This window comes from Pseudomonas sp. ANT_J12 (assembly GCF_008370045.1).
GTDB lineage: Bacteria > Pseudomonadota > Gammaproteobacteria > Pseudomonadales > Pseudomonadaceae > Aquipseudomonas.
In genome coordinates this window covers 1-51,093 of sequence record NZ_VOBN01000033.1, presented here as the reverse complement: position 1 = coordinate 51,093, position 51,093 = coordinate 1, and the positions used below count along the sequence as shown (strand labels likewise).

At 55.0% G+C, this 51,093-nt stretch carries 43 protein-coding genes and 3 pseudogenes; 20 read left to right on the top strand and 26 right to left on the bottom strand.

Translation table 11 applies throughout. The features are described 5' to 3' along the window. Positions 1–100 precede the first annotated feature (100 nt). Genes FQ192_RS34145 through FQ192_RS32520 form a run of 3 tightly spaced genes read left to right on the top strand, consistent with a single transcriptional unit; the run spans position 101 to position 4,328 of the window. Positions 101–1,867 (top strand): hypothetical protein, encoded by a 1,767-nt coding sequence (locus FQ192_RS34145; protein ID WP_178129305.1) that lies wholly within the window; start codon positions 101–103, stop codon positions 1,865–1,867. After that, entirely contained in the window at positions 1,864–3,918 is a 2,055-nt protein-coding gene (locus tag FQ192_RS32525; RefSeq protein ID WP_129440938.1) for an integrase, read from the top strand. Before FQ192_RS34145 ends, FQ192_RS32525 begins: the two co-directional genes overlap by 4 nt. Beyond that, positions 3,918–4,328 carry a hypothetical protein gene (locus FQ192_RS32520; RefSeq protein WP_129440939.1) on the top strand — a complete coding sequence of 137 codons (411 nt, stop codon included), beginning with the start codon at positions 3,918–3,920 and terminating at the stop codon, positions 4,326–4,328. The genes FQ192_RS32525 and FQ192_RS32520 overlap by 1 nt, the downstream gene beginning before the upstream one ends. A gap of 132 nt (positions 4,329–4,460) precedes the next feature. Here FQ192_RS32520 and FQ192_RS34765 read toward each other — a convergent pair whose 3' ends face one another. After that, positions 4,461–4,679 (bottom strand): BPSL0761 family protein, encoded by a 219-nt coding sequence (locus tag FQ192_RS34765; protein WP_306108905.1) that lies wholly within the window; start codon positions 4,677–4,679, stop codon positions 4,461–4,463. 467 nt (positions 4,680–5,146) lie between these two features. Continuing rightward, positions 5,147–5,374, bottom strand: a complete 228-nt coding sequence (locus FQ192_RS32510) for a helix-turn-helix transcriptional regulator (RefSeq protein ID WP_306108904.1) — start codon at positions 5,372–5,374, stop codon at positions 5,147–5,149. On the opposite strand from FQ192_RS32510, the gene FQ192_RS32505 reads away from it, so the two are divergent. From FQ192_RS32505 to FQ192_RS32495, 3 genes are all read left to right on the top strand, one after another. Next, positions 5,348–5,953 (top strand): hypothetical protein, encoded by a 606-nt coding sequence (locus FQ192_RS32505; protein WP_371928241.1) that lies wholly within the window; start codon positions 5,348–5,350, stop codon positions 5,951–5,953. The two genes, FQ192_RS32510 and FQ192_RS32505, sit on opposite strands and share 27 nt — an antisense overlap. A gap of 430 nt (positions 5,954–6,383) precedes the next feature. Continuing rightward, a complete protein-coding gene (locus tag FQ192_RS32500; protein ID WP_256672431.1) occupies positions 6,384–6,947 on the top strand; it encodes a Druantia anti-phage system protein DruA in 564 nt (187 codons plus the stop codon). A 42-nt stretch (positions 6,948–6,989) separates the two neighbouring features. Next, positions 6,990–7,313, top strand: a complete 324-nt coding sequence (locus FQ192_RS32495; RefSeq protein WP_218570130.1) for a transposase — start codon at positions 6,990–6,992, stop codon at positions 7,311–7,313. Between the two features lie 215 nt (positions 7,314–7,528). Here FQ192_RS32495 and FQ192_RS32490 read toward each other — a convergent pair whose 3' ends face one another. The 7 genes from FQ192_RS32490 to FQ192_RS32460 form a co-directional block, all read right to left on the bottom strand. Then, entirely contained in the window at positions 7,529–8,956 is a 1,428-nt protein-coding gene (locus FQ192_RS32490) for a mechanosensitive ion channel family protein (protein ID WP_129440957.1), read from the bottom strand. Between the two features lie 376 nt (positions 8,957–9,332). Continuing rightward, the gene (locus FQ192_RS32485; protein ID WP_129440959.1) at positions 9,333–9,875 is read right to left on the bottom strand and encodes an antibiotic biosynthesis monooxygenase; all 543 of its coding nucleotides are present in this window, start codon (positions 9,873–9,875) and stop codon (positions 9,333–9,335) included. Beyond that, positions 9,872–10,909, bottom strand: coding sequence for a catalase family peroxidase (locus tag FQ192_RS32480; protein WP_256657535.1), 1,038 nt, complete (start codon positions 10,907–10,909; stop codon positions 9,872–9,874). Before FQ192_RS32480 ends, FQ192_RS32485 begins: the two co-directional genes overlap by 4 nt. Positions 10,910–10,914: 5 nt before the next feature. Continuing rightward, positions 10,915–12,024: an alkene reductase gene (locus FQ192_RS32475; RefSeq protein WP_129440961.1), complete on the bottom strand. Its 1,110-nt coding sequence runs from the start codon at positions 12,022–12,024 to the stop codon at positions 10,915–10,917. Positions 12,025–12,081: 57 nt separating this feature from the next. Next, a complete protein-coding gene (locus FQ192_RS32470; protein ID WP_129440963.1) occupies positions 12,082–13,539 on the bottom strand; it encodes an aldehyde dehydrogenase family protein in 1,458 nt (485 codons plus the stop codon). Between the two features lie 19 nt (positions 13,540–13,558). Beyond that, positions 13,559–15,196 (bottom strand): GMC family oxidoreductase, encoded by a 1,638-nt coding sequence (locus tag FQ192_RS32465; protein ID WP_129440965.1) that lies wholly within the window; start codon positions 15,194–15,196, stop codon positions 13,559–13,561. Between the two features lie 131 nt (positions 15,197–15,327). Next, positions 15,328–16,251, bottom strand: coding sequence for a LysR family transcriptional regulator (locus tag FQ192_RS32460; protein ID WP_129440967.1), 924 nt, complete (start codon positions 16,249–16,251; stop codon positions 15,328–15,330). 224 nt (positions 16,252–16,475) lie between these two features. Here FQ192_RS32460 and FQ192_RS32455 point away from each other — a divergent pair, with 224 nt between their 5' ends. Further along, entirely contained in the window at positions 16,476–17,312 is an 837-nt protein-coding gene (locus tag FQ192_RS32455) for a PhzF family phenazine biosynthesis protein (protein ID WP_129440969.1), read from the top strand. Positions 17,313–17,684: 372 nt separating this feature from the next. Here the strand turns inward: FQ192_RS32455 and wrbA are convergent, their stop codons facing one another. The 3 genes from wrbA to FQ192_RS32440 all read right to left on the bottom strand — a co-directional run bounded on the left by wrbA (position 17,685) and on the right by FQ192_RS32440 (position 21,301). Continuing rightward, the gene (wrbA, locus tag FQ192_RS32450) at positions 17,685–18,284 is read right to left on the bottom strand and encodes an NAD(P)H:quinone oxidoreductase (protein ID WP_129440971.1); all 600 of its coding nucleotides are present in this window, start codon (positions 18,282–18,284) and stop codon (positions 17,685–17,687) included. A 96-nt stretch (positions 18,285–18,380) separates the two neighbouring features. Then, positions 18,381–20,099, bottom strand: a complete 1,719-nt coding sequence (locus tag FQ192_RS32445) for a GMC family oxidoreductase (RefSeq protein WP_218570131.1) — start codon at positions 20,097–20,099, stop codon at positions 18,381–18,383. An 89-nt stretch (positions 20,100–20,188) separates the two neighbouring features. Continuing rightward, positions 20,189–21,301, bottom strand: a complete 1,113-nt coding sequence (locus tag FQ192_RS32440; protein ID WP_129440973.1) for an NAD(P)-dependent alcohol dehydrogenase — start codon at positions 21,299–21,301, stop codon at positions 20,189–20,191. Between the two features lie 224 nt (positions 21,302–21,525). On the opposite strand from FQ192_RS32440, the gene FQ192_RS32435 reads away from it, so the two are divergent. The 3 genes and pseudogenes from FQ192_RS32435 to FQ192_RS32425 form a co-directional block, all read left to right on the top strand. Beyond that, positions 21,526–22,530, top strand: coding sequence for a helix-turn-helix domain-containing protein (locus tag FQ192_RS32435; RefSeq protein ID WP_129440975.1), 1,005 nt, complete (start codon positions 21,526–21,528; stop codon positions 22,528–22,530). 213 nt (positions 22,531–22,743) lie between these two features. Continuing rightward, positions 22,744–23,181, top strand: coding sequence for an IS66 family insertion sequence element accessory protein TnpB (tnpB, locus tag FQ192_RS34760; protein ID WP_165353258.1), 438 nt, complete (start codon positions 22,744–22,746; stop codon positions 23,179–23,181). A gap of 60 nt (positions 23,182–23,241) precedes the next feature. Continuing rightward, positions 23,242–23,965, top strand: a pseudogene (locus FQ192_RS32425) (IS66 family transposase zinc-finger binding domain-containing protein); the annotation flags it as partial. Here FQ192_RS32425 and FQ192_RS32420 read toward each other — a convergent pair. The 8 genes and pseudogenes from FQ192_RS32420 to FQ192_RS32380 all read right to left on the bottom strand — a co-directional run. Next, a pseudogene (locus tag FQ192_RS32420) lies at positions 23,954–24,487 on the bottom strand (contractile injection system protein, VgrG/Pvc8 family); the annotation flags it as partial. The pseudogenes FQ192_RS32425 and FQ192_RS32420 sit on opposite strands and share 12 nt — an antisense overlap. Before the next feature lie 1,429 nt (positions 24,488–25,916). Next, entirely contained in the window at positions 25,917–27,026 is a 1,110-nt protein-coding gene (locus FQ192_RS32410) for a ComEC/Rec2 family competence protein (protein WP_129440977.1), read from the bottom strand. Beyond that, a complete protein-coding gene (locus FQ192_RS32405; protein WP_129440979.1) occupies positions 26,995–28,074 on the bottom strand; it encodes a hypothetical protein in 1,080 nt (359 codons plus the stop codon). The genes FQ192_RS32410 and FQ192_RS32405 overlap by 32 nt, the downstream gene beginning before the upstream one ends. After that, positions 28,071–29,225, bottom strand: coding sequence for a caspase family protein (locus FQ192_RS32400; protein WP_149662079.1), 1,155 nt, complete (start codon positions 29,223–29,225; stop codon positions 28,071–28,073). The genes FQ192_RS32405 and FQ192_RS32400 overlap by 4 nt, the downstream gene beginning before the upstream one ends. 458 nt (positions 29,226–29,683) lie before the next feature. Then, the gene (locus FQ192_RS32395; RefSeq protein WP_149662078.1) at positions 29,684–31,786 is read right to left on the bottom strand and encodes a hypothetical protein; all 2,103 of its coding nucleotides are present in this window, start codon (positions 31,784–31,786) and stop codon (positions 29,684–29,686) included. Between the two features lie 452 nt (positions 31,787–32,238). Then, positions 32,239–32,582, bottom strand: a pseudogene (locus tag FQ192_RS32390) (IS21 family transposase); the annotation flags it as partial. 538 nt (positions 32,583–33,120) lie between these two features. Continuing rightward, a complete protein-coding gene (locus FQ192_RS32385) occupies positions 33,121–34,200 on the bottom strand; it encodes an endonuclease/exonuclease/phosphatase family protein (protein ID WP_149662077.1) in 1,080 nt (359 codons plus the stop codon). Positions 34,201–34,275: 75 nt separating this feature from the next. Next, entirely contained in the window at positions 34,276–34,950 is a 675-nt protein-coding gene (locus FQ192_RS32380; protein ID WP_149662076.1) for a YciC family protein, read from the bottom strand. Between the two features lie 177 nt (positions 34,951–35,127). Between FQ192_RS32380 and FQ192_RS32375 the strand changes: the two genes are divergently transcribed. The 6 genes from FQ192_RS32375 to FQ192_RS32350 all read left to right on the top strand — a co-directional run bounded on the left by FQ192_RS32375 (position 35,128) and on the right by FQ192_RS32350 (position 40,669). Then, positions 35,128–35,880, top strand: a complete 753-nt coding sequence (locus tag FQ192_RS32375) for a DUF2076 domain-containing protein (protein WP_149662075.1) — start codon at positions 35,128–35,130, stop codon at positions 35,878–35,880. 136 nt (positions 35,881–36,016) lie between these two features. After that, positions 36,017–36,496, top strand: a complete 480-nt coding sequence (locus tag FQ192_RS32370; protein WP_054616703.1) for an NYN domain-containing protein — start codon at positions 36,017–36,019, stop codon at positions 36,494–36,496. A 22-nt stretch (positions 36,497–36,518) separates the two neighbouring features. Further along, on the top strand, positions 36,519–37,130 hold the full coding sequence (locus FQ192_RS32365; protein WP_054052626.1) for a PolC-type DNA polymerase III: 612 nt from the start codon (positions 36,519–36,521) through the stop codon (positions 37,128–37,130). Positions 37,131–37,451: 321 nt separating this feature from the next. Then, entirely contained in the window at positions 37,452–38,000 is a 549-nt protein-coding gene (locus FQ192_RS32360; RefSeq protein WP_149662074.1) for a Bro-N domain-containing protein, read from the top strand. Positions 38,001–38,355: 355 nt separating this feature from the next. Continuing rightward, a complete protein-coding gene (gene yedA, locus FQ192_RS32355) occupies positions 38,356–39,282 on the top strand; it encodes a drug/metabolite exporter YedA (protein WP_149662073.1) in 927 nt (308 codons plus the stop codon). Between the two features lie 52 nt (positions 39,283–39,334). Continuing rightward, complete coding sequence (locus tag FQ192_RS32350) at positions 39,335–40,669, top strand: DEAD/DEAH box helicase (protein ID WP_149662072.1); 1,335 nt, start codon at positions 39,335–39,337, stop codon at positions 40,667–40,669. An 86-nt stretch (positions 40,670–40,755) separates the two neighbouring features. On the opposite strand, the gene FQ192_RS32345 is transcribed toward FQ192_RS32350, so the two are convergent. Together FQ192_RS32345 and FQ192_RS32340 are read right to left on the bottom strand one after the other, a co-directional pair. Continuing rightward, the gene (locus tag FQ192_RS32345; protein WP_178129304.1) at positions 40,756–42,003 is read right to left on the bottom strand and encodes a TIGR03862 family flavoprotein; all 1,248 of its coding nucleotides are present in this window, start codon (positions 42,001–42,003) and stop codon (positions 40,756–40,758) included. A gap of 187 nt (positions 42,004–42,190) precedes the next feature. Then, positions 42,191–43,111: a histone deacetylase gene (locus tag FQ192_RS32340; protein ID WP_149662070.1), complete on the bottom strand. Its 921-nt coding sequence runs from the start codon at positions 43,109–43,111 to the stop codon at positions 42,191–42,193. An 86-nt stretch (positions 43,112–43,197) separates the two neighbouring features. Here FQ192_RS32340 and FQ192_RS32335 point away from each other — a divergent pair, with 86 nt between their 5' ends. The 3 genes from FQ192_RS32335 to FQ192_RS32325 all read left to right on the top strand — a co-directional run bounded on the left by FQ192_RS32335 (position 43,198) and on the right by FQ192_RS32325 (position 45,333). Continuing rightward, on the top strand, positions 43,198–43,767 hold the full coding sequence (locus tag FQ192_RS32335; protein WP_149662069.1) for a GNAT family N-acetyltransferase: 570 nt from the start codon (positions 43,198–43,200) through the stop codon (positions 43,765–43,767). Positions 43,768–43,873: 106 nt separating this feature from the next. Next, positions 43,874–44,743: an acyl-CoA thioesterase II gene (gene tesB, locus FQ192_RS32330; RefSeq protein WP_149662068.1), complete on the top strand. Its 870-nt coding sequence runs from the start codon at positions 43,874–43,876 to the stop codon at positions 44,741–44,743. Further along, positions 44,740–45,333, top strand: coding sequence for an HAD family hydrolase (locus FQ192_RS32325; protein ID WP_149662067.1), 594 nt, complete (start codon positions 44,740–44,742; stop codon positions 45,331–45,333). Before tesB ends, FQ192_RS32325 begins: the two co-directional genes overlap by 4 nt. A 118-nt stretch (positions 45,334–45,451) precedes the next feature. Here FQ192_RS32325 and FQ192_RS32320 read toward each other — a convergent pair whose 3' ends face one another. From FQ192_RS32320 to FQ192_RS32310, 3 genes are all read right to left on the bottom strand, one after another. Further along, a complete protein-coding gene (locus FQ192_RS32320) occupies positions 45,452–46,411 on the bottom strand; it encodes an alpha/beta hydrolase (RefSeq protein WP_149662066.1) in 960 nt (319 codons plus the stop codon). Then, entirely contained in the window at positions 46,412–47,305 is an 894-nt protein-coding gene (locus FQ192_RS32315) for a neutral zinc metallopeptidase (RefSeq protein WP_149662065.1), read from the bottom strand. A gap of 151 nt (positions 47,306–47,456) precedes the next feature. Then, the gene (locus FQ192_RS32310; protein WP_149662064.1) at positions 47,457–48,314 is read right to left on the bottom strand and encodes a neutral zinc metallopeptidase; all 858 of its coding nucleotides are present in this window, start codon (positions 48,312–48,314) and stop codon (positions 47,457–47,459) included. A 236-nt stretch (positions 48,315–48,550) separates the two neighbouring features. Between FQ192_RS32310 and FQ192_RS32305 the strand changes: the two genes are divergently transcribed. Beyond that, entirely contained in the window at positions 48,551–49,429 is an 879-nt protein-coding gene (locus FQ192_RS32305; protein ID WP_149662063.1) for a DMT family transporter, read from the top strand. A 38-nt stretch (positions 49,430–49,467) separates the two neighbouring features. Here the strand turns inward: FQ192_RS32305 and FQ192_RS32300 are convergent, their stop codons facing one another. Further along, entirely contained in the window at positions 49,468–50,784 is a 1,317-nt protein-coding gene (locus FQ192_RS32300) for an MFS transporter (protein WP_256672430.1), read from the bottom strand. Positions 50,785–51,093: the final 309 nt, after the last annotated feature.

Sequence of the window (51,093 nt, the reverse complement as noted above, 5' to 3'; positions counted from 1 at the left end):
CAGTGGCATTTTTATGCCAGCAAAATGGTAGGTGAGCTATTTATGTGCCACAGGTATAGAAATATGGGGCACCGCGTCTGGGATCAGGTGGTGACTTTGAGTGTGGGGTTCATGGAGCGTTTACGATTGTGGGACGCCAGTAGTTAAATCTTCATTTGTTGAGAGTCGTCGCAATTTGATTATGATGCTGCTTGAGAGCTACGCCGTAATGCGTGAGTCTTCAATTCTGACGTGGAACTATCGCTCGGAGTATTTTATTGAATGGTTAAATAATAATGGTTATAAAGAGATTTTCGCAAGTGACGTATATGCGCAGCAAGCGTACCGAGATTTTACGTCTTATCTCAATCACCGAATAATGGTTGGAGAGATCAAGCCCTTGACTGCAAGTGGATATCAAGATGGGGCTGTAAATATTATTGAGTTATTATATCCTGATACATTTCACTATATTTTATCTGGTGTTGTAAAAATACTCGCTCCCAGTGGTTCTGCAACGCCAAGTGATGCTCATGTGCAGTTATATAAAGACGTTTTCTTGGCAATAGCGCAGCATTGCAGTGACTTTGTTTTGAATAATAGCTCTTATCCTTGCGTGGTGAATATAAGGGATTATGAAGTTGTGATGTTTCCATCAAATCACGGAGCGATTGGGCCGTTTAAAATACCCCCGGCAATTTATAATCCCGTTCAGCGGCGAGTAGCGACGCCGGAAGAACATATGGCCGCGAAGAAAAAACTAGACCGAAAAACTATGGTTAGGTTTGATTCAAATCGTGCCGTATTACGGGCGCAAGAAAATGTCAATGCGGCTAATGAAAATAATCGTCATTGGCATCGATTATATCTGAGCGCTCTCGCTGCAAAAGCTTACGCCGGACTCTTTCTGCTGATTACAGGTGCCTCACCTACCGAGTTTTCTCAATTTACCTATAAGGAGGCGATAGAGGTTGAGAAGTCACCACTGAAAAAAGAATTAAAAGCTATAAAGTTTCGGGCTGGCGGGAAGACTACTTTATATAACATCGGGCGACACAACGGTTTACCGCTACTAAGGCAGTACCTCAAACTTCGCGAGTGGATATTGAATGGGAAAGAGGTGCCTAATTTATTCTTCGCTATGACTAAAGGTACGCAAGGCAACAATGAGAGTTTTGAAGAGTTTTCAGCGTCGAGCACGATGAAAAAATTTCATGGGTCTATTTCAGGCGTCTTTTTAGACCCTAAGGTTCCAAAGCTATCTTCGCGAAAAATGCGAAAGCACAAGAGCAACGTACAGCATTCGGCTCGCTTATCTCCTTCTACAGTTTCCAAGTCGCTGAATCACACCGAAGCAGTTAATCTGTCTACCTATGCTGAGGCTACATGGGAGCAACAGGAAACGGAATTTAGTCTGTTTTGGCAGTCTGTGCGCCATGCCGCAGATGTAGTTCGTGAGCGTAGTGAGACTTCTTCTGGCGATAGAATCTCAACTGCGGCAGGTCATTGTGATGACTTTAATCAACCATCTGCCCTAGGGGGCTGGGGCACTTCGTTTATCGAACCGAACTGTAGAACACAGTATGGCTGCTTATACTGTTCGCATTATATATGTCATTCCGATGAAGAAGATTTGCATAAGCTCTTTAGTTTGCAATATGTAATTGATTCGGTACGGAAAATAAACGCAGACGTAGGGCATGCTGATGCTCTGTTTAAGGACTTGTCGATAAGAATTAATTTTATAATTAGCGCGATTGGTGAACGCTCCGTATCTACTCTGCAATTGGTCGAGATCGTCAGAGAGAAAGTTTGTAGCTACGGTATATTGACCCCGTTTTGGGAAAATCGTTTGAGTCGCTACGAACAGATAGGGGTAGTATTTTGAAACGAGGTGTCGAGTCGATAGGTAGTCTTTTTGGTAGCGGAAATTTTTCTGTTACTTGTGAGCCAGATAATGCTCCGGTAAAAATTTCTAAACCTAGCGCTGATTTTGTATTGTGTCGTAGCGCAAACGGTCAGCCTACTGCTATATATGGGCAGAGCGTTTGGGATTTCAATCCTTATAGGTTGTCAGCTAATAAAATTAGCAGGATATCCTTTGTCGTATTTGACAATCAGGATGACGAACAGAACGCACTGGTTGAAGAGGCAAAATATCTGTTGTATTGTCTGATCTACTTTGGTGGAGGTGGGCGGCTCGGCAAACTTAGTGTTGCGACACTGTATAGGTATTGGGGGATACTTCGAGGGGTGATGCAATTTGGTTACGCCCAGAAGCAAAAACCAATTGTCGGCGTGCTGTCTCTGCAACAGATTTTTTCTACTCCGGTTTATCTGGCATCAGTCATTCGTGAACAATTTTCAGGAACAGATAGATCAGCTTTGTCCGGACTATTGTCCCAGTTAGTGCGTGTTGGCCGAGAGCGGATCGGGTATGACATATTGAATCCCAACCGCTTTGACCTTAGAAGGCCTGAGTCTAAACAGTATCCCGTGATACCGACGCGAATATATTTGAATCTGATCAATGTGGTAGGGGATCTGCTAGATCAGCTTTACGAAGGGGTTGGATCTTATCAGTCTTTCGTCAAATCGTTTTCTGACGAGCATTACGGGATTAATTTACACAACCAGAAAGGTCGCAAGCTTGGTGGAAAAGCCAACTATAGACCCGACATGGCGCAAGCGCTTCGAGAGCACGGCCTAGAGAAAGTGTTAGTTGATGAATTTCAATGCGACTTTAAAAAAGATGTTCAGACAGTTTTGCTTAAAATTCAGCATTTGGCGAAAACTGTAATTCATCTATATACCGGTATGCGCGAACAGGAAGTGATGCGGATGTGTTATTCCTGTCTTTCGTCGGAAATTTCTAGACCACCTGTGATTGATGATCACGGTTTGGTACGCGATCAGCCCCTAACCGTAATGGTGATATCAAGTACGACAAAATTTACAGGCTATAGAAAAGAAGGTACATGGTACGCGCCAGTAGAGGTCATCAAGGCAGTTGAAGTAGCTCAGGCAGTCTGTAGAGGACTTGCAAGTATATATGGAGTTAATGCAGATGCTAACTGTCCACTATTTCTTAGTCCTTCAATCGTAGGCTATAGTCGGAAATCTTTAGGGGTTAATGTTACTCAGTTTAAAAATCGAAGTGCGCAGTTGCGTGCATTACGCGGTTTGAGGATTCAGGCAGAGGACCTGCTAGAGCTGGCTCAGAGTGATCCTGGTCGTGACTTTTATAATGAGTCAATATATTCGGTTGGCAATTCATGGCCGTTAACTAGTCACCAGTTCAGGCGCTCACTCGCATTCTATGGCAGCAGCAGCGGATTTATTTCGCTGCCCGCGCTGAGAAGCCAATTTAAGCATATGACCATACAGATGGCGCAATATTATGCAAATAACTTTGAGAATCTTCGTACGGTTTTTGGGTATTACGATCCTGAAAAAAAAGAATTTGTTTTGCCGCCGAATCATTTCGCATTTGAGTTTCAGATGGCTATGCCTATGTCTGTCGCAAATCAACTAATAGCTGATCTACTTTTCAGCGAGGAGCCGTTATTTGGTGGTACTGGCTCATATGTGCAAAAGCAGAAACAGCGATTTGAGTCGGGTGTCATTCATATTGAAGATATTCGAGCCGAGACCCTGCAGCGTGTCAAGGATGGAGCTATCAGCTACCGTTCAACGTTGCTTGGTGGATGTTCAAAGGTAGGTCGCTGTGATTTCTTTCTTTTGGGTGATTATAGTGAATGTCTTGCCTGCGAGGCAGCTGTAATTAAACCTGACAAATTGGTAGCTGCTATTGAAGCTGGGATTCAGGAGCTAACTTTATATCCAGAAGGTTCGGGGGAGTATCAGATTGTCAAAAGTGAAGTTGAGCGGATGCTTGCTTTCAAGAGTCGCCTTATTGACTTAGTGGAACTGCAATAATGAAACAGAGAACCACAGGTAAAGGATTGATTGTTTGCGAGGAGGCATTGCAGCGCCTAGTAGTTGGTAAACCCTTCCTCGCGGAGCACGTTGGTTTACCCCTGTCTAAGCTTACTGCTGGCGCCGTAAGCCGAGAAGCTGGTTTCGACCCTGGCTATCTCAAAAAAAGCCGTAAATTGCACCTACCATTAATAGCAAAAATACAGTCGTTGCGAGAAGAGTCTTCTAATAATCCCAAATCTTCAAATGCTGATAGGGTTGCATACCTGGAAGCTAAGTTGGCAGTAATAGAGGTGAGACTTGTCAAGGCTAATGAGCTGTGTGATAAAGTTCTGACTCAAAATCTCCAGCTGTGGGAGCGTGTTCGGAAACTTGAAGCGGGAGTGGGTCATGTTTATAGAATCAATTGATTCGATTCGGCCTAGGATTTCGCCAACCTTTGGCTAGTTTTGCAGGCGTATTGGGCAACTCGCGAATGCGCTTGAAGCCATTCCGGTATATCGGGATGGCTTGCCTGTAAAATCAAGGGAGTTAGTTTGTTCTTAAAAGGAAGAGCTGAAAACAGGACTAAGAGTCCCTATCAGTGCAGTATCTTCGCCCTCTTCAATAATTCCCGCTAACAGCATGTCATGCCTAGTTGGGTAATGGCGCAAGAGAAAGCGGGCGTCGCGTCTAACGCGCTCGGGTAGCGATTCATCATGGGACAACTCTTCCAAGAAATCGCGTGTTTGGACTACTGAACGAGTACGTTCGCATGGCATTGTCATCTCGGCCCATCCATATCAGCGATAATTAAAATATCGGATTCGTAGAATTGACGTAGTGCTAGCTACGAAGATACTGCACAGCAGAAAAAAATCACTTTGCGTATCTTTCGCTTCATACTTTGGGTCAGATACGCCGGTCCAATAACCGCTACCGCACCCCGGACTCCTCTTGAGAATAGTACATCGGCTACAGGTCATTCACCCTGCTTTGCCACATCAGCATCGATGATTACTGTACCGTGAGCCTGAGCACAGTAACGTGTTCCTTCCGGCAAGCATTAAATTTCAAGAAGTTTTGAAACCATAATCTATGCTGGGTATATCGAGCAGCAACGAAGCAAGGCTGGTTATAAATCAGGTCCTATTCCTATCGATGGAAATCCGGGCTACCGGCGTAGCATCGGTCGAAAATGGGGACAGGAGCAGTACTGCTCGCTTCCAGCAGATCAGAGGGAGGCGTCTCATACCTCTTCGCGAATGCGAGTGATTAAAGAGTCTAATGTGGCAGTGTCATCTAGCAGAAGGTAGCAGCGCATCAGAACCGTCAACGGATGAACGTCCATGACGGAGGCTAGTGCGTCCACCTTTTCAAGGGTTGGGCCCTTTCCGCCACCCTCCAGTTGGCTAAGGTAGGTTTGGCTGCTACAGCCTCCGAAGTCTTCTTGACTCAGATGACGAGATTTTCTCATCTCTCTCAAGGCCATACCAAACGCTTGTTTCAGCTCCATTTTTCTCATCCCCGCAAAAGGAATGATGAAGCCGCCTTGAACGCCAGACCTCCATTAACTATTGTTAATATTTTGGGGGGATTTTTCGTGTTTAAAACGCATAGTCATGCTCAGCTATTTCCAGAACACGTTTTTGAGGGGGCGCGAGTTCAGCACTGGCAGTATGTTGAGCTCGAGATGCATTTTCCGTGGTTTTACATGGAACTGGTGCGCGACTACGGTGACGACATTGTAGGTAGCATGCTCATGATTCCGACAGTTCCGATACTTCAGCGGATGCTTTTGGAACTGGATGATCACTCTTGGTTTGCTCAAGCCTATCTCATGTCTCCTGGCTACCTGAGGGGCGAAAATAGCTGGGTGATGGAGCCACTTGTAGAGGTGAGCCTTGCGGAAGGGGATGCGAATAATTTGGCGGGTTACATCTACAAAGTCGAAGGGGGCGCGTGCTACAGCATTCAGCACGAGAGTACGTGCGGAGGTCTTAAAATTGCTGAGATAATTTTTTCAGCGGAGCGGCATCTGCGTACGTATGGGTGAACCGAAATTTACGACGCAACCCTTCTGATGAATTATCGTGAACCTAATTGCTCGGCTGGCAACCCGAATGTGGACTGGGACGATGGCAATCACGGCCGCTCTCTTCCCTCTCCCCGCTTCATGGCGGTGGGGTGATGGCACATCGTCTAATCGGCCTTTATAAATACTGAATGTGTATGTACGATCGCCGCCACTGCATTTGCCGGCGAGTATGTACAGCGCACCTATTTAGCTTGCCAAAAGGCAGGTGCAAAGCTCCCCTTGATTTGTTCGGCTGATTTGTTCGGCCGGCCTATGGCGCTGCTGCGACGCGTTATGCTGACGTCATCCGTTTGGCTGGTTCCTCACATTTGTTTCGCTGTGTGTTGTGTATCAATCCCCTCGGTTTAAAAAAAGCTCAACTGGATCAATACTGCGCAGGAAGCAATAGATGCCAAACGGCAACGCAATCATTATTGGCGTTAATCTCAGGGAAGCCAACCTGAAGCGAAAGCTTCGCGAGCACCTGCATTCTTTGGGCTTCACTAAGACCGCTGAAGGGGCTTTGCGCGCGCCGGGAAATAGCAAGGATGCGATCCGCACGTTGCACAGCGCTCAGCGAGAGGAGCGCCTTATCGCCAGCGAGAACTTCGTTACGAGGGCTGGTGGAAAACTGATGCAATACTTTGCGTCAGGAATGGATGTAAAACCCGAAAAAATCTCTCCAGTATTGGAAAGGGTTTCGTCCGGTACTTGGCAAAGCGACCTTTTTAGGCTCGCTTCGATGTCATGGTCCGTCCCAGTATCCAGCGGTTTTGGTAGGCGCTTGCGTTATCTCGTTTGGGACCAAAGCAATGGGAAGCTAATGGGGATCATTGCGGTCGGTGATCCGGTTTTCAACCTTGGTGTAAGAGACAAATTCATAGGCTGGAACTCGGAAGATCGCGGCGCCAGGCTTGTCAATCTTATGGATGCTTACCCAACCCCGCAAAGCCGGGACATGGTGTGCACTTAAATTTAGGTGGGCACCTGTTCTAGCCTTTTAAGCGGGTATTTCATGCAGCCAACACGCCGTTCGTATTCCAAATCCTTCAAAGCCCAGGTCATTCAAGAGTGTGCCCAACCCGGCGCATCGATTGCCAGCATCGCCCTCAGCCATAGCCTTAACGCAAACCTCGTTCACAAATGGATTCGGGTGCAAGTGCAGAAAAGCACGGCGCTTCAACCAGCATTCATCCCATTGCCTATGCAAACAACGGCGCCCGTATCTTCATCGAATATCAGCGTTGAGATTCTGCACCCACGCGGCACCGTCAAACTAAACTGGCCAACCGATAGCGCTGCTGCCTGCGCCGCTTTCCTTCGAGACCTGTTGCGATGATCCGCATCGACGCCATCTGGTGCGTAATTGCATGGACTTAACCACTCATTTGCATCCGTGCTGACCAACCGTTTGCATTCAACTTGACCAGCACACGCCGTTGTGAAGATCGGCAGAGAACGGCCAAAAGCGGTCGCTCGTAACGGGCCTCTTTCGACCCAAAGACGCCGGCCACGCCTGCTGCGTGACCGGTGCTCTGCTTCAGGATTAGCGGTTCAAGAACGCTGCAGCCAGCTGAAAAAACCGCCTTTCTTGATCGCCACCGACCTCTGCACCAGCAGAGATGCGCTGCTCTGCTCGCGGAAGCTCTGCAGCTTGTGCAGGGCGCTGCCGATCTCGCTACGTTGCTCCAGACAGGCCTGGATCAATGGCTTGTCGATGCGATAGAGCAGCCCCGAACTCAGTGCAGTGAAACTTGCCTGCGAAGGTGTGCCGTGGATGATGCCCTGTTCACCCATAATCTCGCCGGGGCCCATGCGCCCGGCCTCGACGAATCGCTCGCCGTCGGGCACCGCGGCGGACACCACACCGGTACCGATCACCAGCAAATGTTCGCTGACCTCACCCAGTTCCAGCACCACCTGGCCAACGCTGACGGCCAGCGGCTGCATTTGTTCGGCCAGGCGATCCTTCTCCTCGGCGCTCAGCGAAAGGAAGATCTTCACATCGTCGAGCAGCGCGCGCTGGCGGCTGTGCGCCACGTCCTGGGTTTCATTGCCGCGCAGGATGCCGGCGGCTTGCAGGTGGCGGTGGGCGAGGTCGAACATCAGGTTGCGTACTTCGGTGTTGTTGCTCTGGGCACTGACGTAGCCGCTGATCTCGTATTCCACCGTATGCAGGTCCGAGGCCTTCACCGTGGCCTTGGCCTTGGGTGCCGGTAGCAGCGCGCTGACGCCCTGCAGGGTGCGGTTCAGCGCGTCGATTACCAGGCGCGGGCGTACCTGCGCTGGCACGCTGACACTTATGCTGAGCTGGTGGATATCGGTGGTGCGATTGAGGTTGAGGATCTTGGCCTTGGCCGCCACCGAGTTGGGGATCACCACCGTACCGCCCTTGCTGGTGCGCAGGTGGGTGGCGCGCCAGTCGATCTCGATCACCTTGCCTTCGGTGCCGTCGATCGACACCCAGTCATCCAGGCGGTAGGGCTTGGTGGTGTTCAGCACGATGCCGGAGAACACGTCGCTGAGGGTGCTCTGCAGCGCCAGGCCGACGACGATGGCGACCACCCCGGAGGTGGCCAGCAGGCCCTTGACCGGAAGCTGCATGATGTAGGCGGCGGCCGCGACTAGGGCGGCGACGAAGATCACCGCGCCCAACACGTCTTGCAGCAGGCGTCCGGTGTGGCCGCTGCGCGGCATCAGCAGCACGCCGAGGGCCACGGTCAGGGTGCGTGCGCAGAGCAGCCACCAGGCGATGCCCAGCACCGAGCCCATCATGCTCAGCGCCGGCTCGGTCCACGGCGGAGGCTGCAGCGGACTCATCCCGGCTTCGATGATCACTAGGCTGTAGGCAAGGAAGAAACCCAGGCGCAGCAGCACGCGCCAGACTTTGGCTTCGGCGGGCAGCAGACGCCAGCAGGCAAGGTCGGTTAGCAGCAGGCCGACGGCGATTAGCAGCAGGTGTTGGTGAATCAGCGCGAGCATGCTGCACTCCTGGGTAGGTGAGAGCTGGTAGGGGTAAGCATGACTAGATCGACGGCCAAGGTGAACGCTCAGTGCTGCAAAGTCCCCGTGTAAGGCTGCACGGCTGCTTCTTCCTGCTCGAAGACCTGCATTAGACAGGGGGCGCGCAATGACATGTCGCGCGCAGCGATGGTGGTAATGAGTTTCATCCGGCAGAGGTAAAGCTCAATCCGGGCAGCTGAATCGCCGTAGTTTTTAGATTCCCATAAAGACCGCTTTTGGCCACTCCTGCTTTTCATTACCGGCAGCTGTTACCCGGTTGTGGCCATTCACGAAAGGCAGATTCCGGCCAAAAAACGGTCATAGAGTACCTAGGAAATTCGGGGCGACCCATGCCTCAGCGTAACAGCCAGCGTGACAATGTGCGTGTCGCTATAGGCATCAACCAATAGACCATGCTCATGGAGATCAAGCCTGCTACCAATACTTTGAGTAGCCAAGCAGGCATGTTCAGTTCAGTAAGATCAATAAAGGCATACATCATCCAGGGTATGATAACTGTCAAGGGAAATACGACCACCCAGGACAGTAGCCATTGCTTCCAACGAGCGACAGTGACTCGACCTTGTAACGGCTCAAACCAGAACTTCGAGTCATCGTCTGCGCGATAGTAGTCTTGACGTAGCCATGGCAACGACTCGCGCAGCAACGCTTGCCGCACCTCAGACTTCAGCCAGGCCAGGACGTGCTCCTTGCTGACGAAACGCAGAATGATCGCGTAACGCAGTTGTTGCCCTACCGGTTTAACAATATCCGTGGCCAAGTAGCCGGGGAAGTTTTGATGAGCCTCAATAGCCTTGCTCATCCACTGTTCATAAAGCGCCTGATACTGCGAGTTAACCTCATGAACAATTACACTCACACCAGCATCACTACTCATGGTTGCTGCCTTCGTTGTAGAGCTCGCTGGTAGATCCGTTCGCGCGCTGGAGTCATAGGGTCGTGACTGGCCGAAATGCCGTCGATCATGCGCCCAGGGTTGAAATCAAGGCGTTGCTGGGTGGACTGTTGCTCCGCAATCGGCACCACAGCGTCGAGGGTTAAAACGCCCAATTCGACCTCCTGATGGCTGCGTGACCAGGGAATCGAGCCATCATCTACGGCGTCTCCGGGAGCGGCCAACTGCGCCACCAGGCGCAACTTCACAGGCCCTCTGGCAAGGCGTGTACCGATTTCGTCTTGCAAATAGTCTGCAGGCATTTCTATGGCTTGCTGATCAGTTAATACGGTCTCGGCCACTAGCGGCTCAATGCGATAACGACCGATACGCTGCTCGCCCATGCCATTGCTGAACACCAGAGAATTGACACCGAAGTACTCCACAGCGGCGTAGCTGCTGGGTGCCTGTTTAGGTGCTTCAAGAAAGTGCTGTGCTCTTGGATGAGTGGCCAGAAATGCTTGCAGCGGCAACGGATCAGGCGGTGTAGCGACATTGGCGGCAATGCCTTGCAAAAAGCGGAGAAAGTCTTCGGGCGTGGCAACCGGAAAGCCATCGAAGGAGTGCGTCACAATATCCGTGAACTCGCCACTCGGCAGCGAGAAACGCAGAGCCAGGCCATGCGGACTGGCCATCGGGTCAGCGTCTGCTGTACCTGGCAAACCACTAAAGTTGGAGAACCGCAGTTGAACCGGAACTGCTTGCCCATGGAAATGGACCGCTCGACTTAACGTCGCCGCCTCTTGCGTTGCAGTAAACATTCCATGCAGCAACACGCCCTTAGCATGCGTAATGCGAAAGCCAGGGTGATTGCCAAAGGTTGCATAGAGTGCATCAAGCAATGCGTCATAAAGACTGTCTTGCTGTTGGGTCAGGTTGTTCATAGTAGAAAAATCATCTTCGTTTACGGCGATGGCAAAGGGCGCTGCCAGCGCCCCTGCCAATGCTGCGCTGGCCAAAAATAGAGGTAGTCGCATTGGGCTCAACTCAGGCTTGCCAGGGCCGGATAGTCGGTATACCCGCGGGCATCACCACCGTAGAAGGTATTGCCATCCGGCTGCGCCAGCTCAGCGTTACAAACAAAACGCTGCGGCAGATCCGGATTGGCAATAAAGGGTTTGCCGAACGCTACTGCATCGGCCAGGCCCTGCACGAGGATGTCCTGAGCGCTTGTTTGCTGATAGCCGCCACAAACAAAGATTGCGCCATTGAATAGCTCGCGCAGTTGCGCACGAAAGCCTGAGGGATACTGCACACCAGGCCACTCAGACAAATGCAGATAGGCGATGCCCCGCGCACTGAGGGCCTCAGCCAAGTACAACGTAATCTCTTGGGCTTCAATGCTGAAGTCCATATCGTTAACGCTTGGCGGGCACCACGGCGAGAGGCGAACACCCACGCGCTCTGCACCCACGGCTGCCGCAACGGCATCAACCACTTCTAGGACAAATCGGGCACGATTTTCCAGCGAACCTCCGTAGCGGTCAGTGCGTTGATTGGTCGTAACAGAGAGAAACTGCTCGAGTAAAAAACCGTTTGCACCCTGCAGCTCAACTAAATCAAAACCTGCTTCACGAGCCCACAGTGCGGCCTGGACAAACTCCTGCACCACTGCGGCAATACCGTCGTCACTCAACGCCAGCGGCGTGTCGCAATCGACCATGGCTGGTGAGCCTTGCGAATCAAACGCGAAAGTCTTGGCCTTTGCGCGGATGGCTGAAGGAGCAAGGGGTAACTGTCCCTGTGGCAATACCGAGTGATGAGAAATACGCCCGACATGCCACAGCTGAGCAGCGATCAGACCGCCGTTGTCATGTACCTCATCGACGACCTTCTTCCAGCCTAGTTGCTGAGCTTCGGTATAGATGCCCGGGGTATAGGCATAGCCCTTGGCGCCAGGTGAAATAGGCATCCCTTCGCTGATCAGCAGTCCGGCACTGGCACGTTGCCCATAGTATTGGGCGTTCAGCGCAGTTGGAACATCACCGGGCTGAGCTGAACGTGAGCGGGTCATAGGGGCCATCAGCACGCGGTTAGCCAAGGTCAGAGGGCCAACATTCAAAGGGTTTAGCAAGTTTTTCGTACGACTCATAAAATAGTTCTCATGCAGCCGCCTACGCAGCATCGTGCGTAGGCGAGCGAGTTGGATTTAGTGGTGACGTAAGCCGGGATTGAGAGCGATGTGTTTGTATTCAACGAAATCATCCATCGCCGCCACGCCATTCAAACGGCCCTGGCCGGACTGTTTGAAACCACCTTCCTCAAACTCGTCGTAGACCACTGCCCAATCATTGACCCAGACAGTGCCAGCCTCCAGCTCGCGAGCAACCCGTAAAGAGCGATCGATATCGCGAGTCCATACACTCGCTGCCAAGCCAAATTCGCTGTTGTTGGCCAGATCAATCGCTTCTGCTTCGCTATCAAACACCTGCAGCGTCAGCACCGGACCGAATGTCTCACGCTGGACAATTGGCATCTCGGGATCAGTTACCCGCAGCAGTGTTGGCCGGTAGAAAGCTCCTCCGGCCAAAGGCCCTTCGGTTACCGGGCCACCGCGCACGATGACCTCAGCACCGCCAGCGATGGCTTCTTCCACCACTTGGTTAACCCGCTGAACGTTGGGCTTATCGATCAAAGGCCCCATCTCGCTGCTTGGATCTGCAGCGGGCCCTACGCGCACAGCTTCCAGTCGCGCAGCCAAACGCTCGATCAGCGCGGGAGCAATATCGCGCTGCACCAACAGCCGCGAACCCGTCATGCAGAACTGGCCAGCGAATACGGTCAGGGCTTTTTCGAGCGTTGGCACGGTTGCATCAAGGTCGGCATCGTTAAACACCAGCATGGGAGTCTTCCCGCCCAGTTCCAGGCCAAAACGCTTCAGCGACTGCGCGCCCGCAGCGGAGATTGCGCGGCCCGTTGTGGTGCTGCCGGTAAAACTGATTACCGGAACCTGGGGCGACTCCACCAGATGGATGGAACCTGCTGCGCCTTGTTCGCTGAACAAGTTGATAACACCGCGCGGTAATGACACAGACTCGCTCATGATGCGTGCTACCAACGCGTTGGTTTGAGCTGTTTGCCCAGGCATTTTGATGACTGTAGTACAGCCCGCCGCCAGGGCTGGTGCTAGGGAGCGAATCATCAGTACGACCGGCGAGTTCCACGGCACGATAATGCCCGCCACACCAACCGCTTGACGAATCACCAGGGAAATTTTGCCGGGCTTAGGCTCTGCTGCTCGACCGTACTCAGCACGAGCCTGGGCGGCGTAGTAGCGCAACTTGGAGGGCACCATAGTGACCTCGAACGCTGCTTCGGGTTTGATCTTGCCGTTTTCCAGGGCCAGCATGGCAATCAGCTCGTCGGCATTGCGCTCAAACGCATCGGCCAGCTCCAGCAGCACCTTGGCGCGCAAGTTGCGATCATCTTTCCAGGGCGTTTCGGCGAACGAGCGCTTAGCCGCTTCAATCCCCTGCTGCGCTTCATGCAAACCACCTTCGGCGTATTGACCAATGCACTCATAGGTCGCTGGGTCGATGGAATCTTTATAAACACCGGAGTCCAGCCACAGGCCATCGATCCAGTTCAAAACCAGGGTGTTATTCATAGAGGTAATTCCTAGATTATTAAGCGTAGAGGCTGGCAACTTTCTCAGCAGCAGCAATCACAGTGATGTTGGTCGCCACCGAAGGCACATCGGGGAAGATCGAAGCGTCGACTACACGTAGCCCCTGTACACCGATCACCCGCGCTTCAAGATCAACCACTGCTTGTGCGTCACCCGGTCGGCCCATGGGCGCAGTCGAGGTTGGATGGTGATAGGTATCAAGACTGGCTTTGACACTGGCAAGCAACGCCTCATCGGTGTCATTGCCCGGGCCTGGATTGAGCTCGGAATGAATCAGCGTGTTCAACGGCGCTGTTGTGCCGATTTTGCGAGCCATACGGATGCCATCAAGCAGACGCTGACGATCCTTGGGCTCGGCGAGAAAATTGAGGTCAATGCGCGGTGCAACAAACGGATCGCGACTGACTAAGGTCACCTTGCCACGCGACAGTGGCCGAGTCAGCGCGACTGCGAGCACAAAGCCAACCTGCGTCGGGCTTTGCTCATGGGGAAACAAATGGGTCGCGGTGATGTGCAGATCCAGATCGCCGTTTTCGGCTTTTCTGCTATGGGTCCAGAGCTTGGCACCGATAGCGGGCGACTGACTGCCAATTAGCTCAGGTTTTGCCGCGTAGGCATTGTAATAAAACGGATGATCCATCAGGTTTTGCCCAACGGGCAGTTCAGCAACCAGCGGGATCTGTAAGGCCTGCAAGTCCTCACGCGGACCTATGCCGGATCGCAGTAGGATCGCTGCACTGCCGTAGCTACCCGCAGAGAGAATGACTTCACCGGCTAAGAGCTTTTCACCATCAGCCAGTTGCACACCGATCGCGCGCTTACCATCAAAAAGTACTTTGTCTACAAGGCTATCGGCGCGGATCATCAGATTAGCGCGACTGCGTACTTCATCAGTGAGGTAGGCCATGCCGGTGTTGACCCGTACACCGTTGACGATATTCATCGGGTACGGGCCTACACCATTTGCATTCGCACCATCAAAGTCGCCAACTTTCGTGTAGCCATTCGCCACTGTCGCGCTGATAAAAGCCCGCTGCATCGGCGTGACGTCGGCATCACTAAGTTGATGAACTGGGAGAGGGCCATCATGGCCGTGCAAGCGACTAGAACCCGCACTATGGGTTTCTAGTTTCTTGAAAAATGGCAACAACTCCTCATAGCTCCAGCCTGGTAGCCCCCAGCGCTCGAAATCAGTAGGCCGCGCACGAATTGCCACGGCTCCATTGATCGCCGAACTACCGCCCAACACCTTGCCGCGCAGAGCGCCGATGGGATGATTGATGTAACCCGGTTGAGTCTTGTAGCCCCACTCAAATTCAGGATTGCCATTGGCGCCAACAATATCGCTGCTCGCAACAAGCGCAGGATAACTTCCAGGGCTATAGCTATGCCCAGCTTCCAGCAGTAGCACCCGACGGTCAGTGTTTTCGCTCAAGCGTCGAGCTAGCACTGCGCCAGCCGAGCCACCACCGACGATGATCACATCGAAAGCGCTCGGCTGTCCGTCGCTCTTTCTGGCCTTGCCAGCAGGCTCCAGTGCACGCGCTAAACCACTGCCCACTGTGAGGGTAGCGGCAGCCATAACACCACCGGCCAACACAGCACGGCGAGCGGGGTTGTTTAAGGAAACTGACATCCATCCTCCTCCATTTCTTCCTTTCAGACGCTGGTAATGCGCCTGTTGGAAAAAAGGATAAGTCAGTGTTCAGCCCCCCATAAGCCAGAGAAAAGCGAATCGATGTTTCGTTTTTTTCGAACGACTCAACACTATGGCTGCAAATGCGCTGTCAGCATCTGATCCCAAATCGGCGGGTTGCCGATCTGCTCACTGAGGAAACTGCCTAGCACACGGAGCTTGGGCGAGGTTCGCTGCGACTGACGATAGACCACAGAAATATTGCCGCCACGAGGCGCATAAGGCTCCAGCACCTCTCTCAGCTCACCGTCCACAATGGCCTGCGCGGCCAGGAATGTGGGCAGTATCGCAAGCCCGAGACCCGCCTTGGCCGCTTCCATAAGTTGGTGGCCACAATTGGTACGCATTCGACAGCGCACACGGAATGACTCCAATGTGTTGTTCACCGGTAGCGTCCACATGCCATGAGGTTCGCGATTCACGTAGAGCATGGCGTAATGTTGGGCCAGGTCTTGCGGGATATTCGGTGTGCCATGAGCACTCAAATAATCCGGGCTGGCACAGATGATATGGCGATTGGGGGTAATGGTTTTGGCCACTAGCGAAGAGTCCGGCAATTCACCAATGCGAACCGCCGCATCAAACCCCTCTTCATGCAAATTGACGCGACGGTCATCGAATTCAACGTCCAGTTCCAGCTCCGGATATTGCCTGGCGAAAGACGACAGAATCGGCGTCAGATAGCGCATCCCAAAAGCCATCGGAACTGCAATACGCAAACTACCGCGAACAGTCGACTGAGACGTCAAGACCGCGTTTTCGGCATCTTCAACATCAGCAAGGATACTTATGCAATGACGGTAAAAAACCTCGCCAGACTCAGTCAGGCGAGTCTGCCGACCACGCTCTAGCAAGATGCTTCCTAAGCGTTTTTCTAGTTGCTGAATCCGCTGGCAGACCATCGACTTGGCCGTACCCAAACGACGAGCGGCTTCAGAAATGCTGCCCGTGTCCGCCACTGTGACGAAAGAATGCATCTCAGATAGTTTATTCAAGTTCTAAATCCGTGAACACTTATGTAAATATTATCCAGATTGACACTTTTGCAGGTGTCTTGTGGCCTATTAATACCTGTCACAACAGACTGCAACGAATCGACTGCGGTCGTTCATGGCCGGCAGCCACGACCCGAAGGAGACTCTCCGACGTCTACGAAACTCGGTTCGGAAGTGTGCCGCCTGGCATATCCTTCCCCCATAGCACTGACAGAGGAGGCTCCATGCCGGTTTCGTTACTATTCGAGCAAGTCGATGTTTTCTCCGAACAATCCTTTAAAGGTAACGCCGTAGCTGTCGTAATTGGTGCCGACGACCTGACCAGCCAACAAATGCACGATTTTGCAGCCTGGACACAGCTTAGCGAGACAACCTTTCTGCTGAAACCAAACTCTCCCGAAGCACATTACCGAGTACGAATTTTCACCCCGCTACGGGAGCTCCCCTTTGCCGGTCATCCTACACTGGGAAGCTGTCATGTATGGCTAAATCAAAGTGGCGGCAACGTCGATAAAGAGATTATTCAGGAGTGCCTGGCAGGCCTGATCCGCATTCGCCGGAATGGTGCTTTTCTGTCGTTCGCAGCGCCGCCTCTGGTTCGGAGTGGAGCAGTAGGTGGAGATGTGTTGCGTCAGATTGAGAGCGGATTGGGCCTGTCCTGTGATCAAATCCTCGCCAGTCAATGGGTAGACAATGGACCCGGTTGGGTTGCCGTAATGATGGCATCGCGTGATGACGTTTTGGCTATTCGCCCAGACTATTTGAAGCTCAACGGGCTCAACGTAGGAGTAGTCGCGCCTTGGCAAGGTCCTCATGCGGACGCAGATGTCGAGGTGCGCGCGTTTATGGGTGAAGAACTGAATGAAGATCCTGTCACCGGAAGTCTCAATGCGAGCCTGGCGCAATGGCTGATTTCTACAGGGGTCATGCCTGACCACTACACTGCGAGCCAAGGCACTGCATTAGGTCGTCAAGGTCGGATAAAAATTGAGAAGATCGGAAGTGATATCTGGGTCGGAGGTGAGGTGCAGCTAGGTATGTCAGGGCGGGTAATGTTCTAGCTACCACTGCGTGATGTATCTATCCCCCATTACCTTGCCAACTTAGCTCACAGTCCGGCATTGGCCCAGAATGTGTCAAACGCATACACCATTTGGAAGTCTGCGCTGCTACGTACAATCTATCAGCGCTCGGCTAACAAGCAGACCTGAAATTTGCGTAGGAACGCGATTTTCGTTCTAGTTCTGACCGTCATACCTGCTCTAAAACGTTTTTACACAACCTGGGCCGGTTGCTGTCCTTCAGTCATAAACGACCGAACCACGATTCAAGCGAAAAACAATGCCTGGCCGCAGCTGCCCTGATCCGTCGTTCAGAGCAGCCTGCCGTGTTCGAGTAAGCTTCGCTAACTCTCAGCTCAGGGGCGCTCGGTCCTAGCCCTTGAGTTTGGCCGTGATGCTGGCGACATACTCGCCTTGGTGACGGGCGATACCCAGTTCACGCTCGTCTGGCTGGCGCGAACCGTTGCCACCAGCCAGCGTCGAGGCGCCATAAGGAGTACCCCCGCTCACTTGCGAAATGTCGAACAGGGCCGGAGTGCTATAGCCGATAGGGACGATCACCATGCCGTGATGCGCCAAAGTGGTCCAGGTGGACGTGATGGTCATTTCCTGTCCCCCACCGGTACCGGTCGAGGTAAAGACACTGGCGACCTTCCCGACAAGCGCGCCCCGGGCCCATAAGCCACCGGTCTGATCCAGGAAGTTGCGCATTTGGCCGGACATGTTGCCGAAGCGAGTCGGGGTGCCAAAGATGATAGCGTCATAGTCGGCAAGTTCATTGGCTACTGCGATGGGTGCCTTTTGATCGACCTTGCCATGGGCCGCTTCAAACATGTGTGCATCCATCGTTTCGGGTACACGCTTGATCGTTACTTCCACTCCGGCGACGGTGCGGGCTCCTTCAGCGACGCTTTGCGCCATGGTTTCGATATGACCGTACATCGAATGATAGAGCACTAGAACCTTGACCATTGTTGTTTCCTTTTGAGGGGTTTTAGGTTTGAAACTTTGCGCGAAGGCGCTATCGGCGGGCGGCATATTTCAGCGAGTGAAGCCCTTGATCCAGCTTCAACTTTGCTGTTTACGAATCACATCCGATAGTTTTTCCGCCATCATGATGACGTTCGGGTTGAGGTTGATCAGCGGAATTTCAGGGAAGATTGATGCGTCAATGACTCGCAGTCCTTGTACGCCATAGACATTCCCCTGCGCATCAACCACCGCGTTCGGATCGCTTGGCAGTCCCATCGGAGCTGTGGAACAAGGGTGCTGCAAGGTGCCGACGCCTTTAGCTAGGGCTTGGCGAATGTCTTTGTCGCTGTCGCTAACCGATGGCCCCGGGAAGATTTCCTCGACAATCAGGCTTTTCAAAGGCTCAGTCGTGGCTAGTTTTCGGGCGATCCGGAAGCATTCGACCATGCGCTGCATGTCGTCTTCGCTGGTGAGGTGATTGAGCTTGATGACAGGTTGAACCTTCGGATCGAGGCTCTTGAGTTTGACGCTGCCGGTCGAGCTGACCTTCATCAATTCCAGCCCTAGCGAAAACGCCACACCGGTCTTGCTGATACTCGGGTCGAGCAAGTGCGATGGGGAGACCGCGATATCCAGTTCCCCGGCTGACTTGGCGAAGGAGGAGTGAGTCCACAATTGTGAGCCGACAACGGGGTGATCCTGGCCCTTGAGTTCCGGCTTACCGGCAAAGTTCATCCAGTAAAAGGCGTGATCGAGCAGTCGAGTGCCGACCGCAGCGTCTCGTATAACCGGGATGCCCAGGGCTTGCAGATCCGCTTTCGGGCCGATACCCGAGCGCAACAGGATCGCTGCCGAGCCGTAGGCGCCAGCACTGAGGATCACTTCCTTGCCACGCAGTTCTTTACCGTCAGCCAGCAGAACCGAGCGGACCTTGGTACCGTCGAACTGCAGTTTGTCGATCAGGCTTTCGCAAAGGATGGTCAGATTCGAGCGTCTACGCACCTCTGGCGTGAGGTAGGCGATGCCGGTGTTGACCCGCACACCATTGACCACGTTCATCAGATTTGGGCCTGCACCGTTGTTGGCCAGAGGGTTGTTGAAGTCATCGACCTTGGCGTAGCCGAGTTTCCAGGCGGCCTCAACCGTCGAGCGTTGTACGGGGGTGATGTAGTCCATCGTCAGTTGATGAATCGGAAACGGGCCATTGCGACCGTGCCATTTATCATCGCCGGTGTGACAGGTTTCCATCTTCTTGAAGTAGGGCAGCACCTCGTCGAACGTCCAGCCCTTCAAGCCTTTGGCGGTGATGCGCTGGAAGTCGTAGGGCAGGGCACGGCAAGCAACGGCGCCATTGATTGCGGAACTGCCACCGATTACCTTGCCGCGCGGCGCATAGATCGCTTCAGCCTGCTCAACCGGCTCGGCGTGATAACCCCATTCATAACGCGGATCAGCGTTGGCGGCGATGATGTTGCCGCTGTAGAGCAGCTCTGGGTATTGATCCGGATCGAAAGAAGGACCGGCCTCGACCAGCAAAACACTCTTGTTGCCGCTCTCACTTAAACGGTTGGCCAACACGGCACCGGCAGAACCACCGCCTAGAATCACATAGTCGAATACGTGCTCGAACGGGCCCTGTTGTTTGAGCCGGCTGCGAGATTGACTCTCCGGAGCAGCAGGTTGCGCCGCTGAAGCAATACCCGATGCGAGGGACGCTGAGGCAATCACCACCATTGAGCCTTTGATGAAGCCGCGACGTTGCTTACCGGAACGGTTCAGAGGGTCTTGTGATGCGGGAACGATGGTTTCATCCATTTTGAGATAACTCCTGGAACATATTGTTTTTGGAAGGAGGCCGGTGCGCAGGTGCATCGCTTGACGCACACCCACCCTTTGAAAGAGCTTCAGTCCTGATGCGACATGACCACGATGGCCTTGACCACCTTGCCGTTGATGCCGTCGTCAATGGCTTGGTTGATGTCTGCCAACGGGTACAATCGGGAAATTTTTTCAAGGGGTAGCAGGCCCTGGCGGTAGTACTCAACCAACTGCGGGATGAAAATCTCCGGCAAGGTGTCGCCCATCACGCTGCCGATCACCCGCCGCCCACGCAGCAGATTCCAGGCATCGAACTCAACGGTCTCGCCCTGGGGCAACACGCCGGTCATCACTAGGGTGCCGAGTTCGCGCAGGCTGTTGAGTGCTGCGCTGATGACCGTTTTCACACCGCTGGACTCAAAGGCGTATTGCACGCCCAAGCCATCACTCAATGCGCGGATCTCTTTGACCACATCGACGTCAGGCCCTGAGAGCACTGTATGGGTGGCCCCCAGTTCCATGGCCAGGTCGAGACGCGATTGTTTGTTGTCGACCACGATGCGTTGGCTGCAGCCGATGATCTTGCTCGCCATCAAGGCGCTGAGGCCGACGGTACCGCAGCCAAAAATCACCACGCTGCTACCCGGCTCCGGGCGCAAGGTATTCATCATCCCGCCGGCGCCCGTCATCACCCCGCAGGCAAGCGGGCCGAGCAGTTTGAGGTCGACATCTTTAGGCACTTTCACCAGCGAGCTTTTGTGCGCAATGGCGTAAGTGGCATGGGAGGACTGCGAAAAAAAGTGGCTGTGTACCGCGCTTTCTTGATCGTGCAAGCACATCGAGCCGTCGGCCCGAGCACCGCCAAAGTTCAATGGCACATGATTAACGCAAAACGCTGGCTGCCCCGAACGACAGAACCCGCACTCGCCACAACGGCCCATGGAGAGCACAACGTGATCCCCCACCTGGAAGTTGTTGACAGCTGCACCGACCTTATCGACTATGCCCGCGCCTTCATGGCCCAGCACCACCGGAAGTGGGGTGGGCAGGTAACCATCCCGAACGTCCAGGTCGGTACGGCAGATACCCGCCGCCACAATCTTGATCCGTACTTCGTCCTCACGCGGTTCGTCGATTTTCAGTGAAAGTATTTCCAGTGGCGCACGGTGCTCTCTTGCCACAGCGGCGAGTGTTTTCATTGTTTTAATTCTTCACAGGGAATGGGCTGGTGAGCGGGCTATTCAATCCTTGTTGGCATTGCAGGCACCGCAAGGCGGTTCGCCTGACGTGCCTGTCCTGCGCATCCACGGATTGCGTAGTCGTTACTTGTATTTACACGAACATGTCACGATACCGATGGTAGACAGGCTGATACGCAGTTGCTTGTCTGTGAGCGCAGTGGAATTTATCTGAGAGTGAAACAATGAATTGCGTCATTACCACGGAAGGGCTGCCAGACGATATGCGCATGGACTATTGGCAGCATGTCGTCAGAGAGAATTTCATCCATTTCGATATGCAGCCGATTGCCGGACAACCGGCTTTCAACGGAAAAATTTTTCAGTACACGCGCAATGCCATTCAACTGGCCGATGTGATTGCCGATGGTCACTTTGTCCGCCGCTCGATGCAGCACTTGTCTACGGGAGATGATGATTTCTTCCTGCTGCTCATCCAGCGTCATGGCACCAGTCAGATCGAGCAGGACAATCGTCAGGTCACCATGAATCCCGGTGACATGGTGCTTTGCGACAGTAGCCGCAGCTATTCGATGAATATGCCGGGCGCTTTCCATCACGAAGTACTGATGATTCCTGGGCGGGTGATGCGTCATTCGCTGCGAAACGCCAGGGATTACACTGCACGGGTGATTCCCACAGCGTCCGGGACCGGTCGGCTGTTCAGCCAGTTCATCAACTCGCTGCAAGGTTGCGTCGGTGAGCTTGATGAGCTCAGTTCATCTTCAGTGGCCAGCGCGACCGTCGAGTTGCTTTGTGCTGCATTGGTCGGGGCTCCAGAGCAGGTCGCTGTTCTTCCGGGCAATCTGAAACAATTTCACCTGCGGCGATTACGCGCCTATGTGCATGAGCACCTGGCTGATCAGGAACTGGATGTAGACCGGATCAGCAAGGCCTTAAGCTTGTCCAAGCGCTATTTGCATGCTCTCTGCGACGGGCAGCCCAATACCCTCTCTAGCTGGATCTGGAAAGAGCGCCTGGACGCCGCGCGCCGGACATTGAGCGATCCAGCCAACGCGCAGAATCCGATCACTGAGATTGCCTTGTCGGTCGGGTTCAAGAGCCCCGCGCACTTTAGTCGCATGTTCCAATCGGCATTCCAGATGAGCCCGCGCGACTTACGCGCTCAGGCGTTTGAGCAGAGACAGAGACAGAGCCAGGTTGAAGGGGAAGGCAGTGGCCAAACGTGAACGAAAAATGCCATATGAAAAATTAATCCTAGTTCTGCGTGTTACGAGCCGTCGCGACCGGTAGCTTCGATCAAAAAAGTCAGTCATAGGGAAAGACTTCGACGGGCAGCAAACAGCCGCTCTCTGTCCTATACGACTGACTGCTTTTGGCCGATGACTGCCTGTCGCCAGCGGCAGCAATGGGCAGTTCTCTACCGATCATGTTTACTAAGCGTGCTGGTCAAATCCGATGCAATCGGTGGTCTAATCGAATGCAAACGCCTGGTCAAGTGCAATGCAAACGAGTGGTCAGTACCGATGCAATCAGATGGTCAAGTGGAGTGCAATTTCGCAATCTGGCTCGCCACCGAGCCCATGGATATGCGCGCCGGCACTGAAACGGCGCTGGCGAGGGTGGTCGCGGTGTTCGGTGCGGCGAAGCCGCACTGCGCTTATCTGTTTGCCAATCGCCGCGCGACTCGGATGAAAGTGCTGGTACACGATGGGATTGGCGTATGGCTGGCGGCACGTCGCTTGAACCAAGGTAAATTCCATTGGCCAGGCGTTCGGCAAGGCAGTGAAGTGCAGTTGGATGCCGAGCAACTTCAGGCTTTGGTACTAGGCCTACCTTGGCAACGCGTGGGGTCTGGCGGAGCTATTACGCTGCTTTAAAACTGTAGTTAGCATCTCGGTTTGCTGCCGCAAGCGGTCTGCTTTGGTAAAATCCACGGTATGACTTCCTCGCCCAATCTCGATCAAATGACTCCCGATCAACTGCGTGCATTCGCTGCGCAGTTGCTGTCGCAAGTCGAGACCATGGGCAGAACGGTCGAAACCATGGGCAAGAAGATCAACCGCGATCAAACGGTGATCGAGAAGCTGACCCACGAGATCGCACAGCTCAAGCGTTTGAAGTTTGCCAAGCGCAGTGAGCAGATGAATCCTGAGCAGGCCAGCCTGCTGGATGACCTGATCGATACCGATATTGCGGCGATTGAGGCCGAGCTTCAGGCGTTGCAAATAGCACCAGCGGCGACCGAGAAAAAGCAAAAGCCCAAGCGCACGGCATTGCCGGCAGAATTCCCACGCACGTTGATCCATCACGAACCGGACAACACTCACTGCCCATGCGGCTGCGCCCTCAAGCGCATCGGTGAAGATGTCAGCGAAAAGCTCGACTACATGCCGGGCGTGTTCACCGTTGAGCGCCATGTTCGTGGCAAGTGGGTTTGCGATGACTGCGAAACGCTGATCCAGGCGCCGGTACCTCAATGACGGGGCCGTACCCATTGATAATAATTGGGCGGAGAACCAGATCCGACCATGGGCCCTTGGACGCAAGAACTGGCTCTTCGCCGGATCGCTACGCAGCGGAAAAAGGGCGGCGGCGATCATGAGCTTGATCCAGTCTGCGCGGAATGGTCATGATCCGTACGCTTATCTAAAGGATGTTCTCTTCCTGGGTATGTTGGTGGTGCCAGGCGATGCCATCTTCAGCGCACAAACGCTGGACGAAGTCCAAATCACTTTCCCCGTACTGAGTGCAGTATTCGCGCACGGGGCTAGTCGTAACATTGAAAGTGAAGGTGTCGGACTGAATTCCATGACCATTCAGCACCTGAGCAATGATTTGCGGAACAGTCAAATTCTGGAAAATTCGTTGGTTGTGACTGTACTGCAGGTAGTGCAAAGCAGGAACCAGCGTCAAGTGATAGCGGGTAAGACGCTTGCCAGCGTCACCGACTAGAACGTCTTCGATGAGCCCGTGAATGCCTTCTCCGTTCAGCCCGAACTGAAGAAATGCCTGCTGACTGAGCAGACTCTCTAGGTCAAAGTCAGGGCACTCGCTGACCAGTTCAACTTTTATCGCATAAAGGTTACTGATGGCTTCAGCGCCATCAAACGCCAATACTTTAAAATCGTTGCGAACAGAAGGGATCTGTAATGCAAAGTGCGCGGAATTTGCAGGCGCAAACATAAGCTTATCCTTAAGCCGAAAAATGAGAATGAGGAGTTTTGATGCACTCTATTCTGAGAACTGGTAGCCGCTTCGAATGAGCCGATATCCATCAACGCAGTTGGCTTGAGAAAGGGCTCATTATCTTCAGCAGTGCAGCGGTCTCCACAGGACACACCAGCAGCAATAGGAGCCACACCGACTAGAAGAGTTCCGAGTGCAGCAGGTAAAGCGCTACCACAGATCTTTTTGAGGGGAATGTTCGCGTCCGCATCTGTTTCACGACCGCCAATAATGGGAAGCTCGGCGTAGTTGGCCATTCTCTCGACAGGGATAATCCCGGCTGGTTTCTTGTGGTTGGCCACACCGCCAGGGAGGTCACAGCTCCTTACGAACATACAGCCCACGGCGCTGGGCGCGGCGTCTTGCTTCGATGGGTAGTTTTTGTATTCAGTCCAATACGGAGCATGAATATCAACAGATGCAACACATCAGGTGCAGCGATTTTGGGCGTGTTTGGCAAAGCTGTTTTTGGCACATAACCACTCATGCAGCTTCCTTTTCATCCATGGGGGAATCCGGCCTGTAGCTGGGCAGAATGACTTTACCTGGAAGCGCTAGCGCAATGCTGTAGGAACATTCCTAAATGTCATGCTCCGATTTCCTTTCCATGTCATAGCTGACGAGAGGATACCCGCTCTCGTGCTGGTAATTGAATGGTGGCGATTGGCCGCTGACTGGGAAGACTAAAAATCCACATCGAGAAATTGGCTGTCCATTCGTAACCGTCCGGGCAACATACCTTCCTGATGCCATCGCATAAGGCGATGGCTTAGCCATTCGCTAAGCAAGCACGAACTGCTTCATCGCTGCCATCATTGCAATGACCAAAACGGCTAGCCCAATCGCAGACGTCCATTGGGCTGAAGGGCTTTCTGAAAACCAGGAGCCTTTAGCGGGGTATTTCCCTAGGGTAAGGCCTTCATCAAAGGCCAGCCGATAGGGAAGCAAATCGCTTGAAAAACAAAGTCAGCCAGTACACCCAATAGTTCACTCATCGGCCAGATCCCGCTGAATTACCAGTCCTTAAAGCTTAATCATGCTGCTCCAACCTAGCGATGGCAAGGGGGAACCGATGAGCAAACGATACCGAGTAAACTGCTTGCATATCAGTTGATATCTGGCGGAATCAGTCAAGGTGACTTGGCTGAACGCTTACACAGAGGCTTCAAAATTAACTGATCAAGCACGCGACGTTAACGATCGTTTTATCAACAACGAGCGCGGATGAGACTGTTGTGGTGAAGTACTGTGCCCTTGCAGAATTTTTCTATTTATTGAACCGGCCGATTAAGTGCCTATAAGGTCTTATCAGCATGGAACCACGCTTGCGCCTCCCCATGCAAACATGAGGTATTTATACTGCACGCGAACACTATAAAGTTACTTGCTAGCTGTCTACCAAAGCCCCCCCTTGGAACTTCAAGATCAGGCCATCCTCTATGCTACCGTATGTAGTGCGGTAGCTGAACCTTTCCCGCCAATCGTCATTACTCCATTTTTCATTGTATTCGCTGCGGATGTTAAACCCTACAGTAATAGGGCAATATTTGCTATAACTGAGGATGCGCGCCACTGCTTCGTCGTCGGGATGCTGGAAACGAGAGCCATCGGTCGAGATGAGCCAACAGGGACAGCGGACACTTTCGATCAGCGCTTTGCATAGATTCCGTCGACTGCCGTGATGGGGAACCTTGAAGGCAGCTAGCTCCAGAGGCTGGCCTTGGGAAAACAGTTGCACAGATTCTTTTAAGTCTGTTGAAAAAGCATCTCCAGATAATAATATCCGTGTATCCTTGTATTCCAACAACAGTACAATACTGCTCGCGTTCGCCGGGCTGTTGTCTCTTGTAAGTTGTTGCTCGGCGAGACGCAATAGCGCTTCCTTATCATTGAGTGCATGAATGGAGTTCGCACCCATTCTCTCCAAGCCCTCATCTGAGATATTTTTCTGTGCTTTCCTTAGCGCAGCTTCAACCTCTTTTCGCCATACAGGCTTCAAGTCACTGAGCCTTCTAGCTGTTGGGCCTAGAACAGTCAATCGCATACCACCTTCAAAGTCTCGATAGGGCAGAGGTAGTTTGTTTTCACGACATACAGGCCCACCTGCGAATAACTTGTTCCAATTTTGCGTTCCGAGCCAATTGCTTAATCGCTCGCCCTGAATTGCTCCCATGGACTCAAACTCGTCCTGGGGTTTCAGTCCATCTAAATGTGCAAAACCATTGAACCAGAAATCTTTCGTTGTAAAGCCAGGTATAGGTTCTGCATCTACCAAGCAAGACAGCAAGCCGCCAATGTGATCGCGGTCAATATGGGTTACAACGATTAGTTCGAATGATCGTTGATCTTCAGGCAATGCGCTGATGCGCTCTCGCAACTCCTTACCCGTTTCTTCAGGGCCCATATCGATCAGCATCTGGTAAGGGGCATCAGGGGAACCCCAACGCACCCAAATAGCATCGCCCTCACGCGCCGGCAGAAGTTGTAGCGTTAGCATCTTGGCCCTCCTGCAATCGATAGCATAGGTACGTGGAGCGCCAGTCGACAAAAGGCGCACGCTTGCTTAGGCGGGATAGGGCTTCGCTACGATTCTTGCTACCGGTTTCCGGCCAGTAGCGCAACAGATCAAGTAATAGTGAGAAGGTTTCGGTAAATAGAATTCGTTGTTCGCTTGCCTGACAAGCGAGCTGCAGCGCTTTGTCGCGTTGCCCCGGAAGTCGTGCCAATTGCGAGGCCAGTAATATCTTGCCATCAGGCAGCCAGCCGAATCGCTTCACTAATGAAAAGAGGAGATCCATTTTGTCATCGAGCCGATCTGCCTTGTAAAGGATCAACGCGGCTAGGGCAGCACCGGTTGGATCGATGAACTTCGATAGCAAGGTCTCCATTGCCTTATTGGCGAGCCGGGTGGCCGATTCAAACTGACCTGCTTCAACCATCCTCTCCATTGCGGAGGCAATGCTTCGGGACTGCGAAATTTTGATTTGCACAGGCCCAAATGACGGTTCGAACTGGCGGGTAACATGACAAGTTACGGAAAATCGGTGATCGCCTGCGCTGATAGGAAGGCTCGCTTGCAAAGTACTACCTGAGCTGGATATCGTAGCCACAGGCACCTGTTCCATCTTTTGAGAGTGGCGGAGAATCCAATGGCTCTCCACTTCATATACCGTCACGTCGGAGCTAATATCGACTATCTCCATGTCCGTCTTGACGGAGTGAAGATGGTGCAATTCGCTCACCGAACGAAAGTCGCTATCATTTTTTGAAGCCAAAGGCTCAAAAGGCAGATTAGGCTCGAGCTTAATACGGTTCGGTTGCCGACCGTTTACTTCTATAACCTTAGTCGTCCGCTTGCCGTCATCTAAAACTGCGCTGATTTCGTAAAGCCCGTACGGCAGTTCGAAGCTGCGCTGAGTGGTTGCAGGTTGGATCAGAATCAAATCGCTATCACGGATTTCCACGCGGATCCCTTTTCCGCGGTAGTACAATTTTGAGTCTATTTCTATGTGCAATACACCAGTAGTTTCTCCTTCAACAGTCATAGCGGAATCTCCTTTTCATTGACGGGAGGTTGAAGGTTCAAGCAATCCTCATCCACACCGTGTGGCGATAGCGTCGTTACTTCGATTGCATAGAGACCGGCAGGTACTTTAGCTGTAAGTGGCCAGTTCGAATAACTCTTATACAGGGTTGTGCCACGGTGTTTTAGGTTGGCAGTATAGTTAGTATTGTTATGACCAGATCGTATAGAGATGGTCAAATCAACATCAGGGGGCGTGAGGCACTCATGTAGCACCGCGTTGGTCATTTTGCCCGTGCACTCAACCTCTTGTGTCTTTCCTCCCGTGCCAGCCAAAGCCTGCACTGCGGCTGGTAGGTATTCGAGCAAAGTATTGACAGACACCCGCCATGGTGAATTGCGCTCTCCCTCAGAGCGCGCTGCATGCCCCTCTTTAAGGCCTTTAAAAAGAGCATCGCAGAATAGAGTCAACCCATTAAATTTTGCAAAGGCACCCTGGCCAGGTGATGCAGAGATAAATAAGGGAGAAGACTTGGCTGATCCTGTCCGTGTTACGTTACCACCCTTAACTCCCGCAAGAGTTTCATACTTTTCAAGTTCTTTGGGCAGATCTCTGCATACATCGACGAACCAAAACTGAGTTTGGGCAATTTCACTCTCTTGATTCATCGCGTCATGCATCTTTCTCATATCCACTGCGCCGATATACGTTTCATAGCGATGCAGTGGGCTAGCAAAATCGTTCAATAACAAGACCGCCCCATTCTTACTGAACTGCACACCGTGTCCGACGACATAGACGATAGCAACGTTTTCATCGTGGCTTCTGGCGGCATCTCTGAAATGAGCAAACATGATGTCTACGTTTTCTCGAGTGGCTCGCCAATCGCCTTTGAGGAGAGCATGAATGCTTGGCGCGATGGTTTCATCGGGCGAAGGCGATAACAAAACGCGCAAGCTGCGCAGGGGAAGACCAGGGCGGTTGTATTCAGTCATCAACCACGCGGCAAATTCAGACGCGGAGCGAGCAGCGGCTGAAAGCTGCCCGATCACAAACTCGCTACCTTGAGGGCTGCAGTTTGCGCTACCGCTTAGGAACTCGTATGCACTCACCCCTATTACCAATGTATGGGTCCCGGGCAGGCTTAAGTTTTCAGGTATCAATGATGTCATGCTGTCAGCGGGCTCCTTGCGTTGCGCCGGGCAAAAGACTGCAGCATAGCAACAAGCCACTACTAGTGTAGAAATTACGTGCATAACGGCTTCGGCTATTCATCCTTCGAGTTCCCTAAGGGGTAGCGGGCGCAAATTCTTCGATTGATTTCGAATCGACGACTACCGATTTCCGCGCGGACAAACGTGATCCAAGAACCTGGCTGGTACTGAACGGCATATCCCACCGTGTGCCAACTGACCAGTTGCTGGGGAGTCCTGCTGTGCAGAGGGAACGTGCGGCACAGTTACTTAGCTTAAACTTGGCAAATAGCTGAGAGATTAAATCCGCTATGGGGAACCAGCGCGATCACCGTCGCGCTGAAACCTAATTCTAGTTTTGTTAAACATTCGCGCTCCTTCGCTTGGTGCTCCCGAATGACGCCTGAATAGAAAAATTCGATTACCTTCTCCACACTTTAAACTTCAGCCGCTTCCATTTTTGCTTTCATCATCGCGACTTCGTCAATATCTAGCACGCCCGAGTAAAACATTGAGCTCTCAGATGTGTAATGTGGATGTTTATGGTAGCTCATATGTTTTGCCATAATTTCTAACTGTGGCGGCCACGCCAGATAATCCAATAGCTCCTGAGACGTAGGCCTCTCGCCTGACCAAAGTCTATGAGTATTTTTTGAAGGTGTTTTGACGCCATTCATGTAACTAAACTGAGAAATAGTACTTTCTTTAAAAAACTTGCTTAAGGCCGAATTGTCAGAAATATAGACACCTTCAATAGGAGGGCATGAATAGGTTAAGGAATTGAGAATCAAAGGGACTATTGTGAGCTCGGAAAGCTTTCGTCCAAACAACGATTCCACAATTTCCGGTCGAGCTTTTAATCCGCGTTCTAGCCTTTTTATTTGACCTATTGTTTTCGAGATAAACTCAAAATAACGACTTGCTTGTACTGCGTGATTACCCGAGATTGATGTGTTTTTACACTCAATTAAAAATAACGTATCATCCAAAATAAGCAGAGCGTCATACTGATATTGTGCATCATCAATATTAAAGCTCGTCGATACACACTCGTAGTGCAACCCCTTAAAAAAAGACACAATCTTTTTTTCGAATCCGTCACCTTTTTTTGACGCTATTTTAGATTTCTTACTAGAGCCTTTCGCCTCTTTTGCCTTACCTTTCCTCTTTTTATCAAACTCAACATCAAGCGAACCAAGTTTTGATAAAATGACGTTTATAAGATTGCAGGATAGGATAGCTTGAGGAAAGAATGAAAATTTATGACCTTCAGAAAATATCAAAGGAGAATCGAACAAATCATGACAGTTTAAGCCGAATGTTAAGTGCTTTATCAAATCGAAGACACTCGACTCTGGAATTTTGCAAGCACAAAGCTCTTTCTTCAATACTGCCCTATCAATGGTTACTAAGCTGACATCAGAATATTTTCTTTCCGCAAGCAACCTCAGCGAAGAATAACCTCGCACCCACTCTCTGAGTGTTAATCCGTGATATTTTTCGTAATCCGTGATGACATCAAAAGCTAAAATCTCACTCAAGCTTGCAACCGTTATCGCCTCGTCCATGGAGATAAAGCGCACGGCCGACAGACTTGGAACTGGTTCCTTGCCTGTCTTAACAAGCGCATGCAACGTTGTTCCGTACATCATCTTTGCTACATTTTGCATAGTCCAAGAATGAAGCCTGCGATTAGCCAGGAAGTCTAATTTTTCAATCTCCGTTGGAGTACGATGGAAGACCTTGCAATCACTATACTGGTCAAAAAAATCTTTTCCATTGATTCCTTCAGGAACACCTGCCTCCTCAAACGAAGTTATTTCCCCGCCAAATAAAAGTGTTCGGTTGGCGATATCTTCAAGAGAGTTCCAGGCACTTGCAAGCATTTTAATAGATGTGGCCTTGAACAGATGTTCTTCAGATACCTCAATCTTCAGAGGACCTATCAATTTTCCTTCAAAATTCCACTTATTTTCATGAGAAAGCATTTTCAATGTAAGACTAAGATTTTCGATTATGGAAGATAAGGCCCCGTCCGTATTTATTTCTTGCCCATCTTTATCCTTAATCACAACCATTTCTGGCATAGCAAATGGCGCATTGTTAGAGGAGAGTTCCATTACACTTCGCTCACTTTCATCATGAACATGCTTCAATGCTTGTGCCGCCCAGATGACCTGACTCCAAAATTGAATATTTGTCGAGAGTTTTGCCGCATCGCACCTGATCAAAGTTGATCGAATTCGGGAGAAGTCTTCTTCAATCGAAAGAATTTTATTAAATTGATCCTGAGCAAACTGATGAACTTCTGCATGACGATCAATCAAGTCTTTCTCACTCAGAAGCTGCTTGTAAAACTCGTTTCGTTTGTCTTGACCCCCACGGATCTTGAATGCGCCTGGCTGCGCCAACTGGGCCAAAAATTGTGTGTTGACGTCTTCACTACTTAGTGCGCTTATAGCTTCTAGCGCCAACTTTAATTCAAAATTTACAAGAGCATTTTGCAGTTTTTTGCAGATGGCTTCACGATCAACACTCATGGTTTTATCCTTAAAACACGGTTTGACAGAATTTCTTGATCATCCGAAACTGGATGATGCTTCATTACTAACGCAAATTTAGTTTGAATGGCTGGTGCAATTATACGCGGCCCACGCATCCGACCACCAAAATCTTCTTTCTAGCTCTACAAGGCCGCAACAGGTCAGAACGGGCGCGCGCTCTCAGTATTGTCATATTTTTCTCAAGGACGGCTAGACTTTGCAATCTCTTGTCGACTAACTCAACCACTGGTGAAGTCGAACGCAAGGGAGCTGACAGTGTAAATACGAATATTTGGTTGGTGGCAATGCAAGTGGGTGGTCAAGTCCACGCACACTACCACGCTATGGACATAACGACGTTCTATGTCCATGGAGAGTTGCACTTGCCATGGACGTCGATAGCCCGCCGTGGAGGCAACATAATAGGTAACTTCAAGGAATGTCCATAGAAAGCTTGTGCTCTGTACACCCTGTGGTTGGCTGAGGCGGTGCACCTGCCAAAGCAGGGCCAGGTGACACCGGGACGGTGCAGTTCTGCGTGAGCCTTTGCCCAATCAGGTATCGGACATTGTTCACTGGGGACAGCGAGCGGCGGCGGGAAAAGCCTTCGTTGCAGCTCGGCATCGGACAGAGCAGAGAGCCAGATCAGCCCGCTCGCAGCAAAGCGATTGAGGTATTCCCCGACGCTGGCTCGCCCAACTTGCAAGCTGACAGCGATCTGGCGAGCAGACAGGCCGACCTCAAATTTGAGACGTAGTACTTCTCGAATCTTACGAATGGATAATCTTTCCACAACGGCCTCTTGCTTCGATAAAAGAGCTCGATAGTAGTGAATTAATCCTGCGTCGCTGCCTGCCTTAAGAGAGGCCGGATGTGCGTGGAATGGGTGGCCGGATGTTCATGGAATCCCCAGTCTGGCGAAAGACACTTTTAAAGGTGTCAATGTTCTGCTGTTTGAGCACGCTCCATTTTGCTGAGACGTGTCAATCTTCAAGAAAATGTCCAGGTCTGACTGTCAATATTGGAAGAGAGGATTGACAGTCAACTGTGTTCTGCCTGCACGGACTAGGACGGTCACGGAGCAAGCGCTCCAAGGCTGTCAATCTGAAGAACAGTAGGTGATACCTCCCATTACTGGCCGGATGATCCGTTGGTGGCCGAGGCGACGGCGCGGATCAAGCCGCGTAAGTCATGATGATTTTTTAAGGGTGAGGTTTCTTGTGGCGAGGGGGCTTGCCCCCCGTTGGGCTGCGAAGTGGCCCCGCTTATCCCCAAGAAACAGGGGACTGCTGCGCAGTCCAACGGGGGCAAGCCCCCTCGCCACTATTGATCTACGGTGCTGCCGGCAACAAAAACCGCGCAATCACCGGCAAATGATCGGAAATCCGCAGCGTATCGTCCTGCCTTACCGTCGCCTCGACCCGTTTGATCCGCGGGCTGTAAAACAGGTAATCAACCGTGCGGTCCGGGCCATTCAAGCCGGGATCGTTCGGGTAATGGGTCAACCACTGCGCCCGGTCGACACCGCTGGCTTCGTTGTTGGTGGGGATCATCGGGTATTTATCCCACAGCACATGCAGGGCGCTGTCAGCGGAGTAGGGCGTGCGTTGCTCGGTGGGCAGGCGTCGGTACTGGCCCAGGGGCAAGAGATTGAAATCCCCGCCAATCAGCCACGGCGTGCCACGGCTTTCATACTTGTCGAGGACCTTGGCCACTGCCGTCACCTGCGCTTGCAGGGTGTCGTCGGGCTGGATAACGCGGTCCAGGTGAGTGTTGAGCACCGCGATCTGCCCGCCATCGCTCAATGGCAGATAGGTCACCAGCAAGGCATTTTTCGGTTTGAACTGACGGCTGATGAAATTGGCGGGCGCCACCGGTAATTGCAGCCGCTCGGCATGTTCGATCTGGTAGCGACTCAGGGTTGCCAGTTGCCGGCCGACGCTGCCGAAGATGTGCGGCTCGGGAACGAAGTCGGCTTTCCAGTCGAAGGTGTGGGCGCTGCAGGGATAAAGGTCGGCGACCCGTTCCTGCAACAGTTTGAACTGGTCCTGATAGTCGCTGGCCTTGGCGCCGTTATCGAGCTCTTGCAGCAACACGATGTCCGGTTGCTCGTCACGAATCACCCGCGCCACTTCATCGAGGCTGAACGCCATGTCTTCGGGAGTGGGTTTTTCGTCATCGCCCTGGGCCAGGTCGTTCCAGAACACATAGCGTTTGCCCGCCAGGTACTGGACGTTCCAGGTCATCACCTTCAAGGCTTGGCCGGGCACCAGGGTCGGCGCCTTGGCGTTGCAGCTGACCGGCAACACTTCCTTGGCTTCGGGGCGCCAGGTCACGCTGTAGATCAACAGGCCGGCCAGACCGACGATCAGCAGCAGGCCAAGCAGGGTGTAGCGCAGTAGACGGGTCATTGGCTCGGCTTATAGCGTTACAAAGATGACCCCGAGCATACCCGAGAGCGGCGCCCGCGCCCAAGGGCAGAGCGGTCAGACCGTTCCGTCGTTTTTGTCAGGCGCTTCGCCGATCAGCATGAACAGGCGGAACAGGACCACGCTGGTGAACAGTTGCAGGAAGCTGTGGGCGCTGTCGATCAGCAAGCCGAGCACCGGGTTCTGTGGCTGCGGGTAGACCTCCAGGCTGGCACCCTTGAGCAGCCATAAAGGCGCCATCACCGCCAGGATGCAGACGAGGATGCGCAGGAAGTGGCCGCGAGTCAGGCGCAGGCTTTCCTTCATCGCCGCCAACGGCGCCAGGCCGCGCAGCACCAGCAGGTACTCGGCGAAGGCCAGGGTCACCATCAGCCAGATGCCCGGCAGGAAATACAGCGACAGGCCAATCAGGATCAGCAGCGTATTGAGCGCGGTGAGCAGGGCAAAGCGCGGCCATAACGTGGCAGACGTGGCCAGCAAGTCGCGGATGCGCGGGGATTCGCCCCGGCTGCGGGCGTCGAGAAACAGAATCAATGCGCCGGTGTACAGCGGATACACCAGCAAACCGACAATCATGCTGTAACCAGGAAACCCGTCCGGGCCGGCGGTGTTGTCGACGATTTGTTGCAGGAACGCCTCGAGAATCACCAGCGGCAGGCACAGTTGCACGATCTGGCTCAGATTGCGCTTGGAGAAATACAGGGAGTCACGCAGCACTTCGAACGGATTCATCAGTTGGTATCGCAGGTTAAAAGCCGTCCCACACTTTAACCGATGAAACCCTGAGGGGCGCAAACGTAAACGTTAGGTAAAGGCCATTGAAACATCCTGTTGCAGCCCCATTACTGTCAGGCACCTTATCCACAGTGGATGAGGGTGACGATATTCCCGGCAATCTACGAGGTCGCCATGAACAGCGAAGAACAAACCCTGATCGATGGACTGTTTTCCCGGCTGCAACAGGCCGAAACGGACTCAGCCCCGCGCGACGCCCAGGCCGAGACGCGGATCAAGGAGCACCTGACTCGCCAGCCCGCCGCGGGCTATTTCATGATCCAGGCGATTCTGGTGCAAGAGGCTGCGATCAAAAGCCTCGATGAACAGAACAAGCAACAGGCCCAGCAGATCCAGCAATTGCAGGCCGAACTGCAACAGGCCAAGGCAGCCGCGCCGGCCCCGAGCGGCGGTGGTTTCCTGTCGAGTATCTTCGGCGGCGGTTCCCGCGATCCGCAGCCTGCGCCGACGCAAAGCGCGCCGCCATCGACCGGCGGTTGGCGTGAACCGGCACGGCCGTCGTTCAACTCACAACCGCCCCAGCAAAACTTCGGCGCCCCGCAGCAGAACTACGCGCCGCAACAACAGGCGCCGGTGGGTAGTGGCTTCCTCGGCGGCGCGCTGAAAACCGCGGCCGGCGTGGCCGGTGGCGTGATGCTGGCGCAAGGCATCAGCAGCCTGTTCCACAGTAATCAGCAGCCGCAGGAAATCGTCGAAGTCATCAAGGAAGAGCCGGCCCAGGTCAACGACCATAGCGGCAATGACTGGAACAACGACCAGAACATGGCCGGTAACGATTCCAGCGACCAGGGCAATTTCACTGACGCCGACTACAGCGATGACAGCTCGTCATTCTTCGGCGGCGATGACGACGACTCCTTCATCTGACCCACCACTCGTCCGGGGCGCGCAAACGCCCCGGGCCGATTATTCGCGGAACAAACCTCCGGGCTGGCATACTGGGCGACTTTTCGGGCCTAGTGCCGGATTCAAGCCTGCGCCTGTGCGCCAAGAGGGAAATGCGATGAAGAAAATCGCAGTGTTCGCCGACGTTCAAAACCTCTACTACACCGTGCGTCAGGCCTATGGTTGCCACTTCAACTATGCCGCGTTGTGGGCTGACATCAGCAAACAGGGCGAGATCGTCGAGGCGTACGCCTACGCCATCGATCGCGGTGACAGCAAACAGCAGCAGTTCCAGCAGATCCTGCGCAACCTCGGTTTCGTGGTGAAGCTCAAGCCCTACATCCAGCGCAGCGACGGCTCGGCCAAGGGCGACTGGGACGTGGGCATCACCCTCGACATCATGGACGCCGCCGATCACGTCGACGAAGTGGTGCTGGCCTCCGGCGACGGTGATTTCGATATGTTGCTGGAGCGCATCATCAGCAAACACGGCGTGCAAGCCGTGGCTTACGGCGTGCCGGGCCTGACCGCCAACTCGCTGATCCGCGCCGCCAGCCGCTACGTGCCGATCGAAGGCGCGTTGCTGCTCAAGAATTGATTTTTACGGAGTAGAAACAGGTTTGGAACGCATAGCCGTCATCGACTTTGAAACCACCGGGATCTCCCCGAGCAGCAGCTGCCGGGCCACGGAAATTGCCGTGGTGATCCTTGAACAGGGGCGCATCGTCGAGCGTTACCAGAGCCTGATGAACGCTGGCGTGCGCGTGCCGGCCTTCATCGAACAACTCACCGGCATCAGCAACGCCATGCTGCGCACCGCGCCGTCGGCCGAGCAGGTGATGAACGAGGTGAACGAGTTCGTCGGCATCACGCCGTTGCTGGCGCACAACGCCGCGTTCGACCAGAAGTTCTGGGATTTTGAACTGGGGCGGATCAAACGTACGCGGTTGCAGAACTTTGCCTGTTCGCTATTGCTGGCTCGACGGTTGATGCCGGCGGCGCCGAATCACAAGCTCGGGACGCTCACCACGTTTGCCAGTTTGCCCAACACCGGCAAGGCTCACCGGGCGATGGCGGATGCGGAAATGGCGGCGAACCTGACGACGCATTTGGCTGAACAACTGCGCCAGCAGCACGGGTTGCGCGAGTTGTCCCATGATCTGCTGGTCAGCTTGCAGAAAGTGCCGGCGGCGAAGATCAACGAACATCTCAAACGCCATCGCGGGTTCTGACTGCCCCCTACTATTCCTCTGACACAACACAAATCCCCTGTGGGAGCGGGCTTGCTCGCGAAAGCGTCGGCACATCCAACATCTATGTGACTGACAAACCGCTTTCGCGAGCAAGCCCGCTCCCACATTGGATCTCCCTGCGACGTTGGATTTGTGTTTAACGCCGCCTCAGGTTTGATGATCGGTCCTACCGAGTTTTAGGGAATGTCTGTCTTGCCCCTCATCCGGGGCATCGATAACCTTTTGTCCGTCGCTGCCAATGTGGCGACCGGGACTGCAAGCCCGAATCTTTGGAGGCACACTTGGTTCGGATATTCGCCCATGATCAAAGCTAACCCCAATACCCCTGACAACAGTGCTGGCTCAGTTCAGCCCGAAATAGCGCAACCAGCTTCTAGAGAAGCCCACTTCATTCCCCAAACATTCATACGTCATCACATCCAACTAAAAGCACTGTTACTGCATGCCGAGGCATGGTTTTGCGCCCGGGATATCGGCCGGTTAATGGGCGTGGACATCAACGGCCGACACGCACTCAAGCTCGACGCCGATCAATGCCGGATGATGTGTTTGTCTGGCAGCGATGAACCCCAGGAAATGTTGATGCTGAGCGAGTCCGGCGTGTACGCGATGCTGGTCTATCACTACTGCCCGGAGAACCGGAATCTGCGCCGTTGGTTGACCCATCACGTCGTGCCGATGCTGCGCGACGGTGGCGGGGTGGCTTCGAATCAGGCCCCGAGTTTGCGCTTGATGGAATGGGCGGGTGGAACCTTGAGCCTGCTGCATTGGCGGACAGAACCCTGGGTTCGTCTGAAAGACATGCCGTGTTTATTGGGCGCCGGATATAGCGGCGCACGCGTAATCTGACAACCCCGCAAATCCCCCTGTGGGAGCGGGCTTGCTCGCGAAAGCGTCGACACATCCAACATCTATGTGACTGACAAACCGCTTTCGCGAGCAAGCCCGCTCCCACATTGGATCTCCTGTGACGCGGATTCTGACGACACCACTAAATCCGGTAGGAGCCGAGCTTGCTCGCGATGGCTGCGTGTCAGTCAGCATTGAAGTCGACTGACAAACCGCTATCGCGAGCAAGCTCGGCTCCTACAGGAATCCGTGCTTTGAAAAGTGTACCGGTGCGATAAACAGGTTTTGTAACTTATTTTTACGCCTTGGCCTTTCTAGAATATCCAGTCTCCTTGTCCTGCCTACGAGCTGCCCAATGCCTGGCTTACGTCGCTTTCCCTTACCGTTGATCGCCGCTTTTTTCGCGTTGTATGTGATTTGGGGCTCGACCTATCTGGTGATTCGCATCGGCGTGCAGTACTGGCCACCGTTGATGCTCGGCGGGATTCGTTTTGTGATTGCCGGCACGCTGATGTACGCGTTCCTGCGCTGGCGCGGGGCGCCGGCGCCGACCTGGGCGCAGTGGAAAGCGGCGGGGATCATCGGGATTTTGCTGCTCAGTTTCGGTAACGGCGCAGTGAGCGTGGCCGAGCACACGGGCGTGGCGTCGGGTGTGGCGGCGTTGGCGGTGGCGACGGTGCCGTTGTTTACCTTGCTCTTCGGCTATTTCTGGGGCGCGCGCAATACCCGTCTCGAATGGGCGGGGATTGTGCTCGGGCTGATCGGCATCGCCATGCTCAACCTCGGTTCCAACCTGCAATCGAGCCCGCTCGGCGCGGCGTTGCTGGTGTTCGCCGCCGCGACCTGGGCCTTCGGCTCGGTGTGGAGCAAACACTTGCCGTTGCCCCAGGGCGCGATGGCCAGTGCCGTGGAAATGCTGGTGGGTGGCGTGGTGTTGCTGATCGGCAGCACGGTCAGCGGCGAACACCTGGACAGCCTGCCGCCGATGGAAGGCTGGGCCGCGTTGGCCTACCTGATCGGCTTCGGCTCGATCATCGCCTTCAACGCCTACATGTACCTGTTGAAAAATGTGCGTCCGGCGGCGGCCACCAGTTATGCCTACGTCAACCCGGCGGTGGCGGTATTGCTGGGGATCGTGTTTGTCGGCGAGACCATCGGTATTGAGGAAGCGATAGCGATGGCGGTGATCATCAGCGCCGTGGTGTTGATCGGCTTGCCGCAGTGGCGTCGCGGTCCGGTGCGACCTGTGGCGGTTGCACCAACAGAATCCCGTGTGAATTAGGGTAAACTGCGCGCCATCGCACACCCGCTCCGCTTTTTCCTACGGTAATCCCATGACTTTCGCCTCCCTTGGCCTGATCGAACCCTTGCTGCGCTCTCTTGAGACGCTCGGCTACCAGACGCCTACGCCGGTCCAGGCGCAAGCCATTCCGGCGGTGCTGGCCGGTCGCGACCTGATGGCTGCGGCCCAGACCGGCACCGGCAAAACCGCCGGTTTCGCGCTGCCGCTGCTGCAGTTGCTGGCCATGGAAGGGCCGAAAGTGGCGTCCAACTCGGTACGCGCCCTGATCCTGGTGCCGACCCGCGAACTGGCCGAACAGGTTCATGAAGCCGTGCGCCAGTACGCCGAGAACCTGCCGTTGAGCACTTATGCGGTGTACGGCGGCGTCAGCATCAACCCGCAGATGATGAAGCTGCGCAAAGGCGTGGATGTGCTGGTGGCGACGCCGGGGCGTTTGCTCGACCTGTATCGCCAGAAGGCGCTCAAATTCAATCAACTGCAAACCCTGATCCTCGACGAAGCCGATCGCATGCTCGACCTGGGCTTCTCCGAGGAACTGGGGAATATCTATCGCGTGTTGCCGAAACAGCGCCAGACGCTGTTGTTCTCCGCGACTTTCTCCGACGCGATCCGCCTGCTCGCCGGGCAAATGCTCAACGACCCGCTGAGCATTGAAGTCAGCCCGCGCAACGTGGCGGCCAACACCGTCAAGCAATGGGTTGTGGTGGTGGACAAGAAGCGCAAGCCTGAGCTGTTCATTCATTTGCTGCGCAAAGGCAAGTGGAAGCAGGTGCTGGTGTTCGCCAAGACCCGCAACGGCGTGGACGCGCTGGTGGAAAAACTCCAGGGCCTGGGCGTTAACGCCGACGGTATCCATGGCGACAAACCTCAGGCGACGCGTCAGCGGGCGCTGGATCGGTTCAAGGCCAGTGAGATTCAGATTCTGGTGGCCACCGACGTCGCGGCCCGTGGCCTGGATATCGAAGACCTGCCGCTGGTGGTCAACTTCGACCTGCCAATCGTGGCTGAGGATTACATCCACCGCATCGGTCGTACCGGGCGTGCGGGGGCCACTGGCGAGGCGATTTCGTTGGTGTGTGCCGATGAGGTGAATCAGCTGTCGGCCATCGAGATGTTGACCCGTCAGACCTTGACCCGCCAGACCGAGCAGGATTTCGAGCCTGAGCATCGGGTGCCGGATACCGATTCCACTGGTCAGGTCGTCAAGAAGCCGAAAAAACCGAAGAAGCCAAAGACCTCCGGTGGCGGTAAGCGCAACTTGGGCAAGTGGGTTGAGAGTGGGGATGCTTCGGCGGTGGAGCCTTCGCTCAAGCCTGTGCGCAAAGTACCGGTGTTTAACACTGGGCCGCGTAAGAAGAAGCCGTAAGAGCAGCTATAAGTTGCAAGCTACAAGCGGCAAGCTACAAGCGGCAAGCTGAAAAGCCATGCCGCTTTTAACTTGCAGCTTGCCGCTTAAAACTTGCCGCAGCTTTTAAGCCAGTCTGCTATCCCGAATCCCGCCGCCCGGCCACTGGCGAAACACCCGGTCAGCAGATAGCCCCCCGTCGGTGCTTCCCAGTCGAGCATTTCCCCCGCGCAGAACACGCCAGGCAGTTGCTTGAGCATCAGGCGTTCGTCCATCGCTTCGAACGTCACACCACCCGCACTGCTGATGGCTTCGTCCAGTGGCCGGGTTTTCACCAGTGTCAGTGGCAATGCCTTGATCACTTTGGCCAACAATGCAGGATCGGCAAAACACTCGGCGCCTGTCAGTTCGCGTAGCAACGCCGCTTTAACGCCGTCGATTCCGAGTTGGCTGTGTAAGTGTTTGGACACGGAGCGTGAGCCACGGGGTTTGCGCAGCGCAGCCTCGACTTTATCCACAGGCCGACCCGGCAACAGGTCGATATGAATAGTCGCCGAGCCGTGCAGGTTGATGGCTTCGCGGATCGGCGCCGACAACGCGTAGATCAAGCTGCCTTCAATCCCGGTGGCGGTGATCACACATTCGCCCAGACGCGGAACGTCGTCATTCAAACCGATGGCGATATTTTTCAGCGGTGCACCAGCGAATTTGCTGACCATCAATTCGCTCCAGGCCTGCACCTCGAAGCCGCAATTGCTTGGCTGCAACGGCGCGAGTCCTACGCCGCGCTGTTCCAGCGGCAGCATCCAGGCGCCGTCCGAACCCAGGCGCGACCAACTGCCGCCACCGAGGGCGAGCAGGGTGGCGTCGGGTTTGACGGTGATTTCGCCGTCGGGGCTGGCGATCCGTAAATCGCCGTGTTCATTCCAGCCGAGCCAGCGATGGCGGGTGTGGATAACTACGCCACTGTCGCGCAGGCGTTTGAGCCAGGCGCGCAGCAGGGGAGCGGCTTTCATGTCTGTAGGAAAAACCCGGCCGGAGCTACCGACAAAGGTTTCGATACCCAGCTCATGAATCCACTGGCACAGGGCATCGGCACCGAAGGATCGCAGCAGCGGGGCAATCTGCGGCGCTCGTTCGGCGTAGCGCGAGAGGAAGGCCGGGTAGGCTTCGGAGTGGGTGATGTTCATGCCGCCGACGCCGGCCAGGAGGAATTTTCGCCCCACCGAAGGCATGCCGTCGTACAGGTCGACCTTGATTCCGCGCTGGCTCAGCACCTCGGCGGCCATCAGGCCGGCGGGGCCACCGCCGATGATGGCGACGTGAGGGGGGAGGGCTGGGGCGGATGGGGTCATGGCGAGAGCTGCGGCGTGGCGGAATAAGCCGCGCATTCTATCAGCACCCATCGACGTGGGCGTGCTGGTAAAGGCTGGTCAAAAAACAACCAGTCCTTTGTAAGCTATAGAGGGTGGGGCCTGTAGGCGCTTTCACTCAGGTTATCCACAGGCAGTTCCACAGGCATTGTGGGTAAAGATTCACAGCTCAATGACAACCTGATGACTGCCAGACCCGTTGCGCGCTGTGATGCAGGATGCCATGACGCCGGGCGAGGGCGTGGCGGTCCTTGCTGTAGCCGCCACCGATCACCCCGACCACCGGAATGTCCCGGCCCAGGCAGTGGCGCATTACGCTTTCATCCCGGGCGGCGACGCCTTCGTCAGTCAGTTTCAGGTAACCCAGCGCATCATCCTTGTGCACATCGACGCCGGCGTCATACAGCACCAGATCCGGCTGGTAGAGCGGCAGCAGGTAGTTGAGCGCGTCGTCCACCACCTGCAAATAATCGGCATCGCCCATGCCCTTGGGCAGCGGGATGTCCCAGTCGCTTTCGGCTTTGCGTGCAGGAAAATTCTTCTCGCAGTGCAGGGAAACGGTGATTGCGTCCGGGGTGTTGTGCAGGATCCGTGCAGTCCCATCGCCCTGGTGCACGTCGCAATCGAAGATCAACACCCGATTTACCCGACCGCTTTCCAGCAGGTAATGGCTGATCACCGCCAGGTCATTGAAGATGCAGAACCCCGCCGGGTAATCGTAGTGGGCATGATGAGTGCCGCCGGCCAGGTGACAGGCCAGCCCATGTTCCAGCGCTTGCTCGGCGGCCAACAACGAACCGCCGACCGCCCGCACCGTTCTGCGGGCCAGCGCTTCGTTCCACGGCAGGCCGAGGCGCCGCTGGTCTTCGCGGGACAACTCGCCGCTCATGTAGCGTTCGATATACGCAGGGTCATGTGCGAGGGCGAGAATCTCGGCAGGGCAGAGTTCCGGACGCAGCAAATCGGCGTCCCGGACCAGGCCGCTGTCCACCAGGTGATCGCGCAGCAGGCGAAACTTGTCCATTGGGAAGCGGTGCTCCGCCGGGAATTCGGGGCTGTAGTCTTCGTGGTAGATCAGCGGCAGAGGCATTGTCAGAATTTCAACGGCGGCGTGTAGGAATAAGTGAACGATCCTACCAGCGATGTAGACTCAAAGGATGGAAACGGAGGGGCACGATGGAGCCGATACTGGAACTCGAAAGCGCGCGACTGCTCTTGCGGCAGTGGAGCGATGAGGATTTGCCGGAATTTGCGGCGATGTGTGCCGATCCACAAGTGATGCGTTATTTCCCGGCCGCGCTGAGCCGCCTGGAATGCGCTTCGTTGATCGGGCGGATTCGCGGGCATTTTGCCGAGCACGGTTTCGGCTTCTGGGCGCTGGAGCGCAAGGACACCGGCCAGTTCATCGGGTTTACCGGGTTGGCGGTGGTCAACTTCGACGCGCCGTTCGTCCCGGCCACCGAAATCGGCTGGCGCCTGGCCCGCGAACACTGGGGCCTGGGTTATGCCAGTGAAGCGGCGTGGACCGCTCTGCGCTGCGGCTTCGACCGGTTGGCCTTGAAAGAGATCGTGGCCTTCACCACGCAAACCAATCTGCCGTCGGAGAAAGTCATGCAGGCGATTGGCATGCACCATGATTCAGCCGATGACTTCGACCATCCGAAACTCGCGGCCGATCATCCGCTGCGTCACCATGTGCTATATCGCATCACCCGTGAGCAATGGCTGCAAACCCTGCATGGATAAGCAGACACAGATGTTTACAATGGCCCCCATGTTGGCCTGGGCCATTAACTGAATCGACCGCCGCAGCCATGACTGCGCGGCATTGCTTTGTGTGAGGAGAGCCTGAATGAGCCAAGTGTTGGAAGATCTGGTTGACCTGCTGACCCTGGAACCGATTGAAGAAAACCTGTTCCGCGGCCGCAGCCAGGACCTGGGTTTCCGTCAGTTGTTCGGCGGCCAGGTGCTCGGCCAGTCCCTGTCGGCGGCGAGTCAGACCGTTGAAGAAACGCGGCATGTGCACTCGATGCACGGTTATTTCCTGCGTCCGGGCGATGCGAAGTTGCCGGTGGTGTATCAAGTGGATCGGGTGCGCGATGGCGGCAGTTTCAGTACTCGTCGAGTGACGGCGATCCAGAAGGGCCATCCGATCTTCACGTGCAGCGCATCCTTCCAGTACGACGAAGAAGGCTTCCAGCACCAGACCGAAATGCCGCAAGTGGTCGGCCCGGAAAACCTGCCGTCGGAACTGGAACTGGCCCAGCAACGCGCGCATTTGATTCCGGAACACATGCGCGAGAAATTGCTCTGCCCGAAGCCGATCGAATTCCGCCCGGTGACCGAGACAGATCCCTACAACCCGCAAGCGTGCGACCCGATCAAGTACGTGTGGTTTCGCGCCGACGGTGCCTTGGCCGATTCGCCGGCGCTGCACAAATACCTGCTGGCCTACGCCTCGGACTTCGGGCTGTTGACCACGTCACTGCTGCCCCACGGTAAATCGGTGTGGCAGAAAGACATGCAGGTCGCCAGCCTCGACCACTCGCTGTGGTTCCACTCTGACCTGCGCGCCGATGACTGGTTGCTCTACGCCATGGACAGTCCGTGGGCCGGCAACTCTCGTGGTTTCTCTCGCGGCAGTGTGTTCAACCGCGCCGGTCAACTGGTGGCGTCTGTCACTCAGGAAGGCTTGATTCGTCATCGCAAGGATTGGGCATGAGCCTGGCCGAGGTGCGGCACTGGGTGTTCGACATGGACGGCACCCTGACGGTGGCGGTGCATGATTTCGCGGCGATCCGCGTGGCGCTGGGGATCCCGGCCGAAGACGACATCCTGACCCACCTCGCCGCACTGCCACCCGAAGAAGGCGCGGCTAAACACGCGTGGTTGCTGGAACATGAACGGGATTTGGCATTGGGTTCAAAACCAGCGCCGGGCGCGGTGGAGCTGGTGCGTGAGCTGGCAGGGCGCGGTTATCGCCTCGGCATCCTCACCCGCAATGCGCGGGAGCTGGCGCATGTGACGCTGCAAGCGATTGGCCTGGCCGACTGCTTCGCGGTCGAGGATGTGCTGGGCCGTGACGAAGCGCCGCCCAAGCCTCATCCCGGTGGTTTGCTGAAATTGGCCGAGGCCTGGAGCGTGCCCGCGAGCGAGCTGGTGATGGTCGGTGATTACCGCTTCGATCTGGATTGCGGCCGAGCGGCGGGGGCGCGGACGGTGCTGGTGAATCTGCCGGAAAATCCGTGGCCGGAATTGGCGGATTGGCATGCGGCGGATTGTGTTGAGTTGCGGCGGATGCTTTCGGCTTAAGAGATTTGTTGTTTGATTAATCGCTTTCGCGGGCAAGCCTCGCTCCTACAGGGGAATGCATTTCCAACTGTAGGAGCGAGGCTTGCCCGCGAAGAGGCCCGATCAGACAACACAAATCTCACTGACTGAACAACACCTTCTGCCCCTCCGGCGACGTGAACATCCCATCCCCGTTATGCCCGACCCCGGGCACTTCGACCAGGCGCTGATTCACGCCCTGTGGATTACGCCGCAGCAAATAATCAAAAAAGTTATGCCCGCGCACCAGCCGATAAGCCCCTTGGGCCTCGGCTTCGCAGCCTTTGTCGAGCGCCGGGTGTTGCGGGTCGGTGTCTTGCTGGCCGAGCAGATAAATCACATCACGCTTGATGTAACTGCCTTCAATCTGCGAGGCCGTTTGCCCACCGGCATAGATCGGCATGTCGGTCAGACCATACTTCCAGCGATTGAAACCGGTGCACCGCGCATGGTCGAACGCCACGGGCCGCTGCTCATTGAAGTAGGCGTAGGACGACGGATTGGCCACCACATAACGGATTTTCACCCCGGCTGCCGTGAGCGCCGGTTGGTCGTGGGCCAGCAGGGCGTAGCGCTGCACCACCTGGCCGCCACCGGAATGACCGGCGATGACGATTTGCTTCACGTCCGGAAACTGGCGGCGGTCGGCGATGCGCTCGATGATCTGGTCGAGGGCTGCGAAGGAACTCACCGCAAACGGCGCGGTGGATAAACCGCCGGCCATCCAGTCATTGCCCTTCCAGCGCAACACCGTGTCAGCCAGGGGATGGCGCACGGCGTCTGTCTCATTGAGGAACTGCGGGGCGATCACCAAGGTGTTCGCACTCTGCCCAGCCTGTTCGGCGGCTTGCTCGGCGCTGCGCCGGTAGGTTTCGGCGTTGCGCAATCGACCGTGGATGACGATCAGCACCCGTTCGATCTTGCTCGGTGCCGGCCCCATCCCCACCGCCATCTCGCCTTCTTTCAACAGCAGGCGTCCGGGGCTGATCTCTTTGACCCCGTGCTCGTCAGCCTGGGCGCTGCCCCAGGCGATCAACAAAACCAGCAGCCATCTATGCATTTACAAGTTTTTCGCCGCGAAGGTATCGCACTGGCCGACCTGGCCCTGGGCAAAACCGGTTTTAAACCAGCGCACCCTTTGCGCTGACGTGCCGTGGGTGAAGGAGTCCGGTACGACCCGGCCCTGACCTTGTTGCTGCAAGCGATCGTCGCCAATGGCGTTGGCGGCGTTCAAGGCTTCCTCGATGTCGCCGGGCTCCAGCCAGTTCAAGCGCTTTTGCGCGTTGTTGGCCCAGACTCCGGCAAGGCAATCGGCCTGAAGTTCCTGGCGCACCAGTAAACCACCATCGCCTTCCATCTGCCGGCCTTGCTGGCGAGCGGTCTGAATTTTCGCGGAAACGCCGAGCAATGTCTGAACATGGTGTCCGACTTCATGGGCGATCACGTAGGCCTGGGCGAAGTCGCCGGCGGCGGAAAAACGTTGCGACATTTCCTGGAAGAACGCCATGTCCAGGTACACCTTCTGGTCCGCCGGGCAATAAAACGGCCCGGTCGCAGAAGTGGCCAGGCCACACGCCGAGTTCACCCGATTGCTGAACAGCACCAGGGTCGGGTTTTTATATTGCTTGCCGGCCTGCTGGAAAATCTGGCCCCAGGTGTCTTCGGTGTCGCCGAGGATTGAGCGCACGAATTCGGCGCCTTCATCATTGGCCGGTGGCGCCTTGCGGGTCTGGCTGGTGGTCGGTGCCGACTGCTCGCTCATCTGCCCGGTCAATTGCCCGAGGATCTGCATCGGGTCCTGGCCGGTGATCCAGCCGATCCCGACGATCAGCAGGATCGCCGTCAGGCTCAGGCCCTTGCCGCCACCAAAGCGCATTCCGCCGCCCCCACCGCCGACATCATCACCTCGGGCGTCGACCACGTTGTCGCTGCGTCGGCCTTTTTTCCATAGCATGGGGAATTCCTCTTTCTTGTCCGGGTGAAGAAGCGTGCTGATGAGTGTTGCTGGTGGGTCGGCGTGGCGCCAGTCCGGTCGTCAGACAGCCTTTCGCGCCGGCGGTTCTGTGCTGTGCACTGACATTAGCGGTTTCATCGGCGGGAAGGTCTTAGAGGTTTGCGCGGTTGAAGGTATCGCAGGTGTCGATCCGGCCCGTGGCGAACCCGGATTTGAACCAGTTCGCCCGCTGCTCTGACGTGCCATGACTGAACGTCTGCGGTCGTATCGTGGCGTGTTGGGCGCGTTGCAGCGCATCGTCGCCGAACACGGCGGCGGCATGCAGGGCCGCGTCGATGTCCCCGGGCTCCAGCCACTCCAGGCGCTTTTGCGCATGGTGCGCCCAGACACCGGCGAGGCAATCGGCCTGCAACTCTGCCCGGACTTCCAGGCCACCGTCGCCAGCCACCGGTTGCCGCGTAGCCAATGCTGTCTCGAAAGGCTCGGAGATCCCCAATTCAAGCTGCACGTGGTGGCCGATTTCATGAGCGAGGACATACGCCTGGGCGAACTCGCCGATCACCGAAAACCTTTGCGCCATCTGTGAAAAGAACGCCAGATCAAGATAGACCTGCTGATCGTCCGGGCAATAAAACGGGCCGCTACCGGCGCTGGCAATGCCGCATCGGGAGTTGATGTCATTGCTCAACAGCGTCAGCCTGGGAGGCGGGTAGTGGCGACCCGTCTGCGCAAAAAGTTGTGTCCAGGTGTCTTCGGTATCGCCCAGTACGGATTGAACAAACAACAGGTCCCGATCTACGGCGGGGTGGGGGGCAGTGTAGTAAGCGGGTGTGTCCGAGCCGACAGGCACTACGCCCGGTGTCGTACTCAATGCCGAGTACATTCCTGCACTGGCCAATGCGGTGACAGCCAGTCCGGCACCGAAGGTTTTCCCTGTGAGTTGGCGGGCATCCTTGCCCTCGCGGGTGTCGCTGACGTTGTCGCTGGGTCTAGCCTTGTTCCATAACATGTGTGCGGTTCCTCCATGGATTGTTTGGGCGTGTATCGCCGTCGCCATGAATAACCGCAACGGCGAAAACGGGGTGGGCCAAATGTGTAAGGGTTGGTAAACCGCGTGTGATCTTTCGCGGGCAAGCCTCGCTCCTACAAAGAGCAGGGCGTTGTTCGCACACTTTTTTCGTTACCCTGTGTAAGAATCTGGAACCAGGTTCTAAATTGTTGGAATTAAAATTCCAAAGGATTGCCATGACGCTCAGCACCCCCCTCTCCGGTGTAAACAAACCCTTCAAAGGGATCTTGCTGATCGTCGCGGCGACCTTCCTCTTCTCCAGCCATGACGCGATATCGAAGTACCTCTCCGGTTTTTACCCGATTGTCATGGTGGTCTGGGCCCGATACCTGGTGCACACCTTGTTGATGGCCGGGATTTTTCTGCCGCAGTCCGGGCTGCGTGTCCTGCGCACCAAACGCCCCTTGCTGCAGTTGGCGCGAGCGTTGTGCCTGCTGGGCACCAGTCTGTTTTTCACCACCGGTCTTTTGTACATTCCCTTGGCCGAAGCCACGGCGGTCAACTTTCTTGCGCCGGTGCTGGTCACCGCATTGTCGGTGCCGCTGCTCAAGGAACACGTCACCCGCGGGCAATGGATCGCGGTGATTTGCGGCTTTGTCGGCGTGCTGATCATCGTCCACCCCGGCGGTGAACTGTTCACCCCGGCGGTGTTGCTGCCGTTCTGCTCGGCGATGTTTTTCTGCTTCTATCAATTGCTGACCCGCAAGCTCAGCCAGATCGACAGCCCGACCACCAGCAACTTCTTCGCCGGGTTGTGCAACACGTTGGTGATGAGCGCGCTGGTGCCGTTCTTCTGGCAAGTACCGACGCTGGGGCATGGGTTGTTGATGCTGGCGCTGGGGAGTTGCGGGATGACCGCGCACTTGTTTCTGACCCAGGCCTTCCGCCACGCCGCCCCGGCATTGCTGGCGCCGTTTGGTTATTGCCAGATTGTGTTTGCCGGACTGCTCGGTTGGCTGCTGTTTTCCCACACGCCGACCCTGACCACGGTGGTCGGGATCGCGGTGATTTGTTGCAGCGGGTTGGCGGCGGCGTGGCAGCAGAGTCGTCGATAGCGGCAGGCCTGGAATCAGGCCTGCCGGGGTAGGGCGTTTCAGTCGGTGACGGTAGGAATCTTGCGCGGTGCCATGAAGTACATCCAGATCAGTGCGATGAAGTACATCGCCGGAATCAGGGTGAACAGCACGGTGTAGTTGTTGTTGGTGACGGTGAGGATGTGGCCGACCAACTGCGTCATGAACATCCCGCCAATCGCCGCGCACATCCCGCCGAAGCCAAACACCGTGCTCATCATGTGCTTGGGCGTGTAGTCCATCACCAGGCTCCAGATGTTCGCGGTCCAGGCCTGGTGCGCGCCGATGGCCAGGGAAATCGCCGCCACCGCGACCCACAGGTTGCTGGAGCCGGCGGCCATGATCACGCCGATGATGCAGCAGGCGAACAGCAGCATGGACATCAGCCGCGCCTTGATCGGGTTGATCCCGCGACCGATCAGGAACGAGGAGAGGATGCCGCCGCCGACACTGCCGAAGTCCGCCGTCAGGTAAATGATGATCAGCGGGATGCCCATCTGAGTCACGTTGATGCCCAGGTTGTATTGCTGATTCAAAAACGGAGGCAGCCAGTACAGGTAAAACCAGAACACCGGCGCGGTCATCGAGTAGGCGAGGGCGAAAGCCCAGGTGCCGCGCATGCGCAGGATTTTCGAGAACGGTACGCGGGTTTGTTCCGGTTCGACTTCTTGCTGGATGTAGTCCAGTTCCGATTGTTTGACGCTCGGATGCTCTTCCGGGTTGAAGTACTTCAAGCCCCAGCACACCAGCCAGATCCCGCCCAGTGCCGACATGCACAGGAACGCGGCCTGCCAGCCCCACGCATGCAGGATCAGCGGCAACAGCATCGGGGTGAACATCGCACCGACGTTGGTCCCGGCGTTGAAGATGCCGGTGGCCACGGCGCGTTCGCCGGCCGGGAACCACAACCGGGTGGTTTTCACACAGGCCGGGTAGTTCGCCGCCTCGGTCAAACCGAGAATAAACCGACAGACCATGAAGCCCGCAGCGGACGTCGCCAGGCCATGGGCGCCGGTGGCCAGGCTCCAGAGCAGCACTGCGCAGAAGAACACGCGCTTGACCCCGACCCGGTCGATCAACCGGCCTTGCAGCACGAAGCCGATGGCGTAGCCGACCTGGAACCAGAAGTTGATGTTGGCGTAGTCCATCGCCGTCCAGCTCATTTCCTTGGCCAGGATCGGCTGCATGACGCCGAGTGCGGCGCGGTCGATGTAGTTCAGGGTGGTGGCGAAAAACACCAGCGCCAACATGCCCCAACGGGTTTTGCCGACCGCCATGGCGCCGCGGATCTTGGCGCCGATGCCAGCGCTGGCAGGAGTCATGGAGGAACGCTCCATGGGAGAGCTTTGTGAAGGAGTCATGTAGGCCACCGATTATTTTTATGTGGTGTTCTGGGTCTTGGGTAACCGAGCCGAGGGGATGGATGTCCGGGCTCAATGTGCAGTGGATGTTGGGCAGTGGACAAAAAATCGTCAATTCGCCAAGGGCCATTGTGTTCGATAATCGCACATAAAACTAACTGGCTAGTACACTTTGAATTGCTGTACGGGAGCTTGCGGCCAATAATTTATTCCAAGAAAAATGCCGCTTCCGTAGGAGCAAGGCTTGCCCGCGATGGCGTCCCCAAGATCGCCATCGCGGGCAAG

What these genes read in the sequence shown, in the direction of transcription:
- FQ192_RS32520 (WP_129440939.1), top strand. Translation starts at nt 3,918, where the DNA reads ATGAAACAGAGAACCACAGGTAAAGGATTGATTGTTTGCGAGGAGGCA.
- FQ192_RS34765 (WP_306108905.1), bottom strand. Translation starts at nt 4,679, where the DNA reads ATGCCATGCGAACGTACTCGTTCAGTAGTCCAAACACGCGATTTCTTG.
- FQ192_RS32510 (WP_306108904.1), bottom strand. Translation starts at nt 5,374, where the DNA reads ATGAGAAAATCTCGTCATCTGAGTCAAGAAGACTTCGGAGGCTGTAGC.
- FQ192_RS32500 (WP_256672431.1), top strand. Translation starts at nt 6,384, where the DNA reads ATGCCAAACGGCAACGCAATCATTATTGGCGTTAATCTCAGGGAAGCC.
- FQ192_RS32495 (WP_218570130.1), top strand. Translation starts at nt 6,990, where the DNA reads ATGCAGCCAACACGCCGTTCGTATTCCAAATCCTTCAAAGCCCAGGTC.
- FQ192_RS32490 (WP_129440957.1), bottom strand. Translation starts at nt 8,956, where the DNA reads ATGCTCGCGCTGATTCACCAACACCTGCTGCTAATCGCCGTCGGCCTG.
- FQ192_RS32485 (WP_129440959.1), bottom strand. Translation starts at nt 9,875, where the DNA reads ATGAGTAGTGATGCTGGTGTGAGTGTAATTGTTCATGAGGTTAACTCG.
- FQ192_RS32480 (WP_256657535.1), bottom strand. Translation starts at nt 10,909, where the DNA reads ATGCGACTACCTCTATTTTTGGCCAGCGCAGCATTGGCAGGGGCGCTG.
- FQ192_RS32475 (WP_129440961.1), bottom strand. Translation starts at nt 12,024, where the DNA reads ATGAGTCGTACGAAAAACTTGCTAAACCCTTTGAATGTTGGCCCTCTG.
- FQ192_RS32470 (WP_129440963.1), bottom strand. Translation starts at nt 13,539, where the DNA reads ATGAATAACACCCTGGTTTTGAACTGGATCGATGGCCTGTGGCTGGAC.
- FQ192_RS32465 (WP_129440965.1), bottom strand. Translation starts at nt 15,196, where the DNA reads ATGTCAGTTTCCTTAAACAACCCCGCTCGCCGTGCTGTGTTGGCCGGT.
- FQ192_RS32455 (WP_129440969.1), top strand. Translation starts at nt 16,476, where the DNA reads ATGCCGGTTTCGTTACTATTCGAGCAAGTCGATGTTTTCTCCGAACAA.
- wrbA (WP_129440971.1), bottom strand. Translation starts at nt 18,284, where the DNA reads ATGGTCAAGGTTCTAGTGCTCTATCATTCGATGTACGGTCATATCGAA.
- FQ192_RS32445 (WP_218570131.1), bottom strand. Translation starts at nt 20,099, where the DNA reads ATGGATGAAACCATCGTTCCCGCATCACAAGACCCTCTGAACCGTTCC.
- FQ192_RS32440 (WP_129440973.1), bottom strand. Translation starts at nt 21,301, where the DNA reads ATGAAAACACTCGCCGCTGTGGCAAGAGAGCACCGTGCGCCACTGGAA.
- FQ192_RS32435 (WP_129440975.1), top strand. Translation starts at nt 21,526, where the DNA reads ATGAATTGCGTCATTACCACGGAAGGGCTGCCAGACGATATGCGCATG.
- FQ192_RS32410 (WP_129440977.1), bottom strand. Translation starts at nt 27,026, where the DNA reads ATGCTAACGCTACAACTTCTGCCGGCGCGTGAGGGCGATGCTATTTGG.
- FQ192_RS32405 (WP_129440979.1), bottom strand. Translation starts at nt 28,074, where the DNA reads ATGACTGTTGAAGGAGAAACTACTGGTGTATTGCACATAGAAATAGAC.
- FQ192_RS32400 (WP_149662079.1), bottom strand. Translation starts at nt 29,225, where the DNA reads ATGACATCATTGATACCTGAAAACTTAAGCCTGCCCGGGACCCATACA.
- FQ192_RS32395 (WP_149662078.1), bottom strand. Translation starts at nt 31,786, where the DNA reads ATGAGTGTTGATCGTGAAGCCATCTGCAAAAAACTGCAAAATGCTCTT.
- FQ192_RS32385 (WP_149662077.1), bottom strand. Translation starts at nt 34,200, where the DNA reads ATGACCCGTCTACTGCGCTACACCCTGCTTGGCCTGCTGCTGATCGTC.
- FQ192_RS32380 (WP_149662076.1), bottom strand. Translation starts at nt 34,950, where the DNA reads ATGAATCCGTTCGAAGTGCTGCGTGACTCCCTGTATTTCTCCAAGCGC.
- FQ192_RS32375 (WP_149662075.1), top strand. Translation starts at nt 35,128, where the DNA reads ATGAACAGCGAAGAACAAACCCTGATCGATGGACTGTTTTCCCGGCTG.
- FQ192_RS32370 (WP_054616703.1), top strand. Translation starts at nt 36,017, where the DNA reads ATGAAGAAAATCGCAGTGTTCGCCGACGTTCAAAACCTCTACTACACC.
- FQ192_RS32360 (WP_149662074.1), top strand. Translation starts at nt 37,452, where the DNA reads ATGATCAAAGCTAACCCCAATACCCCTGACAACAGTGCTGGCTCAGTT.
- yedA (WP_149662073.1), top strand. Translation starts at nt 38,356, where the DNA reads ATGCCTGGCTTACGTCGCTTTCCCTTACCGTTGATCGCCGCTTTTTTC.
- FQ192_RS32350 (WP_149662072.1), top strand. Translation starts at nt 39,335, where the DNA reads ATGACTTTCGCCTCCCTTGGCCTGATCGAACCCTTGCTGCGCTCTCTT.
- FQ192_RS32345 (WP_178129304.1), bottom strand. Translation starts at nt 42,003, where the DNA reads ATGACCCCATCCGCCCCAGCCCTCCCCCCTCACGTCGCCATCATCGGC.
- FQ192_RS32340 (WP_149662070.1), bottom strand. Translation starts at nt 43,111, where the DNA reads ATGCCTCTGCCGCTGATCTACCACGAAGACTACAGCCCCGAATTCCCG.
- FQ192_RS32335 (WP_149662069.1), top strand. Translation starts at nt 43,198, where the DNA reads ATGGAGCCGATACTGGAACTCGAAAGCGCGCGACTGCTCTTGCGGCAG.
- tesB (WP_149662068.1), top strand. Translation starts at nt 43,874, where the DNA reads ATGAGCCAAGTGTTGGAAGATCTGGTTGACCTGCTGACCCTGGAACCG.
- FQ192_RS32325 (WP_149662067.1), top strand. Translation starts at nt 44,740, where the DNA reads ATGAGCCTGGCCGAGGTGCGGCACTGGGTGTTCGACATGGACGGCACC.
- FQ192_RS32320 (WP_149662066.1), bottom strand. Translation starts at nt 46,411, where the DNA reads ATGCATAGATGGCTGCTGGTTTTGTTGATCGCCTGGGGCAGCGCCCAG.
- FQ192_RS32315 (WP_149662065.1), bottom strand. Translation starts at nt 47,305, where the DNA reads ATGCTATGGAAAAAAGGCCGACGCAGCGACAACGTGGTCGACGCCCGA.
- FQ192_RS32310 (WP_149662064.1), bottom strand. Translation starts at nt 48,314, where the DNA reads ATGTTATGGAACAAGGCTAGACCCAGCGACAACGTCAGCGACACCCGC.
- FQ192_RS32305 (WP_149662063.1), top strand. Translation starts at nt 48,551, where the DNA reads ATGACGCTCAGCACCCCCCTCTCCGGTGTAAACAAACCCTTCAAAGGG.
- FQ192_RS32300 (WP_256672430.1), bottom strand. Translation starts at nt 50,784, where the DNA reads ATGGAGCGTTCCTCCATGACTCCTGCCAGCGCTGGCATCGGCGCCAAG.